Origin of the sequence: Pseudooceanicola sp., assembly GCF_029213205.1 — a bacterium.
GTDB lineage: Bacteria > Pseudomonadota > Alphaproteobacteria > Rhodobacterales > Rhodobacteraceae > Pseudooceanicola.
Genome location: NZ_JARGNH010000014.1, coordinates 1 through 56382 on the forward strand (window position 1 = coordinate 1; position 56382 = coordinate 56382).

Genomic DNA, 56382 nt, shown 5'->3' on the forward strand with positions numbered 1-56382 from the left:
CATAAAAAGCGCCAATCGGCGAGGATCAATGTGATCATCCGGGACGGAACACCTAATGGAAGCGGTGATTTCGGAAAACCAATCGCTCTACGACTCGCTCAAGCTCAAGTCGGCTTGAACCGACGCTGCGGGCTCCTGCCCCTCCGTCTCCAAGCCATGCCACCCACGGGTGGCATGGCCCCTCTTTCCTTCGAGTAGAGTATATGAGCACGAAAAAGAAATGGGCCGAAAAGCAGGCGGAGTTCACCTGGGGAATTGCTTCGCTCTCCCTGTTCGCTGGGCTGTGGGAACTGGTCTGGGCCCTGGGCTGGGCCAATCCCCTGTTGCTGCCGCCACCGCATATATTCTTGTCGGACATACCCGGCACCCTGAAGTTCTTTGACACCTCCAACCAAATCGGCGCGATCGGCGCCGGCGGTGGTGTGATCGCATTGCTGACCACGATCGCCTGGACCACCTTTCGCGTCATGGTCGGGCTATTCATCGGCTTTGTGCTCGGCGTCGCCTCCGGGGCGCTGGTTCGCTACTTCGAACCGGTGCGGAAACTGTTCATGCCGCTGGTCAGCCTGCTGGCGCCGATCTCGCCGGTCGCCTGGTTGCCGGTTTCGATCTTTCTGTTTGGCATTGGGAACGTTCCTGCGATCTTCCTGGTCTTCATCACCGTCTATTTCGCCATCCTGCTCTCGACCCAGAACCAGATCGAAACCGTGCCGGTGAACTACCTGCACCTGGCACGGATCATGGGCGCATCGCGCTGGCAGACATTCTCTCGCGTGGTGCTGCCAGCCATCCTGCCGGGGCTATTCATGACGCTGCGACTGAACCTCTTCGCCGCTTGGATGGTGGTGCTGATCGCTGAGGCGATCGGCGTCGGCAGCGGGCTGGGCCAGATCGTTTCCGTGGCCCGTTCGACCTTCAACGCCAAGCTGGTGTTCTTCACCATGGGTGTGATCGGTATCGCCGGTTTCACGTTCGATTACGCCCTACGCCAAATCCAGCACAAGGTTTTGTGGTGGGTACAGACCAACAACGGAGGGTCGTCGAAATGAACGCCAGTATCGCATGTAAAAACGTCTCGAAGACCTGGCCTGCGGATCGCGATGAGGATCAGGTCGAGGCGCTTCGCTTTGTCAATTTCGACGTCGCCCCGGGCGAGTTCATCATCCTTCTCGGCCCCTCGGGCTGCGGCAAGTCTACCCTGCTCTACATGATCGCCGGGCTCGAACACCCGACATCCGGCAGCGTCTTGGCCCACGGCACGGCAGTCGACAAGCCCGATGCTGACCGAATCCTGATCTTCCAGGAGGCATCTCTGTTTCCCTGGCTGACGGTGGCTGAAAATGTCTCTTTCGGGCTGTCCTTGCAGGGCGCCTCAAAGGACGAACGGCGGCAGAAGGCCGAGGAATTGCTGCAAGAGGTCGGCCTGGCGGCAAGCGCCGACAAGCGACCCGACCAGCTCTCGGGCGGCATGCGACAGCGGGTGGCGGTGGCGCGCGCCTTGGCGATGCGGCCCAGCATCCTGATGATGGACGAGCCATTTGCCGCGCTCGACGTTCAAACCAGGTCAAAGATGCAGGGTTTCCTGCAACAGATCTGGCGCGAAAGTGGCGCCTCGGTGGTTCTGGTGACCCATTCCATCGAAGAGGCGATCGCTTTGGCTGACCGGGTGGTCGTCTTCACCGCCCGGCCCGGAAAAGTGAAGGAAATCGTGCCGATCGACTTGCCGCGGCCACGCAATCCGCGCGATCCGGCTTTCCGCGACCTGCAGGATCATTTGGCCGATCTCCTGGCGGAAGAGGTCGATAACGCCTTCGAGCAGCAGGAGTTGTAGCGGTGACTGCGTCCAGTTTGAACGTCGCCGCACTGCACCTGCCACCGGTGCCGCTCGGTGCCGTGCCGATGCCCGAAATCGCACAGCCGTATCTTGACCAGGCGGCAGCGCGCGGGGCGCAGTTGGTGCTGTTGCCCGAAATCTTTGCCTGGCCCTTTTTCGGCGCCTGCCCGCCAGCCGATTGGCTCCATGCTGCCGAGCCGCTCGACGGGCCGACTGTCGGCTGGGCAGCGCGGCAGGCGACGCGGCTAGGCGTTTCGCTGCTGGTGCCCTTTGTTCAGGAAAGGCCGGACGGGAAACCACGCAACGCCGTTGCCTTCGTTTCGCCTGCGCGGCCGCCGGAGTTGGTGGCCCAGAAGATTCACCTGCCCCCCCGCGGCACCGCCCGCTATGGGGAAAGCGACCACTTCTCGCCCGGCCCGCCCATTGTGCGCTGTGTAGAGATTGCCGGGTTTTCGATCGCAGTCTTCATCTGTTTCGACCGTCGCTTCCCCGAGGTTTGGCGCGCCGCGCGCGCCGCTGGGGCGGACATGATTGCCTGCCCGGTCTCTGGCCCGGCAGACGAACCCGAGGATTTCTTTCTGACCGAGCTGCGGACCCATGCGCGAGAGAACGGCCTCTACGCTTTGACCGCAGGCCGGACCGGAAACGAAACGATGCCCAATGCGAACAGCTTTCACCACAACGCACCGACTGCGCTGGTCCGGCCCGACGGTTCGGTTGCCAGGGTTCTGGAAGCAGAGGCGGCACCGGGCGTCATCTACGATGTCATCGCGGCGCGCGAAATCGAACGCGCCCGCAGCCAACGACCTCATTTTGAAATGAGGCGCACCATCCGGGGCGACACTGCCCCGCAAGAAGGACGGAAAGAATGTCTGAACTGATTATCGAGGCGAAATGGATTGTCTGCGGCGTTGTCGATCGCGACAGCGTCGAAATTCTTGAGGATGCGGCGGTGCTGCAGCGTGACGGGATCATCGTTGGCTTCGGCTCGGCCGCCGCGCTCCAGGCGCAGGCACCCGAAGCCGAGGTTCGCCGCTACCCGCATCACATGGTGCTGCCTGGCTTCGTCAACAGCCACCACCATGTCGGCCTGACACCGCTCCAACTCGGCTCGCCGGATTTCCCTCTCGAAATGTGGTTCGCCAGCCGCATCCCGGCACGGTCGATCGACCTGTATCTCGACACGCTGTACTCCGCCTTTGAAATGATTTCTTCCGGTATCACCACGGTTCAGCACATCCACGGCTGGATGCGCGGTGGCTACGAGGTGATCGAGTCCGGCGCGCGCCAGGTGTGCAGCGCCTATCGCGATATCGGTATGCGGGCCTCCTACAGCTTCGCCATGCGTGAACAGAACCGGCTGGTCTACGAGGCTGACGAGGCGTTCTGTGCCCGTCTGCCAAAAGACCTGGGCGAACAGCTGGCCGTTTTCCTCAAGGCCCAGACCTTGGATCTCGAGGACAATTTCAAGCTTTTCGACCGCCTGACCGCCGACAATGCCGACGAAGGGCGTGTGGCGATCCAGCTGGCCCCGGCCAACCTTCACTGGTGTTCGGATGACAGCCTGGTGGCACTGGCGGAGAAGTCCCGCTCGGCGAATGTCCCAATGCACATGCATGTGCTCGAAACCGCCTACCAGAAAGAATATGCGCGTCGGCGCACCGGCAAGACGGCGGTGCGGCATCTTCACGACCTCGGGGTGCTGGGGCCGAACATGACCATGGGGCACAGTGTCTGGGTGACCGAAGAGGATCTCGAGATCGCCGCCCATACCGGCACCTGCGTCTGCCACAACTGCTCGTCCAATTTCCGCCTGCGTAGCGGCGTGGCGCCGCTGAACAGCTTTGCCCAAAAGGGGCTGACGGTGGCGATGGGGCTGGATGAGGCCGGAATCAACGACGACCGCGATATGCTGCAGGAGATGCGGCTGGTGCTGCGGGCCCACCGCACGCCTGGTATGGAGGACGATGTCCCGACCTGCCCGCAGGTGCTGCGCATGGCGACCGAGCACGGCGCCCTGACCACCGCTTTCGGCGCCACCATCGGCAAGCTTGAAGCCGGGCGACATTTCGATGCCGTGGTGATCGACTGGAACAAGGCGACCTATCCCTACCAGGACGACGACATCCCGCCGCTTGACGTGGTAATCCAGCGGGCCAAGACCCAGGATGTCACAGCCGTGTTCTGCGACGGCGAGGCGATCTACGAGGACGGCCGCTTTACCCGGGTCGACCGCGACGCGGTGCTGGAAGAGATTGCCGAGACGCTGGCCAAGCCGCGCACGGCAGAAGACCTGGCGCGGCGCGCGCTGGGCCATCAGGTGCTGCCGCACGTAAAGAGCTTTTACGACAATTATACCAACGAAGAGACCCGGGTGCCGTTCTACACGCCGTCCTCGCGGGTCTAATCACGCGAAACAGAATGACAGGAAAGGCGCCCCCGCTCACGCGGGGGCGACGGGATGACATGCGCCTTCTTCTACTGAACGGAAACACCACCACCGCGATGACCGATCTATGCGCCGTCACAGCCCGAAGGGTGGCGCGGACAGGCACCGAGATCGTGCCGCTGACCGCATCCGAGGGCTCCGCGGTGATCACCACCAGGACCGAGAACGCCCTCGCCGAGGGACCGCTGCTGGAACTGCTTGCCAAACATGGCGACGGCGCCGAAGGTGTCTTGGTCGCGGTGTCCTTCGATACCGCGCTTGCGCCGCTGCGCGAGGCCGCGCGGGTGCCGGTCGTCGGCATGACCGAGGCGGCGCTGCATGTCGCCGCGCTGCTGGGCGGGCCGATCGGCTTTGTCGGGCCAGGCCTGCGCGCCCGCAACATCTATCGCGACGTCATCATCCAGAGCGGATTGAGCGACCGGGTGACCGGGATCGCGACGCTCGACCTAACGCCCGAAGAATACCTCTCGCCCGAAGCCACCTGTGACCGGATCGTCGCTGCGGCGCAGACACAAATCGCAGAAGGCGCCGAGAGCATCGTCCTGGCCGGCGCGGCGATGGCAGGCATGCAGCAGGCGGTGCAGGAAGCGCTGCCGGTTCCCGTGGTCGAGGGCATCGCCGCGGCTGTCGTGCTGCTCGAAGGTCTGGTCGATCTGGCCCCGCGCAAGCCTGAGACCGGCAGCTATGCAAGGCTGCCGCCGCGTGACGTCACTCAGCGTTCACACGCACTCGCCGGGTTGTTCCGGCCCGGGCCGCGATGAGCACGTTACAGGCGCGTCATCTCGGCCCCGTCGCGCCACTTGCGAACCTCATCGCGCAGCACGGCTTCGAGATCGCTCTTCACCGGGGTCGTCGCCGTCGGCTTGAACCGTCGTTCGACCTTCAGCAGATGCGCGGCCATCGCATCAGCTGCGGCCGGCCCGTCGCGCTCTTCGATCGCATCGCAGATCCCGCGATGCTCGCTGATGCTGGTGTGGTGTTGCAGCGTGGCATCGAAATAGCTGTCCAGCATGATGGTGCGGATCAGCAATTCCTGCATCTGGCGGATGATGAAATCGTTCGCAGTCAGCTTGGCGAGTTCCAAATGGAACCCGCCGGACAGTCGATTCGAGGTCGCCAAGTCGCGCCCCAAAGCCGCATCTTCGATCTCGACATGGGCCTTGAGCCTGGCGAGATCCGTGTTGCTCGCGGTTTCGACGACCGACAGAACGATTCCGGTCTCGACGACGCGGCGGGCCTCGTAAAGCTGTCTGGTTTCGTCCAGCCCGGCATTGACGACGAAAGCCCCGCGATTGGGGATGAGGTCGATCAGCCGCTTGTGGCCAAGCTTGTGCAGAATCTTGCGAATTCGTTCCCGCGTGACGCCGAAAACCGCGACGAGTTTCAGTTCTCCCAGTTGCGTACCAGGCGCGAGCCGCGCCGACAGCAGCGTGTTGGTCAGGATCTCGTAAATCGCGTCTTCGTCAATCGTGGGGCACATATCGGAGGGTCTGCTTTGAAGCTTCGTCGGTCACGAATATGCACAATTGTTCACACAGTGAAAGCAACTAGCCACGAAACAGCAAAAACGCAGTTTCAGCTCGTTGACGGCCAAACCGACGCGGGTTGCCGGCCTCACTGCCGTGCTCGCCCGGACACGGAGCACGCATCATGACCGCCAACCAGCTGACCGTCTCGCAGGCCCTCGAACGAATGCGCCGGGGCCTTCTGTCGCCACAGGAACTGCTGACCGATTGTCTCGACCGGATCAGGCAGAAGGAAGACTCGACCCAGGCATGGCTCCATCTTGACGCCGAGGCGGCACAACGGTCTCTGGCCGCGCCGGACAAGGCGGCGGGCCAGCGCCTGCTGCCGGGCATCCCGGTGGGGATCAAGGACATCATCGACGTCCGCGGCATGCCGACCAGTTGCAATTCGCCGGCCAGTTCACACGACGCGGCGACGCGCGACGCGGCCTTCGTCGGACTTCTGCGCGCACAGGACGCGGTGATATTGGGAAAGACGGACACGGTCGAGTTTGCCTCGGGCGGGCGCCGCGCCCGGACCCGCAACCCGCATGATCCCCTGCGGACGCCAGGGGCGTCCTCGTCGGGATCGGCGGCGGCGGTTGCTGATTTCATGGTGCCGCTGGCCTTCGGCACCCAGACGGCGGGCTCGGTCATCCGCCCGGCGGTGTTCTGCGGCATCTACGGCTTCAAGCCCAGCCATGGCGCAATCAGCCTCGAAGGCGTCAAACCCGTCGCGCCCAGCGTCGACACGCTGGGCTGGTTTACGCGCTCCGCGGCTGACCTGGCGCTCGTCGCTGGTGGCCTCGGCCTCGCCCTGCCAGCCGCCACCGCCCCTTCGGTCGGGCTGAAGGGCTTGCGACTGGGGCTGTGTCGCACGCCCTATTGGCACCGCGCCGAGCTGGCCGGACGGGCTGTGCTCGACCGGGTTGCGGATCGCCTCAGCGCGGCCGGGGCGGAGCTGGTCGAGATCACCCTACCCGCGCCGTTCGACGGGCTGGCCGAGGCGCTCGACATCATCAGCCAGGCCGAGGGCGGGCGAGCGCTGCAGACAGAATACGTGACGCAGGGGACGCGTCTGGCCCCGGACTTCCGCCAGCGGGTCGAACAGGCATCTGCCCTCTCCGCCAACGAATTGCTGCCGGCGCTCGACCTCGTGGCGGCCTGCCGTCCCGCCTTTGACGCGCTGTTTCGCGATGGTCCCGACGCGCTGATCACGCTGGCTGCGCCCGGGGTTGCACCGCTGCTGGCCAAGGGGACAGGCGACCCGATCTTCTGCGGGATGTGGACCGCGCTCCATGCGCCAACCCTCGCCATTCCCGCCGGACGAGATCCGACCAGCGGGATGCCCATCGGGATACAGATCGTCGGCGCACGCCAGTCCGACGGGGCATTGCTGGCGCTTGGCGAGTGGATCGCCAAGGTGATAGATCCGGCAGCTTCGCCGGCCCGCGAGGAGAATTGAATGGATGAAACCGAACGCGAGGCCGGCCGCCAGCTGATGCGGCGGTGCGACCAGCTGGCAAGGTTCAGCGAGACGCCGGAGCACCTGACGCGGCGCTTCCTGACCGAACCTTACCGGGCCGCCCTCGACCAGGTGGCCGCCTGGATGCGTGGCGCCGGCATGGAGCCGCACAGCGACGCCGCCGGCAACCTGATCGGTCGTTACGAGGGCCAGCAGCCGGACAAGCCGGTGTTGCTGCTGGGCAGCCATATCGACACTGTTGTTGGTGCCGGGCGCTATGATGGCATGCTGGGCGTTCTGGCCGCGATCGCTTGCGTCGAGCGGATGCAGGCCACGGGCTATCGCCCACAACACCCGGTTGAGGTGATCGTCTTCGGCGACGAAGAGGGCGCCCGGTTCGGCGTCGCGATGATCGGCAGCCGGGCCTTTACCGGAACACTGCCGACAGAATGGCTGGACAAGACCGACGCCAGCGGCATGTCGCTGGCCTGCGCCCTGCGCGCCTACGGGCTCGCGCCCGACCGCCTGGGCGCGGCGCGGCGCGACCCGGCAACGCTGCTTGCCTATCTGGAATTGCATATCGAGCAGGGCACCAGGCTTGAACAGGCAGGTCTCCCGGTGGCCGCAGTCACCCGGATCAGCGCGGTAAAGCGGGCCCGGTTGCGCCTCACCGGGGCGTTGGGTCACGCGGGAACGGTCGCAATGTCCGAACGCCGCGATGCGCTGACCGGGATGGCAGAGGTCGTTCTCGCCGTCGAGGCGCTGGCGCGGCGTGGCGCTTGCATCGCCACCGTCGGCAACGTTACGGCCAAGCCCGGCGCCGCCAATGTCATCGCCGGCCATGCCGAGGCGCTCCTTGATATCCGCGCGCCCGAGAACGCGGCGCTGGAGGCCGCGTTGGCCGAGTTGACCACCACCGGCCAGGCCATTGCGACCCGCCGCGGCCTGAGCTTCACCGTCGAGACCTTCTATCATGCCCCGTCGGCCGCCTTCGCGCCCGGGTTGGTCCGGCTGGCCCAGCAGGCTCTGGGCCCTAGGGGGGCCGCCGCACCGGTGTTGATCAGCGCCGCCGGGCACGATGCCGCCATGCTGGCGCCGCTCGTTCCCTCGGTGATGCTTTTCGCCCGCTGCCGCGGCGGCATCTCGCACGCGCCAGAAGAAGAAATCACCGCCGAGGACGCGGCGGCGGCGATCACTGCCTTTTCCACGCTGGTCGATCTGGTAGATCGCGCCGGCCCTGCCGCAACCGTTTAACCACCCGAACTGGAGACACCGATGAAAAAGCTTGAAGTCACCATTGCCAACATTGCCTTCGAGGCAAGGTTTGAAGAGGCTGCCGCCCCGCAGACCGTCGCCGCCTTTCGTGCCCAATTGCCCTTCACCGGAAAAATCGTCCATGTCCGCTGGAGCGGCGAGGCTGTCTGGATCCCGCTGGGCGACAAGGATTTCGGCGTCGCCTACGAGAACCATACCAGCTATCCGGCACCCGGGCAGATCATCCTCTATCCCGGCGGAATCAGCGAGACCGAGATCCTGCTCGCCTATGGCGGGGTGCATTTCGCCAGCCGCATGGGCCAACTGGCGGGCAACCATTTCATCACCCTGACCTCCAATCTCGACAAACTGCCAGAGATCGGTCGCCGAGCTCTGTGGGACGGCGCGCAGGAGATCCGCTTCGAGGAGAAGTAACTGGCCGGCCCTACCGGGCGTGCAGGGCAGCCGGATCGAAACCGGCATAGGCTGGGAATACGCTGCCCCAGCCAGTCACCCGGTTGGGATCGAGGCCGACAAGGCGCATTGTCTGGGCTGCGGTGATCGCGATGCTGTCGATCACCGGAATGCCGACCTCGGCCTCCAGCGCCGCGGCGACCTCTGCGCCACGGAAATTTGTGCAGGTGATCGCGATGGCATCTGGCTCAGCGCGGGCGACGCGGCGCACCATGTCGGCGACCTGGTCGGGCGCGTAGCTGCCGAAAGAGAAGTTGCCACGATCCTCCAGCCGCTGATCCGCAACCACTTCGATCCCGGCCGCATTGTAATTCTCGATAATGCGGTCCTGGATCTCGGACAGGTAGGGCGTGACGAGGCCGATCCGTCGCACCTTGGAGAGACGGAAATAGTTGTCGAAGGCCAGCATCGTCGACGTTGCGGGAATGCCGGTCGCCTCGGTGATTGCCCGGCACAGGGCGCGGTCTCGGTCGAGGCCAAGCCAACTCGCCGAGGTGCCGTTCCAAGCGATGCAATGCGGGCGGGCCTCGGCCAATAGCCCGGCGGCCTCAAGGATCGGCGCAATCTCGAACTGGCTCTGCGACGCGCCTGACAGCGAGATCTCGACGACCCGGAAACGGCTGAAATGCACGCTGCCGGCCTCACCGAAAGGCGCGAACATGGCGGCGCTATAGGGTTCGAGCACCGTGTTGGAAGAGGGGGTGAGCATCCCGACGCGGCGATGATCTGTGGGTTGGTGGGTGGTCATGATGACTCCGCTGAATAACTGAGTGTCAGAGCCCCACCACAGCGAGCATCCCCCGGTTCGGCGTCGGCAGGCATAAGGCTTTTCGCAAGTATCTCCCACCCCCAACGGGAATGTAAATATCGCTCAGTCAACAACCACAGCCCTTTCAGGTCCGACCAAATTGCAACCGTCTTCTTTGAAAGCGGCCTCTGTGCCCTGTCGGGTCTCGATCTGCCCGCACCAGATCGGCAATCCTGGCTCTTGTAAGCCTCATCTGGGACACAAAACAGCATCAATGCCCAGAACGCCGCAGTCAGAAAAGATTGTGTTTCAAATGGGTGCGATGCCCCCGATGCCTCCGGCGGGAGTATTTGCAGAAAGCTGAAGACAGGGGCCTTATACAGGGGCCTTATGCGGCCTCTTCGGCCTGTTGGCGTGACCACAGCTGGGCGTAGCGGCCGTTGCGGGAAATCAGATCGGTATGGGTGCCCTCTTCGACGATCTGGCCGTTTTCCAGCACCACGATCCGGTCGGCATCGGCAATGGTGGAAAGACGGTGGGCGATCATCAGCACCGTGCGTCCCTGCCCGGCCCGGGCCAGGGCTGACTGGATGTCGCGCTCGGTCTCGGTGTCGAGCGCCGAGGTCGCCTCGTCCAGCAGCAGGATCGGCGGGTTTTTCAGCAGGGTGCGGGCGATGCCGACCCGTTGCTTTTCGCCGCCCGACAGTTTCAGCCCGCGCTCGCCGACCTTGGACTCATAACCTTCCGGCAATGTCAGGATGAAATCGTGGATCTGGGCGGCCTTGGCCGCCGCCTCGATCTCGGCCTGGGTGGCGTCGGCTCGGCCATAGGCGATGTTGTAGCGGATGGTGTCGTTGAACAGCACCGTGTCCTGCGGCACCACGCCAATCGCATCATGCAGGCTGGTCTGGGTGACATCGCGCAGATCCTGACCGTCGATCCGGAGGGCGCCGCCGGTCACATCATAGAACCGGAACAACAGCCGGCCGATGGTCGATTTCCCCGAGCCCGAGGCGCCGACAATCGCCACCTTCTGCCCGGCGCCAATGCGGATCGAGACCCCTTTCAGGATCGCCCTGGCGGATTCGTAATCGAAATAGACATCGTCCAGAACCACCTCGCCGCCGCTGACCTTGAGCGCCGGGGCCCCCGGCTTGTCGGTGACCTCAGGCGGTTGATCCAGCAGGGTGAACATCTCGGCCATATCGACCAGCGCCTGGCGGATTTCACGGTAGACCGTGCCGAGAAAGTTCAGCGGCATGGTGATCTGGATCATATAGGCGTTGACCATGACGAAATCGCCGACCGTCAGCGCCCCGGATTGCACCCCCATCGCCGCCATCACCATCACCCCGACCAGCCCGGCGGTGATCAGCACCGATTGCCCGGCGTTGAGGAAGGCCAGCGAATAGGCGGTCTTCAGCGCCGCATTTTCATACGCCGCCATCGCCACGTCATAGCGCGCCGCCTCGCGGGATTCGGCGCCAAAATATTTAACGGTTTCAAAGTTCAGCAGACTGTCGATCGCCTTTTGATTGGCGTCGGTGTCCTGGTCGTTCATCTCTTTGCGCAGTTTTACCCGCCATTCGGTGACCTTGAAGGTAAAGGCGACATAGGCGGCCACCGTCACCACCACCACCATCAGATAGCGGATGTCGAACACCAGCCAGAGGATCACCGCCACCAGCGCCAGTTCCAGGATCAACGGCCCCATCGACAGCAGCATGAAGCGCAGCAGGAAATCGACGCCCTTGACCCCGCGTTCGATGATCCGGCTGAGGCCGCCGGTGCGCCGGGTGATGTGATAGCGCATTGAAAGCCGGTGAATATGCGCGAAGGTCTCAAGCGCCAGCTTGCGCAGGGCGCGCTGCCCGACCCGGGCAAAGATCACGTCGCGCAATTGCTGAAACCCGACATTCAGCGCCCGCGCCACGCCATAGGCCACGGTCAGCCCGACGGCGCCCAGCACCAGCACCTTGTCGGCATTGTCGCCGGTACCGGCCAGCGCATCGACCGCCGCCTTGAAGAAGAACGGTGTCACCACCGCCACCAGTTTCGCCGCCAGCAGCGCCACCAGCGACCAGACCACCCGGCGTTTGACCCAAGGCTCATCCGCCGGCCAGAGATAGGGCCAGACCCGGGCAACGATGGCGCGGCCGTTATCCGGCATCTCGGTGGTGGTGATGGTGGTCCTGCCTCGGCGCATGCGCGGCCCCTCTTTCGCCCCGGACTTGCCGGATCGGGCGATCCGCGGTATCAGGGGATATTGTTCAATATTTCATGAGTAGTTAAACAATGGACCGGAGTCCAGCCCTCGCCGCCCTGTCGGCCCTGGCCCATGACACCAGGCTGGAGATCGTGCGCTTGCTGGTGCGCGGCGGTGACTGCGGCTTGGCGGCAGGCGAGATTTCCCGTGCCGTCAGCGTTTCGGCCTCTGGCCTGTCCTTTCATCTGCGCCATCTGGAACAGGCCGGTCTGGTCACTGCCCGGCCGGATGGCCGCCGGGTGATCTATAGCCTGGACCGGGCCCGGATCGGGGCGCTGATCAATTATCTGCTCAGCGATTGCTGTGCCGACGATCCCGAGGTGCGGGCCTGCTGCCTGCGCCCCTTGAACCTGCCTTAGGGCACTTTGAAGATCTGACCGGGATAGATCAGATCGGGGTCGCGGATGCGGTCGCGATTGGCCTCGTAGACCTTGAGATATTGCACCCCGTCGCCAAAGTTCTCCCGGGCAATCGCCCATAGGGTAAAGCCGGGCTGCACCGTCACCTGCATCACCCCGTTCTTCATCTGCGCCTTCAGCGCGTCACGCACGGCGGTCTCATCCTCGCGCTCGAACGGGGTTTCGGCGCGCGAGCGGACCGTGCCATCCTCGTCGATCTCATCGACCCGCAGCGCATAGACGCCCTTGTCGACATCCGGCAGATCGGTGCGCCAGCTGCCGTCCTTGCCGATGCGGCTGTCGATCACCTGGGTGTTGTTGAGATAGATGCGCACCACCCGGTCCGGGCTGCCACGTCCGCTGAGCTCGACATCGCCCTGATCGGAATAGGAGATCGTATCGAGCGAGACCTCGTCCATCACCTCGGGCGGGACATCGCCGGCTTGCAGGATGCGGGTCTTGTCCTCGCCAGCCAGAATCACCGTCGGCGGCAGTGCCGGGGCGGGTGTGCTGGGCTGATCGGCGGCCTCAACCGGCTTGGTCGGGGTCGCAGGCGCGGCGCCGTCGGGGGCCAGGCTGTCTGCGGCCGGGCTGACCGGGGCGCTGTCGGGTGCGGCGGCCACGGCGGCGGGTTCGACAGGGGCCTCGCCGGCGCCGGGGCGCGGCGCGCTGCCGGTGTCGGCGGCGGCGGTGGCATCGGCATCCGCCGGGCGGTCCGGCGCGGCGGCGACCTCGACCGGGTCGGCGCCGGGCATCGCCGGGATGTTGCCGGGTTCGGCGGGCGTGGGCAGAGCATCGACCGCAGCGGCGGCGGTTTTTGGCGGTGTCGCACTGGCCGGGGCCGTGTCCTTGGTCGCTGCGGCGGCAGCGGTTTCGACCGGGCTGCGCGGCGCCAGGATCACCCGGTCGGTCGAGGCCACCGGCCCTTCACCACCGGGACCAAACATCGCCAGGGTCAGAACCTGCGGCACATCAGCCAGCGGCAGCGACAGGAAGGTGGCGAATTTGCCATCGCCCCCGGTCATTTCGCGCGCCAGTTCGTTGCCATCCAGCTGCACCGCGATCCGCCAGCCCGGCGCCCCCTGCCCGGCAATCAGGGCCGAACCATCGGCCTCGACCCGGACCACGTCAAAGGTCGGCGGGCCGGGCAGCGACGCCGGTTCCGGCGCGGGCGCGGCATCGGGCGCGGGGCTCGGGTCTGCCGCGGCCTCGGCGACGGGGGGGGCCGGCGTCTCGGCGGGGGTCGCAACCGGATCCGGCGCGCCATCGGCATTGGCAACCGGGGGTGTTTCAGGTGTCGGACCCGGTTTGGGATCGGCAGCGGGCGCATCCGCCTCGGGCGGCGTTGCGGCCAGCAGCGGCGCGGGGTCCTCCACATTACGCCCGGTCAATTCGGGATAGGCAACAAGGACGCCAACCGCGCCCGCCACGACGACAACGGCGGCAGCCGCTACAGGCCATCCGCCAATGGCTGCCAGTTTGCTCATCTTTTATCCCCTGCCTGCGACACAATCCTCGTCCCGCGGTTGAGCCGGTATATCAACAAGGCTAACAGGGGTCAAAAGCATGTTCCATCCCCCAGCCACGGGCCAGCTCCGGCCCGTTACCGATACCAAGCCAGAGGGAAAATCCATAATGACAAAGCTCTCCATCTGCGTGTTCTGCGGGTCGCGCAGCGGCACCCGCCCCACCTATGCCCGCGCCGCCGAGGATCTGGGCGGCAGGATCGCCGAGGCTGGCTGGCGGTTGGTCTATGGTGCCGGTGATGTCGGGCTGATGGGGCTGACCGCCCGCGCCGCGCAAACCGCGGGGGGCGACACCTTTGGGGTGATCCCGGTGCATCTGCTGAGCCGGGAAGTCGGCAAGCGCGACCTGACCCGCTTTGTGATCACCGAAACCATGCATGAGCGCAAGAAGGTGATGTTCATGAATTCCGACGCGCTGGTGGTGCTGCCGGGTGGCGCCGGATCGCTGGACGAATTCTTTGAGGTGCTGACCTGGCGCCAACTCGGCCTGCATGACAAGCCGATCGTGCTGCTGAACATCGATGATTATTGGCAGCCGCTGCGCGCCCTGATCGATCATGTGATCGCCGAAGGCTTTGCTGATGCCTCGCTCAGCACGCTGGTGCAGAGCGTTGACGACGTCCCGGCCTTGATGACGCTTCTCGACGCGCAGCTGCACCAGGGCTGACCCGCCTGCCCGGCGACCCGAAATCATTTGCCGCAAGAACCGGTGGTCGTTACGTTGGCACGGCTGCGATCGGCGACGGCAAAGAGATGTGATCATCATGGATGCAATCATTGTAGGCGCCGGTCCCGCCGGGCTCGCCTCGGCGGCGATGCTGAAACGGCAGGGCTTTCATCCCATCGTTCTGGAGCGCAGCGATCAAGTCGGATCGGCCTGGCGCAGCCATTACGACCGGCTGCATCTGCACACCCATCGCACCCGCTCTGGCCTGCCCGGCCACCCGATGCCAAAGACCTATCCACGCTACCCCTCACGGGCGCAGGTGGTGAGCTATCTTGAGGATTACGCCAGAAATTTCGGCATCCGACCATTGTTTGAATCCGAAGTGACCTCGGTGCATCAGGACCAGGGCTGGAGCGTCAAGGCGGGTGGCAAGACCCATCGCGCCAAGGTCGTCGTCATCGCCTCTGGCCCGACAACCACGCCATTCAGCGCCAGTTGGCCGGGGCTGGACAGCTTTCCCGGTGAGGTCATACATTCCTCTGAGTACCGCAACCCGGCAGCGTTCATCGACAAACAGGTGCTGGTGGTCGGCTTTGGCAATTCCGGCGGCGAGATCGCGATTGATCTGGTCGACAAGGGCATCCCGACTGCGCTGTCGGTGCGCGGCCCGGTCAATGTGATCCCGCAAGAGGTGTTCGGCATTCCGACCACCTCGCTGGTCTTTCTGCAAACCCTGTTCTCGCCCGCCATCGCCGATGCGCTGACCGCGCCGGTGATCCGCGCCTTTACCGGCGATATAGAAAAACTCGGGCTGCAACAGGCCGACAAGGGGCCGGTGCGCCAGGTCCTCGAGGATGGCCGGGTGCCGTTGATCGACATCGGCACCCTGGCGCGGCTGCGCGACGGGCGGCTGGTGTTGCGGCGCGGGATCGACAAGATCGAGGAGCGCAAAGTGGTGTTCAGCGATGGCCAGAGCGACGAGTATGACGCGATCCTGATGGCCACCGGCTATCGGGTCGATCTGCGCCAGATGCTGCCTGATGCCCATGACCTGCTGTCGCCCGAGGGCGCACCGCTGAACAGCGGCGCCGCCAGCGGCCGCGATGGGTTGTTCTTTTGCAGCTTTCGCCAATCCCCGATGGGTCAGCTTTACGCCATGGGCCAGGAGGCGCAGGCGATTGCCGCGGCGGCGGTGGCCCATACAAATCGCCCCGGCGCGGCGGAGGCCGAACCGGGGCGGTCAGATGCGCTGGTCTGACCCTTTGACAGGTCAGACATGATCAGCCGTCAAAGGCGACCGGCGACGTTTTCCCAATCGACCAGCTTGTCGAGGAAGTTCGACAGATAGGCCGGACGCTTGTTGCGGAAATCGATGTAATAGGAATGCTCCCAGACATCGCAGCCGAGCAACGCGGTCTGGCCAAAGCACAACGGGTTGACGCCGTTCTCGGTCTTGGTGACCTTCAGGCTGCCGTCCTTGTCCTTGACCAGCCAGCACCAGCCCGATCCGAATTGTCCGGCACCGGCGGCGGCGAATTGGGTCTTGAATTCGGCAACCGAACCAAAGGCCTCGGTCAGCGCTTTTTCCAGATTGCCCGGCATCGTTTTGCCGCCCGGCCCCATCATTTCCCAGAACTGGGTGTGGTTCCAGTGCTGCGAGGCGTTGTTGAAGATGCCGTTCTGGGCCACCGCGCCGGACTGGTAGGTGCCCTTGACGATCTCTTCGACCGATTTGCCTTCCCATTCAGAGCCTTTGACCAGGTTGTTGCCGTTGTCGACATAGGCCTTGTGGTGCAGGTCGTGGTGGTATTCCAGAGTCTCGCGCGACATGCCAAGATCGGCAAGTGCGTCATGGGCATACGGAAGATCGGGGAGTTCGAAAGCCATCGGATTGTCCTTTCGGGATGGGTCAGAGGGTTCTGCCCCTAGATGTGACGGCAGGGCGCCCAAGGTCAAGGCCCGAACCCGAATTCACCGCAAGCAGCGCCTTGCTGGCTACGCGTAATGGCCGACCGTGCCCGCCGGATCGGCGGCGTTCGACAGGGCCGAAAACGCATACTCAGCCACCGAGCGAAAACAGATCAGCCCGAAATCACCCGCGCCCGCGCACCAGAAGGCGGCGGGCACCTGGGCCAGGCGGCTGCGTCGGAAACTGCCCGCCGGAAACGCCTTGGCCGAAAAATCGACCGGCGCCAGCTTGGCCAGCGTGTCGCGCACCGCCGCATCCGCGCCGCTGACCCGGATCATCGCCCTGGCATCGCTGACATCCAGTGCCAAATGATGCGCGCTCGCCAAATCCTTGGCGATCCGCTCCAGCGCCCGGGGCACCCGGTCGGCGGGCAGCACCAGCAGCAATTCATCCGGCGACATCCAGGCCAGCATCCCGTCACCGGCCAGTTCGACCCGACCCCGGCCCGGCATCGCGGTGCCGGTCAGCCCGGTGGTGACATTGCGCATCGTCGCGGTCGAGATATCGCCGCGCAGGGTGATCATCCCGCGCCGTGGCAGCTCGGCAACCTGCACCAGCCCGTCATAGGATTTGCCCAGCAGCGGCGTCAGGAGCTCAGACATTCTGTTTCTCCCCGTCCTTGTCAAAAAACACCGGATCGACGATCCGCGCCGACACCCGGCCGCCATCCAATTGGCCGAACTCGATCACCTCGCCTTGCCGGTCCGGCCCGTTCAGCACCAGCCCCATGGCAATCCCGCGTCCCAGCGTCGGCGAATGATAGGTCGAGGTGACCCGCCCGATGGTCACCGCCTGGCCGTTGGCATTGACCCCCGCGCCCAGCGCATAGGCGCCCTCTGGCAAGACCGAGCCGTCAAGGGTTTCCAGCCCGACCAGTTTCCACCGGTTCGGGTCCGTCATATGGCTGCGCGCCTGCGCCCGTTTGCCGAGGTAATCGGTTTTCTTCTTTGAAATCGCCCAATCCAGCCCCAGGTCCTGCGGGATAACTGTACCGTCAGTCTCGTCGCCGATCATGATAAAGCCCTTTTCGGCGCGCATCACATGCAACGCCTCGGTGCCATAGGGCATCATGCCGAGCGGTGCCCCGGCCTCCAGCAGCCGGTCCCAGAGCGCCTGCCCTTGCGAGGCCGGCACCGCGATTTCGTAAGACAGCTCGCCGGAAAAGCTGATCCGGTAGATCCGCGCCTTGATCCCGGCGACCTCGCGATCCGCCCAGGCCATGAACGGAAAGGTTTGACTTTCCATGCCCTCTGCCCCCAACGATTCGATCACTTCGCGGGCCTTCGGGCCGACCACCGCGATCTGGGCATAGTGTTCGGTGACATTGGCGGTATAGACCTGCCAGTCCCACCATTCGGTCTGCAGCCATTCCTCCATATGCGCGTGGATCCGCTCGGCGCCGCCGGTGGTGGTGTGGCAGAGGAAGGTGTCGTCATCCCAGCGCGCCACCACACCATCGTCGATGAGAAAGCCGTTTTCGCTGCACATCAGCCCATAGCGGCATTTTCCCGGTTTCAGGCTCGACATCATGTTGGTGTAGAGCATGTCGAGGAACCGCCCCGCATCCGGCCCCTTGACCACGATCTTGCCCAGCGTCGAGGCATCGAGCAGCCCGACCCCACCGCGCACCTGGGTGATCTCACGCGCCACCGCCTCGGCGTGGCTTTCGCCGTCCTGCGGATAGCAATAGGGGCGACGCCAATGGCCAACCGGCTCCCACTGCGCGCCGTTTGCCTGGTGCCAGTCGTGCATCGGGGTGCGGCGCAGCGGCTGAAACAGATCGCCGCGCGCCTCACCGGCAATCGCGCCCATGCTGATCGGGGTGTAGGGAGGGCGGAAGGTGGTGGTGCCGACCGCCGGGATCGGCGCGTTCAGACTGCCCGCCAACACCGCCAGACCGTTGATATTGCTCAGCTTACCCTGATCAGTCGCCATCCCGAGGGTGGTATAGCGCTTGGCGTGTTCGACACTTTCAAACCCCTCCTGCGCGGCCAGTTGCACGTCGGACACCTTGACGTCGTTCTGATAATCCAGAAACGCCTTGGCGCGCAGCCCGGAGCCGGCCCCCTGCGGCATCATCCAAACCGGTTCGATCGGCGCCTCAGGCAGGTCGACGATCTCGGGCAGCGGCTGCGCCCTGCCGGATCGGGCGCTGTGGCCGCAGCGTTCGGCAGCCTGCAACCCGGCCTGGTGCGCATTCGCCACCAGCGCGGCCAGGCCGAACTCGCCATCGGCGGCGCCTGCGGCGATCACAAAGGGCAGGCCATCGGCGCCGGTGGCGGCGCGATCGGCGTCGGGGCGGAACATCGCCTGCGCCTCGTCCCAGGTGAGCTTGCCGCCGCAATGCGACCACAGATGCACCACCGGTGACCAGCCACCCGACATTGCCACCGCGTCACAGGGAATGGTTTCCAGCACCGCGCCCTCGCCCGCCTGGGCGCAGATCGCCACCGCGGTGACCCGCTTGCCGCCCAGCACCCTGGCGATGCCGCGGCCGGTCTCGACCCGGATACCGGCGGCACGGGCCTGCGCCGCCAATGCGCCGCCACCACCCGGGCGGGCGTCGAGGATCGCGGGCACCGCAAGGCCCGCCGAATGCAGGGTCAGGGCGCTGCGATAGGCGTCATCATTATTGGTCACCACCAGGGTGCGATCTCCCGGTGACACCGCCCAATTGACCACGTAATCGCGAATCGCTGAGGCCAGCATCACCCCGGGCACATCATTGCCGGCAAAGCTGATCGGCCGCTCGATGGCCCCCGTCGCGGTGATGATCTGTGCCGCGCGGATCCGCCAGAGCCGGTGCCGGGGTCCCGGCGTGCCAGGCGCATGATCGCTGAGCCGCTCATAGCCCAGCACATAGCCGTGATCATAGACCCCCGCGCCCATCATCCGGTTGCGCATCCGCACATTCGGGCGCGCGGCCAGATCGGCCACCAGCGCCGCGCAATGGGCCTCTGCCTCCAGATCGCCGATCTGACCGCCATCGACCGGGGCACGACCGCCCCAATCGGCGCTTTGTTCGAGCACCAGCACCTCGGCGCCGGAGTCGGCGGCGGCCCTGGCGGCGGTCAGCCCGGCAATGCCGCCGCCGATCACCAGCACATCGGTGAAGGCGTAGAAGTGTTCATAGCGATCGGCGTCGCGCGCTGTCGGCGCCCGGCCCAGACCGGCAGATTGGCGGATGATCGGTTCGTAGAGATGTTTCCAGAAGGCGCGCGGCCATTGGAAGGTCTTGTAATAGAATCCCGCGGGAAAGAATTGCGACACCCGCGCATTGACCGCGCCGATGTCGAAATCAAGGCTCGGCCAATGGTTCTGGCTCTGGGCACTCAGACCAGAGAACAACTCCTGCGTCGTGGCGCGCTGGTTGGGTTCGAAAGACCCGCCCGCACCCAGCCCGACCAGGGCATTGGGCTCTTCGCTGCCGCTGGCGATCAGCCCGCGTGGCCGGTGATACTTGAAACTGCGCCCCAGCAGGGTCTGGTTGTTGGCCAGCAGCGCCGAGGCCAGCGTATCCCCCGCCTGACCGCTGAATTGTTTGCCGTTGAAGGTGAAGTCGAGGCGTTTTGATCGGTCGATCAGGCGCCCGCCCTTGGCAAGCCGGGTGCTCATGCTGTGGCCTCCGGCGCGGTGGCACGGCGGGGGGCTGTCTGCCCCCCGCACCCCCCGAGAATATTTCTGGCAAGATGAAGGATCATGATACGCTTTCCTGGGTCCAGCCGGGGCGTTTTTCCGCGATGCGGTCACGGAGCGCCTGTGGCGGCTCCGTGGTCTGCGCCGGGTAGGTGCCGAAGATTTCCAGGGTCTGGGTGCAGCGGGCGGCGTGGAACCACTTGCCGCAGCCGTTGACATGGCGCCAGCGCTCGAAATGCACGCCGCGCGGGTTTTGCCGCTGGAACAGATAGGTTTCGAAATCGCTGTCGGAACTGTCGGGGCCAAAACGTTTGAGATGCGCCTCGCCGCCGCAGTGGAATTCGGTTTCCTCGGCACTCACGCCACAACAGGGGCAGGTCAGGATCAGCATGGTGTCATCCTTTTCTCGGTCAGGCCCGGCTCAGCCGCGAGGGCCGCGCACATCCGTTTGACCAGGGCTTCGGAACCGGCCATCAATGCGCCACCCCCGCCGCCACGCTTTCATCGACAAAGCGGCCCTCGCGGAACCGCTCCAGCCCGAATTCGGCGGTCAGCGGCGAAGCGCCGGTCGCCATCAGCTCGGCAAAGCCCCAGCCGGAGCCGGGGATGGCCTTGAAACCACCGGTGCCCCAGCCGCAATTGATGAAACAGCCGTCGAGCGGGGTTCGTGACAAAATCGGTGAGCGGTCGCCGGTCATGTCGACGATGCCGCCCCATTGCCGCAGCATTTTCAGCCGCGAGATCATCGGGAAGGTTTCGACCAGGGCGCGCACGGTTTCCTCGATATGATGGAACGATCCGCGCTGGGTGTAATTGTTATAGCCATCGGCGCCGCCACCGATCACCATCTCGCCCTTGTCGGATTGGCTCATGTAGCCATGCACGGTGTTGGCCATCACCACCACATCCATGCAGGGCTTGATCGGTTCGGAGACCAGCGCCTGCAGCGCCACGCTTTCAATCGGCAAGCGGAAGCCAGCCATTTCGGCCAGCACCCCGGAATGACCAGCGACCACCATCCCCAGCTTGGCGCAGTCAATCGCGCCCTTGCTGGTCTCAACCCCGGTGACCTTGCCGCCCTCAGAGCGCACCCCGGTCACCTCGCATTGCTGAATGATGTCGATGCCCATCGCCGAACAGGCGCGGGCATAACCCCAGGCCACCGCATCATGGCGCGCGGTGCCGCCGCGTGGCTGCCAGAGCGCACCAAGGACCGGGTAGCGCGGGCCGTCGATATTGATGATCGGGCAAAGCTGCCTGACCCGGTCCGGCCCGACGAATTCGGTTTCGACCCCCTGCAGCGCATTGGCATGGGCGGTGCGCAGATAGCCGCGTTTTTCATGTTCGGTCTGGGCCAGCATCATCACCCCACGCGGGCTGAACATGACATTGTAGTTCAGATCCTGACTGAGGGTCTCATACAGGCTGCGCGCCTTTTCATAGATCGCGGACGAGGAATCCTGCAGGTAGTTCGAACGGATGATCGTGGTGTTGCGCCCGGTGTTGCCGCCGCCGAGCCAGCCCTTTTCCAGCACCGCGACATTGGTGATGCCGTGGTTCTTGCCAAGGTAATAGGCGGTGGCCAACCCGTGGCCCCCGGCCCCGACGATGATCACGTCATAGCGTTTTTTCGGCGCGGGTGCCGCCCAGGCGCGGTCCCAGCCGCTGTGATGGCGCAGCGCCTCGCGAGCGATGGCAAAGGCGGAATAGCGTTTCATCGGCGGCAGGCTCCGTCTGGATCGGGTGGGCCGGGTGGCTGGCCCTGTTCTGAACCCTTAGCGGATTTGTCCGCCGACCGGGAGCGTCATCTCAGATCACACTTGCGACATGGCTTGGCAAGCGCGGGCATTTGGCCTTTTTTGCCGCGGGCGCACGCGCTATGCAATGCGGGTTTAATCGGAGCGCCCATGCTTTTCTGGATCATCGCAGCCGGCCTGTCGGCCAGTGTCGCCGGGCTGATCGGCCTGACGGCGCTGCGCGCGCCATCACGGGTCGCCGGGCCCGGCGGCGCCGATATCCCGGTCTATCGCGCGCAATTGGCCGAGGTCGCGCGGGATCAGGCGCGCGGGGTGATCGGCGCGGACGAGGCCGGGCGGCTGAGCAATGAAATCGCCCGCCGGTTGCTGGCCGCCGATGCAGCGGCTCAGACCGGGGCCGAGTCAGTGACGCGGCGCCTGTCGCCTGGGCTTGTGGCGCTGCTGGCACTCTTGGTGGTCGGCGGCGCACTGGCGCTTTATACGCGGCTGGGCGCGCCGGGCTATGGCGACCTGCCGCTGGCGGACCGGCTGGCAATGGCCGCCGAGCTGCGCGACACCCGCCCCAGCCAGGCTGAGGTCGAGGCAAGCCTGCCGCCGAAGTCGCCTGTCGAGGTGGCCGAGGAATTCCAGACCCTGATGACGCGACTGCGCGATGCGGTGGCCACCAGGCCCGGCGATTTGCAAGGTCACCGGTTGTTGGCCCGCAACGAGGCGTCGCTGGGCAATTTTCGCGCTGCCTATGCCGCGCAGGAACAGGTTCTGATGATCCTGGGCACCACGGCTACGGCGCAGGATTACCTCGATTACGGCGAATACATGATCTATGCGGCGGGCGGCTATGTGTCGCCCAAAGCCGAAAGCGCCCTGCGCGCGGTGCTGAGCCGCGACGCCGAGAACGGTACGGCGCAATATTACCTCGGTGCAATGTGGCGCCAGACCGGGCGTCCGGATCTGGCATTTCGGATCTGGGACCGGCTGTTGCGGACCGGGCCAGAAAACGCCAGCTGGATCGCACCGATCCGCGCGCAGATCGACGAGGCCGCGATGCTGGCCGGGGTCACCTATGAACCGCCGCGCCCGAACGAAAGCCTGGCCGGGCCGAGTGCTGCGGATATCGATGCGGCAGGCGAGATGGATGTGACAGAGCGTCAGGATATGATCCGCGGCATGGTCACCCGGCTGGCAGAGCGACTGGCGACCCAGGGCGGGTCGGCAGCGGAATGGGCACGGCTGATCGGCGCCTACGGGGTGCTGGGAGAGACGGCGCGCGCCCGCACCATCCGCGACGAAGCGCGGCAGGTCTTTGCCGGGCGCAGTGCCGATCTGGCCACCATCGACGCCGCCGCCGCCGAGGCGGGACTGAACGAATGATCCACGACGACATCGCCGATTTCGCCGCCGCGTTGCCGCCGTTCCGGGCGCTGGCCGGGATCGATCTGGGCGACAAGACCATCGGCATAGCGGTGTCGGATGTGACACAGAGCGTCGCCACCCCGCTGAGCACCATCCGGCGCAAGAAATTCACCCCCGATGCCGAGGCGCTGATCGAGATTCTGCGGCAACGCAATATCGGCGGTCTGATCTTTGGCCTGCCGCGCAATATGGACGGCTCCGAAGGGCCGCGCTGTCAGGCGACTCGCGCCTTTGCCCGCAATTTTCAGCGGATCCACGATCTGCCCATCGGGTTCTGGGATGAACGGCTGTCCACCGTCGCCGCCGAGCGGGCGCTGATCGAGGCGGACACCTCGCGACGGCGCCGGGCCGAGGTCATCGATCATGTCGCGGCGGGTTATATCCTGCAGGGGGCGCTGGACCGGCTGCAGCATATGCGGAGTGCGGGATGAGCGACGAGATCTGGCAGCGCGCCGAAATCGCCTCGCCCTGCATCAAGATTTGCCTGATCCACCCGGATGCGGGGCTGTGCACCGGCTGCCTGCGCAGCCGCGATGAAATCACCATGTGGTCGCGCTATTCGGATCAGGAGCGCGCCGCGATCATCGCCGAATTGCCGACCCGCCAGCCGCGGCTCAGCCGCAGGCGCGGTGGTCGCAGCGGTCGGTTGCAGCGGGGCGGTGAATAGGGTCTGAAACCTAGGCCGCCTGATGCGCCGGGTACAGATCGATGTGATGCGCCCGCACCAGGCCATAACCGCCGGGCACAATCGCCACGACCTTGCCGCCCAGCGTCACCCGTGCAGTGCCGGGATTGGCCGGATCCTCGGAAATCCCGATCCGTCCGTCGCCCGTCTCTTCGCGGTTATAGGCGATCATGATCTGATCCGCTTCGGGATCAAAATCTTCGATCAGCAGCGGCGCCGCAGGGTTGGCGCGATGCGCCTTGCCAGAGGCGAAACCGGTGTCAAAATCGTCGTCTTCATCCTCGTCGCGACGGGCCAGACCGATATCGGGGGCACCACCGCGGACCATGCCGCCAATCGCATCGGCGATCTTGGCCGCAGGCTTGGCCTCAGGCGCGCCTTCGACCTCCAGCAGGTCACCGCGCGCCATCGAGCTGATGAGATCGAGATCGACATCATCCTCGAACAGTTCGTCATCCTCATCGGCGCTGTCCCAATCGCGCAGATCGCTTGCGCCATGAAACGCGCGGCGCTCGGCAATTTCGGGCGTGTCGTCCTCATCCAGATCGCCAGCACCCGCGCTGGAATAATCCGCATCCACGTCAAAACCACCGATCACCGAACGGATGGTATCACCAACCGAGGCATCGGTTGCCTCAGCCATGGTTGCGAGGTGATCGTCCATCCCGGAGATGCCATCGCCCTCTCTGTCGAAATCATCTTCGACCACTGCGGCCAGCGGCAGATCGTCGGCGGCATCCTGCAGCGCCTTCTTGCTGCGCTTCTTGTTCTTGCGAGCCAGGTCGAACCCGAGGATGCCGATCCCGGCCCCTTCGTCTTCGTCCTCCGAGGTTTCGAATTCATCCATGTCATACCGTGACGCCCCGGAATATTCCGGTTCGTTGGTGGTGGTGGTGAAATAGATGCCGATCGAGGCAAGGGCAAAAACGATGAGAAGCTCAAGCATGGCGAGAATCCTGCGGTTGGTTGCCGCATTTGTCGCCGCAGATTTAGGCCCGATCAGGGCCAGAGCAGGGCCATGTCAGGGAAACCCGGCGGCAGGATCAGCCAATAAGCGCCTTGCGCAGCATGTTCAGCGCCACCAGAAACAGGAAGGCGGCAAAGATCCGGCGCAGCGGTTTCGGGTCGGTGGCATGGGCCAGTTTCACCCCCAGCGGCGTGGTGATCAGGGTCATCGCGATGACCACGAAGAACGCCGGCAGGTTCACCGCGCCAAGGCTGTAAGGCGGAACCGTCTGGCCCACGGGGGTATAGAACAGAAAGCCGGTGACCGAGGGCACCGCGATCAGCACACCAAAGCCCGAGGCGGTGGCGACCGCACGGTGGATCGGGCGAGCGTAGAGGGTCATCAACGGCACCCCGAAACTGCCGCCGCCAATCCCCATCAGCACCGACATGAAGCCGAGCAGAGGCGACAGCAGCGCGCGTTTCACCCCGGTCGGCATCGATTCGGCCAGCCGCCATTCGGGTTTGCCAAAGGCCAGGTAAAGGCCAACGACGATGCCCAGAACCCCGAACAGGATTTGCAGCGCCAGCGAGCGCACCGAGGCGGCGACCAGCATCCCCAGCACCGCGCCGATGACGATGCCTGGCGCCCAGGTTTTTAGGATATCCCAATCGACCGCGCCCTTGCGATTGTGCGAATGCAGCGACCTGAGCGAGGTGACCACGATGGTGGCCAGCGAGGTGGCCAGACAGATCTGCATCAGGTTCGGCCCGCCATAGCCGAGGGTGGTGAAGGCGTAAAAGAATGCCGGCACCAGAACGATGCCACCGCCAACCCCGAGCAACCCGGCCAGCACCCCGGCAAAGGCGCCAATCACCAGCAGCAGGGCAAACATGGTAACCAGAAGGGTGGGATCGGGCATGATGTTTCCTTTGACGGGACTGGCAGCAGCAGAACCACCTTTTGCGCCGCATCGCAAGCTTGCGGGCGTCGCGGCCTTGGCATTCCCGGGCGTCGAACATAGCTTGCGCGGCGACTCGGCCCCCCCGCTCCCGCCCATGCCCGCGGCTTGCCGCCCCGTGCGCCCGAAAGGCTCCGACATGCTTCGCCTGGCGATAGTCCTCGGCCTGCTTGGCCTCATTGGCCCGTTTGCGGTCGATATGTATCTGCCCGCCCTGCCCCGCATCGCCCTCGATCTGGGCAGCAGCGAAGCGCAGGTGCAAATGACCCTGACCGCCTATTTCGCCACCTTCGGCCTGGGCCAGCTGTTCTATGGCCCGATGTCGGATCAGACCGGGCGCAAACCGCCGATCCTGCTGGGGCTGGCGGTGTTCCTGGCCGGGTCGCTGGGCGCGATGAGCGCCGGGGATGTGACCAGCCTGGCGCTCTGGCGGGCGCTGCAGGGGCTGGGCGGCGCGGCGCTGATGGTGGTCACGCGGGCGGTGATCCGCGACCGCTATACCGGGGCCGAGGCGACGCGGCTGATGGCGATGCTGATGCTTGTCATCTCGGTCTCGCCAATGCTGGCGCCGCTGGCCGGAGCCGGGGTGATCGCGGTGGCCGATTGGCGGGCGGTGTTCGGTGTGCTGGCCGGGCTGGCGCTGATCAGCCTGGTGCTGGCCTCGACGACGCTGCCCGAAACCCTGCCACGTGAGCGCCGGGTGCCGGTGAACCTGACCAATATGCGGCGCGGCGCCGGGGTGCTGCTGCGCGATCCGCTGTTCATGGGGCTGACCTTTATCGGCGGTTTCGGCATGGCCAGCTTCTTTGTCTTCATCGCCTCGGCCAGCTTTGTCTATTCCGGTGAATTCGGGCTGAGCCCGACCGGGTTCTCCATCGCCTTCGCAATCAATGCCATCGGCTTTTTCTCAGCCTCGCAAGTGGCGGCCCCGCTGGGCATGCGGCTCGGGGTGGCAAAGGTGATCCGCCTGGCGGTGATCGGATTCTGCCTCAGCACCGCCACCCTGGCCCTGCTGGCGTTGTCCGGTCTGGCCGGGCTCTACACGATCATCGCCGGGCTGTTCCTCGGCAATGCCTGCCTCGGCCTGGTGATCCCGACGACGATGGTTCTGGCGCTGGACGAGCATGGCGATATCGCCGGGCTGGCCTCGTCCCTGGGCGGCACCTTGCAGATGCTGGCGGGCGGGCTGATGATCCTGGTCTCGGGGCTGTTCTTTGACGGAACCGCAGTGCCGATGCTGCTGGTCATCGCCGCCTGCGCCGGGATCAGCCTGACGCTGACCCTGATCATCCTGTCGCCACGGCGGCGGATTGCCTAACAGGGTGCCGAAACAGTCGCTTATCAGGAAGGCTGTCCCCGCATCAGGGCCGTTTCGCCTGATCGCGCCGTCCTTTGGCGGCTCGACATGTGCCCCGTGGATCGTCTCTCCGCGTCATGCGGCACGCAAAACCGGGGTGGTCTGGCGAGGTGGTTGGCGGCTATTGTCAGAGTGAACCACGGCCCGCTCGTCTCGTCCGTCCCGCGCATCCTCACCCCCGTCGGCGCGGCCCAAAGGGTGAACCATGTTCTCAAAGCCCTGTCGAGGCAGGGCTCGTTCAGCAACCTTTTGGGCCACGGAGGCGACATGGACAAGATCGTGATCCTCACCGGGGCCGGCATATCGGCGGAAAGTGGGCTTGGCACCTTTCGCGGCGCCGGGGGGCTTTGGGAAAACCAGCGGATCGAGGATGTGGCGACGCCCGAGGGCTTTGCTCGCGATCCGCAGATGGTCATCGATTTCTACAACATGCGGCGCGGCAAGCACCGTGAGGTGCAGCCGAACGCGGCGCATCTGGCGCTGGCGCATCTGCAAGCCAGCTATCCAGGCGAGGTGGTGATCGTCACCCAGAATGTCGACCGGCTGCACGAACGCGGCGGCGCCAGCGCGGTGATTCATATGCATGGGGTGCTGGACGCGCTGTTGTGCAACGCCTGTGGCCACCGCTGGGGCTGGCCGTTCGAGCGCCGCCTCGACCTCGCCACCGCTTGCCCGCGCTGCGCCGATGCCCCGACCCGGCCCGATGTCGTCTGGTTCGGTGAAATGCCCTATCACATGGAGGAGATCGAGGCGCATCTGACGGGGTGCGACCTCTTCGTCGCGATTGGCACCAGTGGCCAGGTCTACCCGGCGGCCGGGTTCGTGCGCGCCGCCGATCAGGCCGGGGCCGATACGCTTGAGATCAACCTCGAAGCCTCGGCGGTGCGCAGCGATTTCGCCCGCGCGATCATCGGCCCGGCCAGCCAAACCGTCCCCGCCTGGGTCGATGCGCTGCTGAGGCACCGAGTTTGAGCCCGGCGGCGCCCCCCCCCCGCCCCGGCCAGGACTGGCGGTATCACGCTGATGTGCAGCCACGTTTCCCTTTCACGCCCGGCCCCCCCCGCCTATAACAACATCTTGTCCGCACCACCCCGAGTCGCGGGCACGTTGGGGAAACGGGCACTCAGGACAAAATTAATATGAGACTTTTCGACAAGATGCCGGGGCTGTTTGCAGCCGACATGGCAATCGACCTCGGAACCGCGAACACGCTGATTTATGTCAAAGGGCGTGGGATTATTCTGTCCGAACCTTCTGTCGTGGCCTACCACGTCAAGGACGGCGTCAAAAAGGTGCTGGCGGTCGGCGAGGATGCCAAGCTGATGCTGGGCCGCACCCCGGGCAGCATCGAGGCGATCCGCCCGATGCGCGAAGGCGTGATTGCGGATTTTGACACCGCCGAGGCGATGATCAAGCATTTCATCCGCAAGGTTCACAAACGCACCACCTTTTCCAAGCCCAAGATCATCGTCTGCGTGCCGCATGGTGCCACCCCGGTGGAAAAACGCGCGATCCGCCAGTCGGTGCTGTCTGCGGGCGCGCGCCGGGCCGGGCTGATTGCCGAACCAATTGCGGCGGCGATTGGCGCCGGCATGCCGATCACCGATCCGACCGGCAACATGGTCGTCGATATCGGCGGCGGGACCACCGAGGTGGCGGTGCTGAGCCTGGGCGATATCGTCTATGCCCGTTCGGTCCGCGTCGGCGGCGACCGGATGGACGAGGCGATCGTCAACTACCTGCGCCGTCAGCATAACCTGCTGGTCGGCGAATCCACCGCCGAGCGGATCAAGACCTCGATCGGCACCGCGCGGATGCCCGATGACGGGCGCGGTCAATCGATGTTCATTCGCGGCCGCGACCTGCTGAACGGCATCCCCAAGGAAACCGAAATCACCCAGGCCCAGGTCGCCGAGGCGTTGTCGGAACCGGTGCAGCAAATCTGTGAGGCGGTGATGATCGCGCTTGAAGCGACGCCGCCGGATCTGGCCGCCGATATCGTTGACCGCGGGGTGATGCTGACCGGCGGCGGCGCGCTGCTGGGCGATCTCGACCTGGCGCTGCGCGAACAGACCGGGCTGCCGGTCTCGATCGCTGACGAAAGTTTGAATTGCGTCGCACTGGGAACCGGCAAAGCCTTGGAATACGAAGCACAATTGCGTCACGCGATTGACTACGACAGCTAAGCCGACAAGACTCGCGCCAACGCCCTGACCCGGCGCCATGCGGCGGGAGATTTGGGCGTCAGGTGAAGGGAACCGATGGCCAGGAACCGAGGACAGGACGAGGATTATGTCGCTCCGCTCCGGCGTTTGCTGGTCGGGGTGTTGGTTCTGTGCCTGCTGTCGATCTTTCTGGTCTGGCGTATCGACAGCCCCCGGGTTGATCGGTTCCGCGCCCAGGTGGCGGATCGGCTGCTGCCCAATTTCGACTGGATGATGGCCCCGGTGACGGCAGCGGTGAACACCCTGCGCGATTTCCAATCCTATGACCGGATCCGCGACCAGAACCGCGAATTGCGGCGCGAATTGCAGCAGATGAAGGCCTGGAAGGAAGCGGCGTTGCAGCTGGAACAGGAAAACGCCCGGCTGCTCGACCTGAACAATGTGCGACTGGATCCCCGGCTGACCTATGTCACCGGTGTGGTGATGGCCGACAGCGGCTCGCCGTTTCGCCAATCGGTGATGCTGAACGTCGGCAGCCGCGATGGCATCGTCGACGGCTGGGCGGCGATGGATGGGATCGGCCTGGTCGGACGGATCTCCGGCGTGGGCGAAAGCACGGCGCGGGTGCTGCTTCTGACGGACACCTCCAGCCGGATACCGGTGACCATTCAGCCCTCGGGCCAGCGGGCGATGCTGGCGGGCGACAACACCGCCGTGCCGCCGATTGATTTTCTCGAAGACCCCGATCAGGTGCGCCCCGGCGACCGGGTGATCTCTTCCGGCGATGGCGGGGTGTTCCCCGCCGGGCTGCTGGTCGGCCAGGTGGCACAGGATTCCGGTGGCCGCCTGCGGGTGCGCCTGGCCGCCGATTACGAGCGGCTGGAATTTCTACGGGTGCTGCGCCATCTGGGCACCGAAATCGTCACCGATCCCGGCGCCATGGTGGCCCCGGCAACCCGGCCCGAGGCCCAACCGCAGAGCAATGCCGAGGCCGCAAGCGAGCCCAACAATGGCTGATCTGGTCCTCAGAACCGGGGCCGCGCGGCTCTGGCTGATGCGGCTGAGCTTTGCGCTGATCGGCCTTGCCATCATTCTGATCGACCTGATGCCGCTGGAAACCGCGCCGCGTCGCTGGGCCGGGCCGGACCTGCTGCTGGCGCTGATCTTTGCCTGGACGATCCGGCGACCCGCCTATGCGCCGTTGCTGATCGTGGCGCTGCTGATGCTGCTGTCGGATCTGATGCTGCAGCGCCCGCCCGGGCTGATGGCGGCGCTGGTGGTGCTGGGCTGCGAATGGCTGAAAGGCCGCGGGCGGGCGATGCGCGAATTGCCCTTTGCCGCCGAATGGCTGGCGGCAAGCGTGGCGATGGCCGGGGTGGTGATCGGCTATCGGGTGCTGCTGGTGGTCTTTGTCACCGACCTGCCGCCGCTGTTCCTGAACCTGATGCAATTGGTGGTCAGCGCCGCGATCTATCCGCTGGTGGTGCTGGCCTCGGTCCTGCTGTTCGGGTTGCGCAAGCAGAGCCCCGGCGAAGCCGCCGCGCTGGGAAGTCGGATATGAGACGGCCGCGCCCACAGGACCGGCTGGAAAGCAGCCGCAAGATCACCCGGCGCGGGCTGATCCTGGCGGCCGGTCAGCTGGGCGTGATGGGCGTGCTGGGCTTCAGGATGCGCTATATGCAGGTCGATCAGGCCGATGAATTTCGTCTTCTGGCCGAAGAGAACCGGGTGAACATCCGGCTGATCCCGCCTGCCCGGGGCGAGATTTTCGACCGCAACGGGCGTATTCTGGCACGCAACGAGCAGACCTATCGGATTGTCATGGTGCGCGAGGATGCCGGTGACGTCGACGCGGTCATCGCCCGGCTGTCGCGGCTGGTCGAACTCGACCCCGATGAGCTTGAAAAGGCAATGACCGAGATGAAACGCTCGGCCCCGTTCCTGCCGATCACCCTGGCGGACCGGGTCGCCTGGGAGGATATCTCGCGCGTGGCGGTCAATGCCCCGGCCCTGCCCGGCGTCACCCCCGAGGTCGGGTTCAGCCGGGTCTATCCGCTGGCGGCGGATCTGGCCCATGTGGTCGGCTATGTCGGGCCGGTCAGCGATTACGACCTGAACCGGATCGAAGACCCGGACCAACTGCTGCGGATCCCGCGTTTCCAGATCGGCAAGGTCGGGATCGAGGCCAAGATGGAATCGCAGCTGCGCGGCAAGGCCGGGGCGCGACGGCTTGAGGTCAACGCCACCGGGCGGGTGATGCGGGAATTGTCGCGGCGCGAGGGGCTTGAAGGCGCCAATCTGCAACTGACCATCGACCACCGCCTGCAAAACTATGTGCAGGCCCGGCTGGGCGAGGACAGCGCCTCGGCGGTGGTGATCGATTGCGAGACCGGTGATCTGCTGGCGCTGGCCTCATCGCCCAGCTTTGATCCCAACCTGTTTGTCAGCGGCATTTCGGTGGCCGATTACAAGGGGCTGACCGAAAACCCCTATCGCCCGCTGGCGGCCAAATCGGTGCAGGGCGCCTATCCGCCCGGATCGACCTTCAAGATGGTGACCGCACTGGCGGCGCTGGAAAGCGGCCTGATCAAGCCCGATGACACCCAGTATTGCCCCGGTTACCTTGAGGTCAGCGACCGCCGTTTTCACTGTTGGAAACGTGGCGGGCACGGCCATGTCGATCTGGAACAATCGCTGCGCGAAAGCTGTGACGTCTACTATTATGAGCTGGCGCTGGAAATCGGCATCGAACGGATTTCGGAAATGGCGCGGCGGCTGGGCATCGGCGTGCGCCATGACATTCCGCTGTCAGCAGTGGCGCAGGGGCTGGCCCCGACCAAGGCCTGGAAACAGCAGGTGCGCGGCGAGGATTGGCTGATTGGTGACAGCGTCAACTCGGCCATTGGTCAGGGGTTTGTGCTGGCCTCGCCGATGCAGCTGGCGGTGATGACGGCGCGGATCGCCACCGGGCGGGCGGTGTCGCCGCGAATCATCAAATCCATCGACGCCGTCGAACAACCCTCCGGCGCCGGGGCCAGCCTGGGACTCAACGAAAACAACCTGCGGCAGGTGCGCAAGGCGATGTTTCAGGTCTCCAACAACCGTCGTGGCACCGCCTATTCCAACCGTATTGCCGAAGACACCATGCGGATGGCGGGCAAGACCGGCACCAGCCAGGTGCGCAACATCACCGCCGCCGAACGCGCCCGCGGGGTGTCGAGCAACGACCAATTGCCCTGGGACCGGCGCGACCATGCGCTGTTTGTCGATTTCGCCCCCTATGACGCGCCCCGGATCGCGGTGGCGGTGGTGGTGGAACATGGCGGTGGTGGCTCGACCACGGCGGCGCCGATCGCCCGCGACGTCACATTGCAAGCGCTCTATGGCGACGACCCGCCGCTGTCGGCCTACCCGTCCAAGGACCGCGGCCGCATCCGCGCCCAGCAAGAGCGGCTGCGGGAACTGCGCCCGCCCGAGGACGTGAATGGAAAGAGCCGCGCATGAGCTATCTGGAATATTCGGTTCAGGCGACGCCCAGCGGCTTTCGCAAGATCCTTTACCTGAACTGGCCGCTGGCGCTGCTGCTGACCGCCGTCGCCTGTGTCGGCTTCCTGATGCTGTATTCGGTGGCGGGCGGCTCCTTCTCCCCCTGGTCCGAGGCACAGATCAAGCGTTTCCTCATCGGCTTTTCCCTGATGATCACCGTGGCGATGGTGCCGATCTGGTTCTGGCGCAATGTCTCGGGCGTCGCCTATCTCGGCGCCCTGGCAATGCTGTTGGCGGTGGAATTCTTTGGTGCCATCGGTATGGGCGCACAGCGCTGGATCGATCTGGGATTCGTGCGGCTGCAACCCTCGGAACTGATGAAGGTCACCCTGGTGATGCTGCTGGCCGCCTATTACGACTGGCTGCCACTGCGCCGGGTGTCGCATCCGCTCTGGGTGGCGGTGCCGGTGCTGATCATCCTGGCGCCAACGGCGCTGGTGCTGGGTCAACCCGACCTCGGCACCGCCATCCTGCTGATGGCCGGGGGCGGCGCGATGATGTTCTTTGCCGGGGTGCATTGGGCCTATTTCGCAGCGGTGCTGGCGGCGGCGGGCGGGCTGGTGACGGCGGTGTTCCAGTCGCGCGGCACCGATTGGCAGATGCTTCAGGATTACCAATTCCGCCGGATCGACACCTTTCTTGACCCCTCCAATGACCCGCTCGGCGCCGGCTATCACATAACCCAGTCCAAGATCGCGCTGGGATCGGGCGGCTGGACCGGGCGCGGCTTCATGCAGGGCACCCAGTCGCGGCTGAACTTCCTGCCGGAAAAGCACACCGATTTCATCTTTACCACCCTGGCCGAGGAATTCGGCTTTGTCGGCGCCGGGGCGTTGCTGGTGCTCTATGCGCTGATCATCGCCTTTTGCCTGCATTCGGCACTGACCAATGCCAGCCGCTATGGATCGCTGGTCACCCTGGGCATGGCGATGACCTTCTTTCTGTTCTTTGCGGTGAACATGTCGATGGTGATGGGGCTGGCGCCGGTGGTCGGGGTGCCGCTGCCGCTGGTGTCCTATGGCGGCTCGGCGATGGTGGTTCTGCTGATCGGCTTTGGCGTCGCGCAAAGCGCCCATGTCCACCGCCCGCGCAGCCGCCGCTGATGGTCACTGTCCTGTTCGCCGCCGCGCCCGACCTTTGGCCGCTCTATGAGGCGCCATTGCGCACCGCGCTGGCCGAGGCCGGGCTGCACGATGTAACGCTGTGTCCGAATCCGGCGCCGGATTTGACCCCGGAAGGTGTCGATTACATCGTCTATGCACCGCATGCCGGGCTGCGGGATTTCCGCCCCTTCACCCGTGCCAGGGCGGTGCTCAGCCTCTGGGCCGGGGTTGAGGGCATCGTCGACAACCCGACCCTGACCCAGCCGCTGTGTCGGATGGTCGACGGCAGCCTCAGACAGGGCATGGTGGAGTGGGTCTGTGGCCAGGTGCTGCGCCATCACCTCGGGCTTGACCGGCTGCTGGCGCAGCAAGACGGGACCTGGGCGCCACAGGTGCCACCCCTGGCCCATGCCCGGCCCATCGGCATCCTCGGACTCGGCGAGCTGGGCCAGGCCTGTGGACAGGCGCTGGCCGGGCTCGGCTTTCCTGTCACCGGCTGGAGCCGCCGGGCCCACGATGTGCCCGGCCTGACCTGTCGGCACGGCGCCGAGGGATTGGCGACAACCCTTGCCGGATCGGCGATCCTGGTGCTGCTGTTGCCGCTGACACCGGCCACCGAGGGGCTGCTGGATGCCACCGCCCTGACCCAGCTGCCCCGGGGCGCGGTGCTCCTCAACCCCGGGCGCGGCGCGCTGATCGACGATGACGCGCTGATTGCCGCGCTGGACAGCGGCCAGATCGCCCATGCGACGCTGGATGTCTTCCGCCAGGAGCCGCTGCCTCCCGCGCATCCGTTCTGGGCGCATCCGCAGGTCACCGTCAGCCCGCATGTCGCCGCGGAAACCCGCCCCGAGAGCGCGGCACGGGTGATCGCCGAAAACATCCGCCGCAGCGAGGCTGGCGAAGACCTGCTGCATCGGGTCGACCGCGCCGCCGGGTATTGAAGCGCTGCGCGCGATTGGGGCTCTGCCCCAAACCCCGGGATATTTGAGACCAGAGGAAGCAAAGGATTGTTAACCCGAATCGGGTTCGCTGGTTTGGCGGTACAGGCGGGGACGCCGATGATCGCACCAGGGGAAGGCCCCCTGCCAGACGCAGGGGGCTGGACCTCGGGCCTGCTCCACCTGCCGCTTCCTCTGGTTCCAAATATCCCCGCCGGAGGCCGCGCGGGGGCGGTCCACAGGACCGACACCGCACAAAAAGGCATGCGCCGTGCAACGGCGCACCGCTTGGACCCGCGTGCGGACCCGGGCGGATGATCTGGGTGGACTCTCCCGGCTGATCGCCATGGGACAGGCGCGCTGCGGATTCCCGGCGAGCGGGCCTTGACCTCCGCCCCAATAGCCCATAGAGAGCGCGGACAGAATTCACCGGGCGTCGCAAACGCGGCGCCGTTTCATTTGCATCAGGGCATCATCCGCCCGCGCATGTTCGAGGACTATAGCCATGTCGCGCCGCTGCGAACTGACCGGTAAAGGCCCGATGACGGGCAACAATGTCAGCCATGCCAAAAACAGAACCCGCCGCCGGTTCCTGCCGAACCTGAACGACGTCTCGCTGCGTTCGGAGGCCTTGGGCCGCACCGTCAAGCTGCGGATCTGCGCCGCCGCGCTGCGCACCGTCGATCACCGCGGTGGGCTGGACAAGTTTCTGGCCAAGGCCAAAGACACTGAACTTTCCGCCGCCGCGCTGAAAGTGAAGAAAGAGATCGCCAAGCTGCAGGCCGCACCCGCCGCCTGAGGCCGATGCCGATCCCGGACTTGAGCAGCCCCGTGCCGATCGGCCGGGGCTGTTTCCATTTGTCGCGTGACCCTGACCGGCCAAACCCGTAAAACCGGCGCATGCTTCTGCGCCCTGCCTTTGCCCTGCTGCTTGTCGCGCTCCTGACCCTGACCGGTCAGGCGGCGGCAATTGCGCGCGGCCAGCCTGGCGCCGCGGGCTGGGCCGAGCTCTGCACCGGCAGCGGCCCCGTCATGGTGGCGCTCGATTCCGCCGGGCAACCGATCGGCCCGGCGCATCTCTGCCCCGACAATGCCTTTCTGCTGCTGCAGGCGATCGCCGTGCAAGCGCCGGTCATTGTCCCGCTCGACAGCCAGCGCCGGATCTTTCTGGCACTCGACATAATCACCGCCCACACGCCAGCAGCAGAGGCGCCCAGCGCCCGGGGGCCGCCTGTCCTGTCCTGAACGACCATCGAATTCGCCTCTCAGGCACAGACAAACAGACAGACAGACAGGACTGATCACATGCCAATTCGCCATTTGAAACGCACCGCACTTGCCGTGGCGCTGGTGCTGACCCCGCTTTCCGCCCTGGCCGGGGATATCCAGGTCGAGGGCGCCTATGCCCGCGCCTCCTCAGCCATGGCCAAATCCGGCGCCGCCTTCATGACCCTTCACAATTCCGGCAGCGCCGATGATCGCCTGATCGACGCGCGCTCCGACATTGCCCAGCGGGTCGAATTGCACACCCATATCGACGCCGGCAACGGGGTGATGCAGATGCGCCAAGACGAGGATGGCTTTCCGCTGCCCGCCGGAGGCGATGCCAAGCTGGCCCGCGGCGGCGACCATGTCATGTTCATGGGGCTGAACCGGCCGATGAATCAGGGCGACATGATCACCGTCACCCTGGTGTTTGAGAAATCCGGCGAAATGACCGTCGAGATCCCCGTCGATCTGAACCGCAAGCCGGATGCCGCAATGGGCATGGGTCATGGCAAGATGGGCAACGGCAACATGCAGCACGGCAAGATGTCGGATTGAGCCGGTTGCCAGCCGCGCGCCTAGCGGGCGCGCAGGCTGGTGATCGTGGCGCTGGGTGACAGCGCCTCGGGGTCGAGGATCAGATGCAGGATCGCCGGTTTGCCACTGGCTTGCGCCTCGGCAAAGGCGGCGGCGAAATCCTCGGCCCGTTCCACCCGCTTGCCAAAGCCGCCATAGGCCTGCGCCAGGGCCGCGAAATCGGGATTGGTCAGGGAGGTGGCCTTGATGCGGGTAGGGAATTCACGCTCCTGGTGCATCCGGATGGTGCCATAGATGCCATTGTCGACCAGCACCACGATCACCGGGATGTCATGATGCATACAGGTGGCAAATTCCTGCCCGGTCATCATGAAATCGCCGTCCCCCGCCAAGCAGACCACGGTCCGCTCGGGATGGGCACGTTTCGCAGCGACAGCGGCGGGAAAGCCATAGCCCATCGAGCCGCTGGTCGGCGCCAGATGGGTGTTGAAGCGGCGGAAGCGGTAAAACCGGTTCAGCCAGATCGCGAAATTGCCAGCCCCGTTGGTCAGGATCGCGTCGTCGGGCAGCTGATCGCGCATCCAGCACAGCACCTCGCCCATTTGCAGCGCCCCGGGGTTGGGCTCGGCGGTCTCTGACCAGTCGAGATAGGCGGCGCGGGCCGCGGCCACCCATTCGCCCTGATGCGGCGCTTCGGGCGCCAGCCCGTCAAGCGACGGCGCCATGCCCCGGGGGGTGGCGTTGATGCCGAGGGCGGGCTGATAGACCCGACCGATCTCATCCGCATCGGCATGGATATGCACCAGGGTCTGGTCGCCCGAGGGGATCGGCAGCAGGCTGTAGCTCTGCGAGGAAATTTCGGACATCCGGCTGTTCATCACCAGCACCAGATCGGCCTCGGTGATCGCCTTGAGCAGCTGCGGATTGGCGCCAAGGCTGAGGTCGCCGGCGTAATTGGGATGCTGTGCCGGCAACATCCCGGCGCGGCGGAACGCGGCGGCAAAGGGGATCGCATAGCGCTCGCAGAGCCCGGTGAAACTCTCCACCGCAGCGCTGTCCCAGCGCGAACCGCCGAAAATGGCGAAGGGGCGTTTGGCCCCGGCCAGCAGATCGCCGAGCCGGGCCACATCGGCGCCGGTCGGCGCCGTCTCGACCGGGGTGACCCGCGCCGCATCGGCGACGCTGACCACATCGTCGAGCATGTCTTCGGGCAGCGCCACCACCACCGGGCCGGGACGGCCCTGCATCGCGACGCGAAAGGCGCGGGCGACCAGCTCCGGGATCCGGGCGGCATCGTCGATTTCCACCACCCATTTGGCGACGGAGCCAAAGACCGCGCTGTAATCCAGTTCCTGAAACGCCTCGCGGTGTTTCATGCCGCGCGCGACCTGGCCGACAAACAGGATCATCGGGGTCGAGTCCTGCGCCGCCACATGCACGCCAGCGGCGGCATTGGTGGCGCCGGGGCCACGGGTGACAAAGCAGATGCCGGGCCGCCCGGTCAGCTTGCCCCAGCCTTCGGCGATCATCGCAGCCCCCCCCTCCTGGCGGCAGGTGAGCAGATCGACACCGGAGTCGATCAGCGCGTCCAGCACGCTGAGATAGCTCTCGCCAGGCACGCAAGACGCATGGCTGACGCCCTGGGCGCTGAGCTGGTCGACCAGCACCCTTGCACCGGTGCGTTCGCTGAGAATTGTGGACATGTTGGGCTCCTGTGTTCGGCGGCAGTGTTGCGGATTCGGACGGCAAGGGAAAGGGGGCGCGGCCCCCTCGGCCTGCGGCCTCACCCCCGGGATATTTCGGACCAGAGGAAGCGGGGGGCGCGGATTAGCGGGCCAGGGCGGTGACGATATCCTGGGCGGTGATCTGGCCGATGATGGCACCGCCCGCCTGCACCGCCAGCGGGCCCGGCGCGGCGGCAAGGGCGGTGATGGCGTCGGTCAGCGGTGCGTCGGCGGCGATGGCGGCGGCGAGGGTGATGGCCGCCGGGGTCTTTGGCGGTGTGGCGGACATCGCATCCCGCGCGGTCAGCACCGCCAGCGGGTTCATATGGGCGACAAAATCGGCCACATGCGTGGTCGCCGGGCGGGCGATGATCTCGGCCGGGGTGCCGCATTGCACGATCCGCCCGCCATCGAGGATCGCGATCCGGTCGCCGAGCTTGAACGCCTCGTCGAGGTCATGGCTGACAAACAGGATGCTGCGCCGCAGCTGGGTTTGTACCTCAAGCAACTCGTCCTGCAAGCGGCTGCGGATCAGCGGATCGAGGGCCGAGAACGGTTCGTCCATCAACAGCACCGGCGCATCGGTGACAAAGGCCCGGGCCAGACCGACGCGCTGCTGCATACCGCCCGACAATTCCGAGATCTTGCGATCGGCCCAGTCGCCGAGCCCGACCAGGGCCAGCTTTTCCTCGGCCCGCCGGTCGCGTTCGGCCCGGTCAAGCCCGGCCAGTTCCAGCCCCAGACCGACATTGTCGCGCACATTGCGCCAGGGCAGCAGGCCGAAATGCTGAAACACCATGGCGACGCAATCGCGGCGCAGATGCAGCAGCGCCTCGGGCCCGGCATCGGGCAGTTGGCAGGACCAATCGCCATCGCGCACCGTGACCCGGCCACGGCTGATCGGGGTCAGCCCGTTCACCGCCCTGAGCAGCGTCGATTTGCCCGATCCCGACAGCCCCATCAACACCAGGATTTCGCCCCGCTTCAGGGTCAGCGAGCAATCATGCACCCCCAGCACCTGCCCGGTCTCTGCCTGCACCTCTTCCCGCGACAGACCCTGGTCGATCAGCGGCAGCGCCGCCTCGGGGCGTGGCCCGAACACCACCGAGACCTTGTCAAAGATCACCGCGCTCATTTGCGCCCCCTGCCCCGTACCCGCAGCATCCGGTCGAGCACGATGGCCACCACCACGATGACAAAGCCGCTTTCAAAGCCAAGCGCGGTGTTCACCTGGTTGAGCGCCCGCACCACCGGCACCCCGAGCCCGTCAGCCCCGACCAACGCCGCGATCACCACCATCGACAGCGACAGCATGATCGTCTGGTTCAGCCCGGCCATGATCTGGGGCAGCGCGAAGGGCAATTCGATCTTCCAGAGTGTCTGACCCGGGGTGGCGCCAAAGGCGGCGGCGGTTTCAAGCAGCGGTTTCGGGGTCGAGGACACCCCGAGATGGGTCAGCCGGATCGGCGCCGGCAGCACAAAGATCACCGTGGCAATCAGCCCGGGCACCATACCGATGCCAAAGAACACGATCGCCGGGATCAGGTAGACAAAGGTCGGCAGGGTCTGCATCAGGTCGAGCACCGGCTGCATCCAGGCATAGGCGCGCGGGCGATGCGCGGCGGCGATGCCAAGGGGCACGCCGATGCCCATGCAGACCAGGCAGGCCGACATCACCAGGGTCAGGCTCTCGGTCATTTCCTCCCAGTACCCCTGGTTGAGGATAAAGAGGAACCCGGCAGCCACCAGCAGGCAGGTCTGCCAGCGGCGTTGCAGCCCCCAGGTGAGCGCGGTGAACAGGGCGATGATGATCAGCGGATGCGGGGTTTGCAGCGCCCAGAGCAACCCGTCGATCAGCGATTCCAGCGCATCCGCCAGCGCGTCAAAGGCAAAGCCGCCCTTGTGCTCCAGCCAGTCGAACCCGGCCCCGGCCCATTTGCCGACCGGGATCTTGGTGTCGGTCAACCAGCCGAGCATGGTGCGCCAGCTGTCGGGGCAACCATTGGCCATTGCGACGCCCCTGGCCGCCGCAATGCGCACGGCGGCCAGGGGCGCGAACGGCTCCGCATCGGCATTTACTCGAAGCTGGCCGTCAGCGCCGCGACGGCGTCGCCGCCCGCCTCGGTCGTCACCCCGTCCAGCCAGACTATCCAGACCTCGGGATGCGCCTTCAGCCAGGCTTCTGCCGCCTTTTCAGGGTCGCTGCCATCGTCGAGGATGGCGCCCATGATCTCGTTCTCCATCGCCAGGGTGAAGGAAAGATTGCCGAGGAAGGCGCCGAGATTGGGGCATTCGCCCGCCAGCCCCTTGCGGGTGTTGGTGAACACTGTCGCACCGCCCAGATTGGGGCCAAAGAAATCATCACCGCCTTGCAGATAGGTCAGATCGAAATTGGCGTTCATCGGATGCGGTTCCCAGCCCAGGAACACCACCGGCTCGCCCTTTTCGGTTGCGCGTTTCACCTGCGCCAGCATCCCCTGTTCCGAGCTTTCGACCACCTCGAACCCGGTCAGGCCAAAGGCATTGCCATTGATCATGTCGAGGATCAGCCGGTTGCCGTCATTGCCCGGCTCGATGCCATAGATCTTGCCTTCAAGCGCGTCCTTGTGAGCGGCGATATCGGCGAAATTGCCGATCCCGAGGTCGGCGGCGACGCGATTGACCGCCAGGGTGTATTTCGCGCCTTCCAGATTGGCGCGCAGGGTTTCGACGCTGCCATTGTCGCGATAGGGGGCGATATCAGCTTCCATCGTCGGCATCCAATTGCCGAGAAACACGTCGATATCGCCCTGCGACATCGCGGTGTAGGTGACCGGAACCGACAGCAGCTTGGTGTCGGTTTCATAGCCCAGCGCCTTGAGCACCCGCGTCGAGGCGGCGGTGGTGGCCGTGATATCGGTCCAGCCGACATCAGAGAACACCACCTTGTCGCAATCGGCCCAGGCCGCGCCGGTGCTGATCCCAAATGCCAGCACACTCACCAAACCCTGTTTCATCATCCCATACTTCCCCTGTTCGCTGCGCCGCGCTGGCCGCGTGTCTGATTGATTGACCAGGGGGCCCGATCTTCAGGCCCCGGCTGGTCATATTCCGGTTACCCTAGAGTAAGCCGTGGATATGTCGAAGACAAACCGCTGAATCGGGCCGGATGGTCGCAGGCGCGCGCCCCTATCCAGGCGCCATCGCCGGGTCACTCTCCGCCGCCAGCGCCATGTCGAGAAAGGCACGGATCACCCGGACCTCGCGACGCTGGTCGAGATAGACCACCGCCTCCTCCATCGTCAAACCGTCCGGCGGGGTCAGCGGCAGCGCCACCAATCGCGTGTCCGAGCCGAATTCCGCCCGGCTGACAAAGCCGACACCGCCGCCCGCCGCCACGATTTCGCGCACCGCCTCGCGGCCCTCTGCCTCGATCGCCGGGCGCAGGGTCAGCCCGGCGGCGCGGGCGGCGGCGAGCAGTTTGGCGCGGGTCTTGGACCCCGCCTCGCGCAGCACCAGCGGCTGGTTCACCAGCTCGGCCAACGGCAAGTCCTGACGCCTGGCCAGCGGGGAATCGCGGCTGACAAAGGCAACAATCGGCGCCGCCGAAAGGATCGTCCCGGTCAGCCCGGCGGCATCCGGCATCGCGCCCATCACCCCGACATCGGCGGCATAGGATTTCAGCGCCGCCACCACCTGATCGGAATTGCCCGACGACAGGGTGATCCGCACCCCCGGGTAACGGGCGCGAAACGCGGCCAGGCTGCGCAGCAGGTGGTGCGGCGCGTCGGCCATGATCCGCAGATGCCCGGTTCTGAGCGACCGGTTCTGCGACAAATATTCGCCCGCCTCCTGCTCGGCCTCGAACATGCGCCGGGTGATGCGCAGCAAATCCTCACCGGCGGCGGTCACTGTCACCTGCCTGTGACCTCGATCAAAGAGAAGCAGGTCATAGGCCTGTTCCAATTGCCGGACCTGATCAGACAGCGCCGGTTGCGTCAGGTTCAACACCGCTGCGGCACGCGAGAAGCCGCCGCAGATGGCCACATGATGAAAGGCACGCAGCTGGGCGTAACGCATCGGAGATATCCATAAGTCAGACTGATGTATTTATCGTAACAAACGATTTCCCATATGGCAAAGCCTCTGCCATCCTGACTCCAGCGCCCTGTCGCGCCCGAGCGAGCTGCCATGCCCCATCCCTTGCCCCCGACCGCCAAGATGCCACCTGCACGAATCGCCGACCCTGCCAGCGGCGCGCCGTTTCTGCTGACCCCCGGGCCGCTGACCACCTCGGCCGAGGTCAAGCGCGCGATGTTGCGCGACTGGGGGTCCTGGGACGATGATTTCCGCGCGATGACCGCCGAGATGCGCCAACGGCTGCTGGCGATTGCCGGTGACCGGGGCGATTACGACTGCGTGCCGATGCAGGGCTCGGGGTCGTTCTGTGTCGAGGCGATGCTGGGCAGTTTCGTGCCGCGTGACGGCAAGGTTCTGGTGCTGGCCAATGGCGCCTACGGGCTGCGCGCGGCGCAGACGCTCGCCTATCTGGGGCGCGGCTGCAGCCTGATCGACAAGGGCGATTACCTGCCACCGCGCGGTGCCGAGGTCAGCGCCGCCTTGGCCGCCGATCCGGCGATCACCCATGTGCTGGCGATCCATTGCGAAACCTCATCAGGGATCCTGAACCCGCTGGCGGAAATCGCTGAGGTGACGGCGCAGGCGGGGCGCGAATTGCTGGTCGACAGCATGTCGGCCTTTGGCGCGCTGCCGCTGGATGTGACCGAAATCCAGGTCGAGGCGTTTGTCTCGTCCGCCAATAAATGCATCGAGGGCGTGCCCGGCTTCGGCTTTGTCATTGCCCGCAAATCCACCCTGGCGGCGGCCAAAGGCAACAGCCATTCGCTGGCGCTGGACCTCTATGCGCAATGGCAGGTGATGAACACCACCGGCCAGTGGCGCTTTACCCCGCCGACCCATGCCGTCGCCGCCTTTCTGACCGCGCTCAGGGCGCATGAGGCCGAAGGCGGGGCGTCAGCGCGACTGGCCCGCTACACCAACAACCGCGATATCGTGGTCGCCGGAATGCGCGCCATCGGCTTTGAAACCTTGCTCGACGATGCCTGGCTCAGCCCGATCATCGTCACCTTCTTTTGCCCCGCCGATCCCGCCTTTGACTTCGCGCGGTTCTACGCCGCGATGAAGGCGCGCGGGTTCATCATCTACCCTGGCAAGCTGACCGTCGCCGAAAGCTTCCGCATCGGTTGTATCGGCCAGATGGACGGGGACATCATGCTGCGCGCCGCCGCCGCCGAGGCGCTGGCCGAACTCGACGTCCGCTCGGCCGCCCCGCCCGAGGCCGCAAAGGCCGCCCGCGCCCAACTTGTCGCCTAATCTGAAAGGATTCCGATGAACGCCCCCACCCGCACCAAGGTTACCGTCAATGACCGCAGCTATCCCTGGCCGCTGCGCCCGGCCATCGCGATCTGCCTGGACGGCTGCGAACCTGCCTATCTTGAGGTGGCGATCGCCGCGGGGCAAATGCCCAACCTCGCCCGGATCCGCCAGACCGGCAGCGACCGGCTGGCGCATTCGGTGATCCCGTCCTTCACCAATCCCAACAACCTGTCGATTGCCACCGGGTGCCCGCCCGCCGTGCATGGCATCTGCGGCAATTACCTGTTCGAGCCGGAAACCGGCGAAGAGGTGATGATGAACGACGTCCGATTCCTGCGCGCGCCGACCGTCTTTGCCGCCTTCCAGCAGGCCGGGGCCAAGGTCGCCATCGTCACCGCCAAGGACAAGCTGCGGGCGCTGCTCGGCGCCGGGCTGACCCATGGCGCCGAGGGGGCGATCTGCTTCTCCTCGGAAAAATCCGATACCACCACCCTGGCCGAACATGGGGTCGACACGGCCAACCTCTGGCTGGGCCGTCCGGTGCCCGAGGTCTATTCGGCGGAACTATCGGAATTCGTGTTTGCCGCCGGGGTCAAGCTGCTGCGCGAGCAGCGACCGGACCTGATGTATCTGACCACCACCGATTATGTGCAGCACAAATTCGCCCCCGAGGATGCCGAGGCGCAGGCGTTTTACGCGATGTTCGACCGCTACCTGGGCGAGCTCGACGCGTTGGGGGCTGCCATTGTGGTGACCGCCGATCATGGGATGAAAGCCAAGCATGACGCCAGCGGCGCCCCCAATGTGATCTATGTGCAGGACCTGCTTGACGACTGGCTGGGCCAGGGTGCCGCGCGGCTGATCCTGCCGATCACCGACCCCTATGTGGTGCATCACGGCGCGCTTGGCGGCTTTGCCACCGCCTATCTGCCGGATGGCGCCGACCGCGCCGACATCATCGCCCGGCTCACCGCACGCCCCGAACTGATCGCGGTTATGAGCCGCGAAGCGGCGGTGGCACGGTTCGAACTGCCCGCCGACCGGATCGGCGATATCGTGATGATCTCCAGCGAAACCATGACCATCGGCACCTCGGCGGAGCGCCACGATCTGGCGGCGCTGAAGGAACCGCTGCGCAGCCATGGCGGGCTGACCGAACAGGTGGTGCCGTTCATCGTCAACCAGGCGCTGCCCGACCTGCCCGGCGCGCCGGAGCTGCGCAATTTCGACGCGCTCTATTTCGCCTGCATGGCGGCGGCGACATGAAGGACATCGCCCCGCCCCGCCATGAGCCGATGCGCATCGCCGGACGCAAGGTCGATGCCGAGGCGGTGATCGAGGTGCGCTACCCCTGGGATGACAGCGTGGTCGGCACCGTCCCCGCTGCCAGCGCCGCGCAGGTGCGCGCGGCCTTTGCGATTGCCGCGCGCTATCGCGCCCGGCTGACCCGGCATGAGCGTCAGGCGATCCTGATGCGCGCCGCCGACCTGCTGGCGGCGCGGCGCGAATCGCTGTCCGGGTTGATCACCCTGGAATTGGGCGTCAGCCGCGCCGATGCCCGCTATGAGGTCGGGCGGGCGGTGGATGTCTTTGCCCTGACCGCACAGATGTGCCTGCAGGACGATGGCCAGAGCTTTGCCTGCGACATCACCCCGGGCGGCAAGGCACGGCGGATCTTTACCCTGCAGGAACCGCTGCGCGCGATATCGGCGATCACCCCGTTCAATCACCCGTTGAACATGATCGCTCACAAGGTCGCCCCGGCGATCGCCACCAACAATTGCGTGGTGCTGAAGCCGACCGAACAGACCCCGATGACCGCGCTGATGCTGGCCGATATCCTCTATGAAGCCGGGTTGCCGCCGGAAATGCTGTCGGTGGTCACCGGCTGGCCCGCTGAGATCGGTGATGAAATGATCCTCAATCCGGCGGCAGAGCTGATCACCTTTACCGGTGGCGTGGCGGTGGGCAAGCTGATCGCCGCCAAAGCCGGTTACACGCGTAAGGTGCTGGAACTCGGCGGCAATGACCCGCTGATTGTGCTGAATGACCTGGATGACGACGACCTGGCGCGCGCCGCCGATCTGGCGGTCACCGGCGCGACCAAGAATTCCGGCCAGCGCTGCACCGCGGTGAAACGCATTCTGGTGCAGGACTCGGTCGCCGACCGCTTTGTGCCGCTGCTGCTGGACCGGGCCCGGGCGATCCGCTTTGGCGATCCGATGGATCCGGCGACCGAGCTGGGCTGCGTGGTTTCCGCCGAGGCGGCAGCGCTGTTCGAACGCCGGGTGCAGCAGGCCGCCGAGGGGGGCGCCGATCTGCTCTATCATCCGGGCCGTCGCGGCGCGCTGTTGCCGCCGATCGTGCTGGACCGGGTCGATCCGGCCAGCGAATTGGTGCGCGAGGAAACCTTTGGCCCGGTGATCCCGGTGATCCGGGTGCCCGATGAGGATGACGCGGTGATCGCGATTTCCAACGGCACGGCTTTCGGGCTGTCCTCGGGCGTCTGCACCCATGATTACCGCCGCATGCAGCGCTATATCCACGGGCTGAACGTCGGCACGGTGAACATTTGGGAGGTGCCCGGCTATCGCACCGAAATGTCGCCCTTTGGCGGCATCAAGGACTCCGGCAACGGCGCCAAGGAGGGCGTGGTGGAGGCGATGAAAAGCTACACCAACCTCAAGACCTTTAGCCTGCCCTGGGCGGGCTGAGCTTAGCCGGGGCCTGAGTTCGAACCGCGCGGGGGGCTGTCTGCCCCCCGACGCGCTGCGCGCGTCCCCCCCGAGGATATTTTTTACCAGAGGAAGTTGGGTGTCGGATCAGGCGCCCTGCGCCAACCCGGTCAGGCGGCGGTCACGGCGTTCCGCCATCCGGTCGAGCATCTTGCCGCGCAGCCGGGCGATCTGTGGCAGATAGGCCGGATCAGTGGCGAGGTTGCTGACCTCATCCGGGTCATTTTGCAAATCGAACAGCATCGGTGCCACCCCGCCGCCGAAATGCACATATTTCCAGCGGTCCTCGCGCAGGATCGTGGCGCCCGCCTGATATTCGCTGAGGCCGAGATGCTGCATGAACCGGGTCGGATCCTGGGGATGGCCGAAATCGGCCTCGGCCAGCAGCGCGTCACGCCAATCCGCGGGCGGGATGCCGGTGCCGAACGGCAACAGCGAACGCCCGTCCATCGCTGCCGGCACCTCCAGGCCGATCCAGTCGAGGATGGTCGGGGTGACATCGACGCTTTCGGTGAGCGCGGTGACACGGGCGCCCGCAGCGGCACCGGGGACCCGCAGGATCAGCGGCACATGGAAGGCGGCGTCAAACACGCTTTCCTTGCCGAACATCGCCTTGTCCCCCAGCATTTCGCCATGATCGGCGGTCAGCACGATCAGTGTGTCGCGGTCCTGACCCGTCGCGGCCAGCCAGTCCAGAACCCGGCCGAAATGATGGTCGACCTCGGCCACCAGCCCCAGGTAGACGGCGCGCAGATCGGCAAGCATCGCAAGCGACAGCGCCCGGTTGTCGCCGTCATGGCCATGAAACAGCGACCGGTTCGAAGGCCGCGAGAACCAGGCCTCGACAAATGGGTGATCCGGCGCCGCAAGGTTGGGCGCCGGTAAAGCGGCGGCGTCGATCAGCCGGTTCCAGGGCGCCGGGGCGACCAGCGGCGGATGCGGCCGGATATAGGCGAGATGGGCAAACCAGGGGCCGAAGTCGCGGCGATAGTCCAGCGCCTCCAGCGTCCGGGTGGTCAGGTAAGCGGTGTCGGAATCTGCGGCCGCAAAGATCGCCGGATCGCGCGGGCCACCATTGCCGGAGGGCACGTAATAGCTGGGCCAGCCGTCCTCGCGCAGGTGGATGTCATAGCCCTTGGCGCGCAAATCGGCGGGCCATGCGCGCCCCGCCTCCATCTGCATTTCCACCACCTCGCGAAAGCCCGGCGCCACCCCCTCATAGACGCTGAGGTCCGGATCCTCGGGATCGCGACCGGTCGGATCGGGGGCAATGTCGGTATAGCCGAACAGCAAAGGTTCATAACCCGCCCGGCGCGCCTCGGTGGCGATGGTGGCGTGGTGGCGGGCCAGCGGGGTGCCGTTGCGGATTGCACGGTGGTTCATCGCATAGAGCCCGGTCAGCAACGAGGCGCGGGCCGGGCCGCAAGGCAGTGTGACGGTGAAATGGTTCTCGAACAGGATACCGCTGGCAGCAAGCCGGTCGAGGTTGGGGGTCGGCACATGTGGGGCCAGCGGTCCGGTGAGGATTGAGGCCACGCATTGATCGAGCGTGACAAAGAGGACATTGCCGGGGCCGGTTGGTCGGGTCATTGCGTCGGGCCGGTGGCGTGTCGGGTGGCTGCGGCCGGACCGGGGGTTTCACACCCCCGGACCCCCGTGGAATATTTTTGGCAAGATGAAGCGGGCGGCTGGGTTGGGTTGATCATCTGGGCGACCGGGCACTGGCGGCGGGACGGGAGAAGTCGAAATCAGCGGCGAAATGGCAGGCGGCGCGATGCCCCGGCGCCACCTCGCGCAGGGCTGGAACGCTGGTCTTGCAGGCGTCCTGGGCAAAGCGGCAGCGGGTGTGGAATTTGCATCCTGCAGGCGGGTTGGCCGGCGACGGAATTTCGCCCTCAAGCTTTTCCGCGGTTTTCGGCGCGTCCGGGTCCAGCGCCGGGATCGCCGAGAACAGCGCCGAGGTATAGGGGTGGCGCGGTCGGGCAAAGAGGCTGCGGGTCGGGGCGACCTCGACGATCTGGCCGAGATACATCACCGCCACCGCGTCGCAGACATGGGCGACCACCGAGAGGTCGTGGCTGATGAACAGAAAGCCGATGCCCATATCGGCCTGGATCTGTTTCAGCAGGTTCAGCACATCGGCCTGGATCGAGACATCGAGCGCCGCGACGCTTTCATCGGCGACCACGAAGCGCGGGCCCGAGACCAGCGCCCGGGCGATCGAGATCCGCTGCCGCTGACCGCCGGAAAAGGCATGTGGGAAGCGGCGCAGATGTTCGAGGTTGAGGCGGCATTTCGCCGCAATCTCGCGCACCCGCTCATCGGTTTCAGCGCGGCTTTTCGTCAGGCTCATCACCTCGAGCGGCTCGGCGATGATGTCGCGCACTGTCATCCGCGGGCTCAGCGCGGCGTAAGGGTCCTGAAAGATCAGCTGGGCGCGCTTGCGGTAGTCTTTCAGATCCGCGCCCTTGAGGCTGGTCAGATCAAAGCTGCGCTCACCATCGCGATAGGCGATCGTGCCGGCACTGATCGGCGCCGCCTTGAGCAAGGCCCGCCCCAGCGTGGTCTTGCCCGAGCCGCTTTCGCCGACCAGGCCGAAGAACTGGCCGCGCTGGATCGAGATCGACACGCCGTCAACCGCGTTCAGCTTTGACCGACTGCCCAGCAGGCCGCGGCCCAGCGGGTAGCTGACGGTGAGGTCGCGGGCGGCGATCAGGGGATCCTGGCTCATGCGCCCGCCCCTTCGCGCCGGGTTGCAGCCGGGGCTTCGGCGTAATGGCAGGCCACCGCGTGACCCTCGCCGAAGTCGCGGCTCGGCGGCACCTCGCGGTCGCAATGACCGGCGCGGGCGATGCCGCAGCGGGTGTGAAACACGCAGCCTGACGGCCGGTTCAGCGGCGAGGGAATATCGCCCGGGATCGGCGTCAGAGCGGCGTCGAGATCGTCGAGCTTGGGCAGCGCCTCGATCAGGCCACGGGTGTAGAGATGGCGCGGATCCCGGATCACCTGGCGGACGCTGCCGGTTTCCACGATCCGGCCGAGATACATCACCGCCACCCGGTCGGCGGTCTGCGCGATCACCCCGAGGTCATGGGTGATGAACAGGATGCCCATGCCAAACTCGGCCACCAGATCCTTCATCAGGTCGATCACCTGCGCCTGGATCGTCACATCCAGCGCCGTGGTCGGTTCATCGGCAATCAGCAAATTCGGCGAGGTCGACAGCGCCATGGCGATCATCGCCCGCTGCCGCATGCCGCCGGAGAACTCAAAGGCGAACTGGTCAAAGCGCTTGTCCGGCGCCGGAATGCCGACCCGGTCCAGCATGTCGATGGCATGCGCCTTGGCCTGCGCTTTGCTCATCCGGGTGTGGATCAGCAGCTGTTCGACCATCTGTTCGCCAACCGTGATCGCCGGGGCGAAACTGGCCATCGGTTCCTGAAAGATCATCGAGACCGCGCCACCGCGCACCTGTTCCATGTCACGCTCGCGCTTCAGCGCCAGCACATCGGTCACCCCGGCCTCGGTGGTCAGCCGGATTTGGCTGGCCGGGCCATAGACGGCGTTGTCGGCGTTCAGACGCATCAGTGCCTTGGCGGTCACCGACTTGCCCGAGCCGCTTTCCCCGACCAGGCCCAAAACTTCGCCTGGGGCGATGTCAAAGGACAGGTCCTCGACGGCCGTGACCAGGCCCTCGTCGGTGCGGAAACGGATCGACAGATCCCGGACTGACATCAGGCTCATTTCTTGACCCCCGCATAAGGGTCGGCGGCGTCGCGCAACCCGTCGCCGACATAGACAAAGGCCATCACCAGGGCGATGAAGAACAGCACCGGGATGAAATACCATTGGTAGTTCAGCAGCACGTCGGCGCTGGTCGTGTTCTGCAACATCACCCCCAGCGAATTCACCGGGTCCTTCAGCCCCAGGCCGATGAACGACAGAGCCGTTTCGCTGAGCACGATATAGGGAAACGAGATCACCAGGTCGACGATGATATAGCTGGTGAAACTGGGCAGCAGATGGCGGCGGATGATATGTCCGGCGCCCGCCCCCTGCAACTGTGCTGCCAGCACATATTCCTGATTGCGCTCGACCAGCAGATGGGTGCGCACCCGCCGCGCCAGGGTCGGCCAATTGATGAATCCGATGATGATCGAGATAAAGAAGAACCGCATCTCGGAGGACCATTCCTGTGGAATGAACGCGGCAATGGCCATGAACAGCGGAATGATCGGAATGGTTCGGATCGCGTCGGTCACCATCTGGATCACCCCGTCGATCCAGCCGCCGAAATACCCGGCGATGCCACCGATCATCAGCGCCATGACAAAGGAGATCATCACCCCCAGCGCGCCAACCGCCAGCGAGGTATAGATCGCATGCAGGGTGCGCGAAAAGATGTCCTTGCCGGTGTCATCTGTGCCGAACAGATGGACAAAGCCCTTGTCGACGCCAAACAGATGCAGGTTGGATTTGACCGGCCCGATCGAATAATCCCAGTCGCGCACGAACATCTGGACATAACGCCGATCCTCGGTGTCGATGGTGGTCACCCAGCGGAAATTGGTCTTGATCGACCGCTCGCGTTTGACCCCATAGATAAACGGCCGCCAGGAACATCCGTTGTCGTCGCAAAACTTCGGCAGTTGCGGCGCACCATTGGTGTAATCCTTGTCGCGGCCCTTGATCGTGGGATCATGCGGCGACAGGAACGGCGCGAATATCCCGGTCAGGATCAGCCCGATCAGGATGATCCCGGCGATCATCGCGCTGGTGTTGCGGCGAAACCGGGCCCAGATCAGCTGATATTGCGAGGCGGTGAAATAGGCCTCGCGCGCCCGCTGGCTGGCGTCATCCTCGGCGCCCGCAAGCGGCGGTGTCTTGATCTCGGCCGGGCTCATCGGCACAGCGACGACCCGGCAGTCGCCCCCCCGCTTCCTCTGGTCGAAAATATCCTCGGGGGGAGTCGCGACAGCGTCGCGGCGGGGGGCGGACAGCCCCCCTGCCCGGTGCGAACCTGCGGCAGGTCTGACATGCTCATCTCCCCATCACCGATTTGCGCACTCTCGGATCGATCAGCGCCAACGCCAGATCGGTGAGAAAATTCAGGCTCACGATGGTCGCGGTCAGCATGAAGATGATCGCCCCCGCCAATTGCTGATCATTCGACCGCGCCAGGCTTTCCAGCAGCAGCGCACCGGCTTCGGTCAGGGTCAGGATCACCGCGACAATCGGCAATTCGTTGAAGATCCGGTTGAGGTCAAAGCCCAGCGAATTGATGATCGGCCCCAGCGCATGCCTTGCCGGATAGCGCCAGAGCAAGCGGCGGCCATAAAGCCCGCGCGCCCGTGCTGCGGTGACATAGAGCTTGCCGTTCTCATCCAGCATCAAGGCCCGCACCGTTTGCAGCGCAAAGGCAGTGGCCGACCAGCCGAGGATGAACACCGGGAGCCAGGCCCGGCTGAGGAAATCCAGGAATTTGGCCACCGACCAGGGTGCGTCGCGGTATTCGGGCGAAAACAGCCCGGTCAGGCTGTCGCCCCAGAGCACCGTTGAGACCAACATGATCATCAGCGCCAGCAGGAAATTTGGCATCGCCAGCCCCAGGTAGCTGACAAAGCGCAGCGATCCGTTCAGCAAGACGGATTTCGACGAGGCCGCTATGATCCCCACCGGGATTGCTATGAGATAGGCGAATAACAGCGCTGCGAAACAGATCGCCGCCGAAATCGCGAATTTGTCGCCCAACAGATCGTTGATGTTCAGCCGCAGGATGCAGCTGTCGCCGAAATCGCCATGCACAAAGACATTGCCGACCCAGCTGCCCCAGCGGATCAGGAACGGCCGGTCCAGGCCCAGGCGCCGTTCCTCGGCCTCGATATCAGCGATGGAAATGCCCGAACCTTGGGTGTTCTTGAAGGCGAGATAGCGTTCCGCGCAGGTGCCCGGCACCAGCTCCATCAAGGTAAAGACAATCAGCGATACCAGCAGCAGGGTGAACAGCGCCATCGCGGCGCGGATCACGGCGAATCTCGCGAAGTGCAGCATCAGTTCCCTGTCGTCCCCTTGGCCGGATCTTCGGCCTTGTTGGGAACCGGGCGATGGCTCAGCGCCGCCCGGTCCGTCGGTTCATCCGGCCCTGAGGGGCCCGGTATTGTCAGGCCCGAGGACTATTCCGACAAATACCATTGCGCCGGCATATAGGGCAGCGTGCGGTAATATTCGTAGGATTGGGTCTTGAACTCGGGGAAGTTCTTCAGCGCGTTGCGGTGATAGATCACGTTGGGCGCCTGCACGGTGCCGATGAACAGCAGGTTTTCGGCGGTGGCTTTTGCCAGACGAGCCCCCGCTGCGGCCTGTTCGGGCGATCCGGGGTTGGCCCCCTGGAACGCATCCGCATCGGCCATCATCGTTTTCACCCAAGCCGGCGGCTCGACGCCATTGGCGCCTTTGCTGTCCACCCATTCGGCCCAGAGCATCCCGGTCCGGTGAGCAAAGTAGTTCTCGAACGGTGGCACGAACAATTCCTTGTTGCCCATCACGATCGCTGTCGGCTGGCCTTTTTCCCAGGCCCCGACATCCAGCTGGTTGGAGGATTGCGCCGAGCGATATTCATCCGGCGTCACCTCTTTCACCGTCGTCTGCACGCCGACGTCGGACCAGTATTGCGCAACCAGTTCGACAACTTCGCTGCCAATGCCCTGGGTGGCGAACTGGATGTTCAGCACCATCTTGCTGCCATTGGACAATTCGCGGAAACCGTCGCCATCCTTGTCGATCATGCCGATACCATCCAGCAGCGCCTTGGCGGCGTCGGGGTCGTAAGCGGCATAGAGTTTTTCAAGCGCGGAATCGACAAAGCTCGGGGTTGGCGAGAAGGCGACGAATTGCTTTGGCACGCCCTGACCAAAGAACGAGGTTTCGTTCAGCTCGTCCCGGTTGATCGCCAGCGACATCGCTTTGCGGAAGTCGAGATTGCCGAACAGCGCGCGCTTGGCCATATCCTCGCTGGTCACGTTGAACGAAAAGGTCGGCATCGCGATGGTCGGCGCCAATTGGACGGTGAAATCGCCCTTTTCCATATTGTCGAGCAGCAGCGGTGCGGCGGCCAGGGTCAGCGACTGCGATTTGTAGTCGACCTCGGCATTCACCAGTTTCAGCAGGCGCACCTCGTTGTCATTGGCATAAAGTTCGTCCTGGCGGCTGATATAGGGCAGCTGCTGGCCAATGGTGTCGACCATGAAGAAATAGGGGTTGGCGACCAGTTTGCGGCCTTCGGTCGTTTCCTGCACATAGATGTGGGATTCAAGCGTCGGATAGGTGCCTTTGCCGAGGCAGGCGACCTTGTCGGCATTGTTCAGCATCGGCGTCGGCGTGTCGGTCCAGTCCGAATTGCCGTAATAGGCCGAAATCACCGAGAGGCCGGTGTCAAAGCCGCATTTCTGCGCCAGCGCATCGGCATCGGGGTTCAGATCCGGGTGATATTGCCCGAGGAAATGCTTGGGCTGGAACGCCTGGGCATAGATCGTGGCGAAACTGGCCAGCAGGCCGGGCTTGGGCGATGGCAGGTTAAAGACGACGGTTTCGGCGTCCGGGGTCTCAACCTCCATCCGCTTGTCGGCAACCAGCACATAGCCTTTCGGCTTTTCGATCACCTTGGAATCGAGCGCCAGGTTGTCATACCAGAACTTCACATCAGCCGAGGTGAACGGCGCGCCGTCCGACCACTTGTGGCCCTTGCGCAGCTTGAAAGTCAGCTGGGTGAAATCGTCGTTCCAGTCCCAGGATTTGGCGACCATCGGCACAATGGTTTGCAGATCGTCGGAATAGCGCACCAGATTCACATGACGCACCGACAGGAAATCCGAGGTCCCGGCTTCGGTGGCATTGGACAGCGCATGGAAGGTGCCGCCGTATTTGCCCGTCGAGTCGTAGGGCACCACCACCAGCGGCTCTGCCGGCAGGCGATCGGCCAGGGCCGGAAGCGCCGGATTGCCGAGGATCTCAGCGTTCAGCGCCGCCATCTCCGGATTGCTGGAAAACTCCATCTTGCAATTGGCGGCGGTTTCGAAATCGGCCAGATCATATTGCTGGGGATAGCTGCCTGCGGCGACCCCGGCCATATCGGCCTGGGTGACGGCCGGGCAATTCGCCCAGGCGCCACTGCCCAAAAGGCAGGTGGCGGCGGCCGAAATCAGCAGCGTTCGGGTGTGACGGGTCATGGTTCCCTCCGTTCCTGTCGTAACCTGACCGGCTCTACCCGGCCCTTGTATCGAATTTGTAACGCTTAGAGATACGAGCGCCGCATTGGGCACCGACCTCAGGGATGTTGCGCGGGGTTGTCTTGATCCGTCAAGCTTTCGCGAAAATTTCGACGCCTTTCGCCGGGTCACCTCTCAATTTCTGGGCATCCACGAAATCGGCGTCGCCCCGGGCGATCGAGCTATTGAGCCTGCCAATCCGGCACATTGGCAAAGCCTAAAACATGGTTCTGCAGCCTCGCCACAAGATATGGCTGATCCGGATTGACCCGCCTATGCTGCAAGAAACCCGAGAAAGGACCGCCATGCCTCGCCAGATCAGCCATGACTTCCGTGCCGTCAGCCGCCCCCTCCGCCTGCACAGCGGCAACGGCGCGCTTGAACAGCTGGGGCCGGAACTGGCCCGCGCCGGGATCAACCGGGCACTGCTGATTACCGGGCGGTCGCTGGCCGAGGGCACGGATCTGGTCGACCGGATGCAGGCGTCGGCAGAGGGCCGGATCGCCGCAGTCTTTGGCGCGATGCGCAAGGACACGCCACTGCCCGATGTGCAGGCGGCCACCGCGCTGGCGCGTGAGGTCGATGCCGACGGGCTGATCGCGTTGGGCGGCGGCAGTGTCATCCAGGGGGCAAGGGTCACCGCGATCCTGCTGGCCGAAACCGGCACCCCTGAGGCGCTGGCGACGCAATATCCCGATGACGGCCCGGCGATCAGCCCGCGGCTGCTGGCGCCGAAACTGCCGATCTTCAACGCGCTGACCATCGGCACCACCGCCCAGGATCGGGGCGGATCGCCGGTCAAGGCGCCGGAATTGGGCCGTCGGCTGGAATATTTCGATCCCAAGACCCGCCCCGCCGCGCTGTTCTGGGACCGCGATGCGCTGGCCACCGCGCCCGAGTCGATGCTGCGCGCCACCGTCGCGATGACCTATTGGCGCGCCCTGCTCGACATGGGCGCCAGCACCGCCAACGTGCTGGCCGATCTGAACCGCGCGCAGGTCTGGACCCTGACCAAGGGGATGCAGCGGGCGCTGGCCGCCGGTGATGACGGTGATGCACTGCGCGGCGATCTCTGCGTTGCCACCTGGCTGCAGAACCGAGCCGTCGATGACGGCGCCCGACCGGTGGAAACCTGGGTGTCGCGGCTGACCTATGCGTTTTCGGTGGCGCTGTTTCATCAGCATGGCGATCTGGCACAGGGCGCCGCAACCTCGGCACTCGCCCCGTCGATCCTGCGCGAAATGGGCGCCCGCGACCCCGCCGCGATGGCGGGCATGGCCGAAGCTCTGAGCATCGAGGGCCGCGCCGCCGCCGACCTGCCGCAGGTGATTGCCGACCGCCTCACCAGCGACCTTGCCGCCCTTGGCCATGCCACCGACCTGACCGCCCTTGGCATTTCGCCGGACGGCGTCACT

At 65.2% G+C, this 56382-nt stretch carries 52 protein-coding genes (1 of these 52 only partly in view); 30 read left to right on the forward strand and 22 right to left on the reverse strand.

The features are described from left to right. The first annotated feature begins 203 nt into the window (after positions 1–203). From P1U48_RS11560 to P1U48_RS11580, 5 genes are read left to right on the forward strand one after another with little or no spacing between them, the layout of a single operon-like run. A complete protein-coding gene (locus P1U48_RS11560) occupies positions 204–1049 on the forward strand; it encodes an ABC transporter permease (RefSeq protein ID WP_301069146.1) in 846 nt (281 codons plus the stop codon). Next, entirely contained in the window at positions 1046–1831 is a 786-nt protein-coding gene (locus P1U48_RS11565; protein ID WP_301069148.1) for an ABC transporter ATP-binding protein, read from the forward strand. The genes P1U48_RS11560 and P1U48_RS11565 overlap by 4 nt, the downstream gene beginning before the upstream one ends. Positions 1832–1833: 2 nt before the next feature. Continuing rightward, positions 1834–2715: a carbon-nitrogen hydrolase family protein gene (locus P1U48_RS11570; protein ID WP_301069150.1), complete on the forward strand. Its 882-nt coding sequence runs from the start codon at positions 1834–1836 to the stop codon at positions 2713–2715. Continuing rightward, on the forward strand, positions 2703–4241 hold the full coding sequence (locus tag P1U48_RS11575) for an amidohydrolase family protein (RefSeq protein WP_301069151.1): 1539 nt from the start codon (positions 2703–2705) through the stop codon (positions 4239–4241). The genes P1U48_RS11570 and P1U48_RS11575 overlap by 13 nt, the downstream gene beginning before the upstream one ends. 59 nt (positions 4242–4300) lie before the next feature. Continuing rightward, on the forward strand, positions 4301–5044 hold the full coding sequence (locus tag P1U48_RS11580; protein ID WP_301069152.1) for an aspartate/glutamate racemase family protein: 744 nt from the start codon (positions 4301–4303) through the stop codon (positions 5042–5044). A 5-nt stretch (positions 5045–5049) separates the two neighbouring features. On the opposite strand, the gene P1U48_RS11585 is transcribed toward P1U48_RS11580, so the two are convergent. Next, positions 5050–5763 carry a GntR family transcriptional regulator gene (locus P1U48_RS11585; protein WP_301069153.1) on the reverse strand — a complete coding sequence of 238 codons (714 nt, stop codon included), beginning with the start codon at positions 5761–5763 and terminating at the stop codon, positions 5050–5052. 170 nt (positions 5764–5933) lie between these two features. On the opposite strand from P1U48_RS11585, the gene P1U48_RS11590 reads away from it, so the two are divergent. Genes P1U48_RS11590 through P1U48_RS11600 form a run of 3 tightly spaced genes read left to right on the forward strand, consistent with a single transcriptional unit; the run spans position 5934 to position 8942 of the window. Continuing rightward, positions 5934–7253: an amidase gene (locus P1U48_RS11590; RefSeq protein WP_301069154.1), complete on the forward strand. Its 1320-nt coding sequence runs from the start codon at positions 5934–5936 to the stop codon at positions 7251–7253. Next, the gene (locus tag P1U48_RS11595) at positions 7254–8507 is read left to right on the forward strand and encodes a Zn-dependent hydrolase (protein WP_301069155.1); all 1254 of its coding nucleotides are present in this window, start codon (positions 7254–7256) and stop codon (positions 8505–8507) included. Positions 8508–8528: 21 nt separating this feature from the next. Next, positions 8529–8942, forward strand: a complete 414-nt coding sequence (locus P1U48_RS11600) for a DUF3830 family protein (protein WP_301069156.1) — start codon at positions 8529–8531, stop codon at positions 8940–8942. Between the two features lie 10 nt (positions 8943–8952). Here P1U48_RS11600 and P1U48_RS11605 read toward each other — a convergent pair whose 3' ends face one another. Both P1U48_RS11605 and P1U48_RS11610 read right to left on the reverse strand, forming a co-directional pair. Continuing rightward, a complete protein-coding gene (locus tag P1U48_RS11605; protein ID WP_301069157.1) occupies positions 8953–9729 on the reverse strand; it encodes an aspartate/glutamate racemase family protein in 777 nt (258 codons plus the stop codon). A gap of 388 nt (positions 9730–10117) precedes the next feature. Beyond that, the gene (locus tag P1U48_RS11610; protein ID WP_301069158.1) at positions 10118–11935 is read right to left on the reverse strand and encodes an ABC transporter ATP-binding protein/permease; all 1818 of its coding nucleotides are present in this window, start codon (positions 11933–11935) and stop codon (positions 10118–10120) included. A gap of 89 nt (positions 11936–12024) precedes the next feature. Between P1U48_RS11610 and P1U48_RS11615 the strand changes: the two genes are divergently transcribed. Beyond that, on the forward strand, positions 12025–12354 hold the full coding sequence (locus P1U48_RS11615; protein ID WP_301069159.1) for a metalloregulator ArsR/SmtB family transcription factor: 330 nt from the start codon (positions 12025–12027) through the stop codon (positions 12352–12354). Here the strand turns inward: P1U48_RS11615 and P1U48_RS11620 are convergent. Further along, positions 12351–13880 (reverse strand): LysM peptidoglycan-binding domain-containing protein, encoded by a 1530-nt coding sequence (locus P1U48_RS11620; protein ID WP_301069160.1) that lies wholly within the window; start codon positions 13878–13880, stop codon positions 12351–12353. The genes P1U48_RS11615 and P1U48_RS11620 overlap by 4 nt on opposite strands. A gap of 148 nt (positions 13881–14028) precedes the next feature. Here P1U48_RS11620 and P1U48_RS11625 point away from each other — a divergent pair, with 148 nt between their 5' ends. Beyond that, positions 14029–14586, forward strand: coding sequence for a TIGR00730 family Rossman fold protein (locus P1U48_RS11625; protein ID WP_301069162.1), 558 nt, complete (start codon positions 14029–14031; stop codon positions 14584–14586). Between the two features lie 97 nt (positions 14587–14683). Further along, on the forward strand, positions 14684–15844 hold the full coding sequence (locus P1U48_RS11630; RefSeq protein WP_301069163.1) for an NAD(P)/FAD-dependent oxidoreductase: 1161 nt from the start codon (positions 14684–14686) through the stop codon (positions 15842–15844). Between the two features lie 29 nt (positions 15845–15873). Here the strand turns inward: P1U48_RS11630 and P1U48_RS11635 are convergent, their stop codons facing one another. The 5 genes from P1U48_RS11635 to P1U48_RS11655 all read right to left on the reverse strand — a co-directional run bounded on the left by P1U48_RS11635 (position 15874) and on the right by P1U48_RS11655 (position 21909). Further along, positions 15874–16473 (reverse strand): superoxide dismutase, encoded by a 600-nt coding sequence (locus P1U48_RS11635; RefSeq protein WP_301069164.1) that lies wholly within the window; start codon positions 16471–16473, stop codon positions 15874–15876. A 108-nt stretch (positions 16474–16581) separates the two neighbouring features. Beyond that, positions 16582–17157: a sarcosine oxidase subunit gamma family protein gene (locus P1U48_RS11640; RefSeq protein WP_301069165.1), complete on the reverse strand. Its 576-nt coding sequence runs from the start codon at positions 17155–17157 to the stop codon at positions 16582–16584. Continuing rightward, on the reverse strand, positions 17150–20170 hold the full coding sequence (locus P1U48_RS11645; RefSeq protein ID WP_301069166.1) for a sarcosine oxidase subunit alpha family protein: 3021 nt from the start codon (positions 20168–20170) through the stop codon (positions 17150–17152). Before P1U48_RS11645 ends, P1U48_RS11640 begins: the two co-directional genes overlap by 8 nt. 82 nt (positions 20171–20252) lie before the next feature. Beyond that, a complete protein-coding gene (locus P1U48_RS11650) occupies positions 20253–20582 on the reverse strand; it encodes a sarcosine oxidase subunit delta (protein ID WP_301069167.1) in 330 nt (109 codons plus the stop codon). A gap of 82 nt (positions 20583–20664) precedes the next feature. Further along, positions 20665–21909: a sarcosine oxidase subunit beta family protein gene (locus tag P1U48_RS11655; protein ID WP_301069169.1), complete on the reverse strand. Its 1245-nt coding sequence runs from the start codon at positions 21907–21909 to the stop codon at positions 20665–20667. A gap of 189 nt (positions 21910–22098) precedes the next feature. Here P1U48_RS11655 and ccmI point away from each other — a divergent pair, with 189 nt between their 5' ends. From ccmI to P1U48_RS11670, 3 genes are read left to right on the forward strand one after another with little or no spacing between them, the layout of a single operon-like run. Then, positions 22099–23319, forward strand: a complete 1221-nt coding sequence (gene ccmI / locus P1U48_RS11660; protein ID WP_301069170.1) for a c-type cytochrome biogenesis protein CcmI — start codon at positions 22099–22101, stop codon at positions 23317–23319. Then, on the forward strand, positions 23316–23792 hold the full coding sequence (gene ruvX / locus P1U48_RS11665; protein ID WP_301069171.1) for a Holliday junction resolvase RuvX: 477 nt from the start codon (positions 23316–23318) through the stop codon (positions 23790–23792). Before ccmI ends, ruvX begins: the two co-directional genes overlap by 4 nt. Next, entirely contained in the window at positions 23789–24028 is a 240-nt protein-coding gene (locus tag P1U48_RS11670) for a DUF1289 domain-containing protein (protein ID WP_301069172.1), read from the forward strand. The genes ruvX and P1U48_RS11670 overlap by 4 nt, the downstream gene beginning before the upstream one ends. A gap of 10 nt (positions 24029–24038) precedes the next feature. On the opposite strand, the gene P1U48_RS11675 is transcribed toward P1U48_RS11670, so the two are convergent. Together P1U48_RS11675 and P1U48_RS11680 are read right to left on the reverse strand one after the other, a co-directional pair. Then, the gene (locus P1U48_RS11675; RefSeq protein ID WP_301069173.1) at positions 24039–24992 is read right to left on the reverse strand and encodes a hypothetical protein; all 954 of its coding nucleotides are present in this window, start codon (positions 24990–24992) and stop codon (positions 24039–24041) included. 97 nt (positions 24993–25089) lie between these two features. After that, a complete protein-coding gene (locus P1U48_RS11680; protein ID WP_301069174.1) occupies positions 25090–25914 on the reverse strand; it encodes a sulfite exporter TauE/SafE family protein in 825 nt (274 codons plus the stop codon). A 178-nt stretch (positions 25915–26092) separates the two neighbouring features. On the opposite strand from P1U48_RS11680, the gene P1U48_RS11685 reads away from it, so the two are divergent. From P1U48_RS11685 to P1U48_RS11735, 11 genes are all read left to right on the forward strand, one after another. Then, positions 26093–27271, forward strand: a complete 1179-nt coding sequence (locus P1U48_RS11685) for a multidrug effflux MFS transporter (RefSeq protein ID WP_301069175.1) — start codon at positions 26093–26095, stop codon at positions 27269–27271. Between the two features lie 306 nt (positions 27272–27577). Continuing rightward, positions 27578–28282: an NAD-dependent deacylase gene (locus P1U48_RS11690; protein WP_301069176.1), complete on the forward strand. Its 705-nt coding sequence runs from the start codon at positions 27578–27580 to the stop codon at positions 28280–28282. A 167-nt stretch (positions 28283–28449) separates the two neighbouring features. Next, a complete protein-coding gene (locus P1U48_RS11695; protein ID WP_301069177.1) occupies positions 28450–29496 on the forward strand; it encodes a rod shape-determining protein in 1047 nt (348 codons plus the stop codon). Between the two features lie 75 nt (positions 29497–29571). After that, the gene (gene mreC / locus P1U48_RS11700) at positions 29572–30492 is read left to right on the forward strand and encodes a rod shape-determining protein MreC (RefSeq protein WP_301069178.1); all 921 of its coding nucleotides are present in this window, start codon (positions 29572–29574) and stop codon (positions 30490–30492) included. Further along, positions 30485–31036, forward strand: coding sequence for a rod shape-determining protein MreD (locus P1U48_RS11705; protein WP_301069179.1), 552 nt, complete (start codon positions 30485–30487; stop codon positions 31034–31036). The genes mreC and P1U48_RS11705 overlap by 8 nt, the downstream gene beginning before the upstream one ends. Continuing rightward, positions 31033–32979, forward strand: coding sequence for a penicillin-binding protein 2 (mrdA, locus tag P1U48_RS11710; RefSeq protein WP_301069180.1), 1947 nt, complete (start codon positions 31033–31035; stop codon positions 32977–32979). Before P1U48_RS11705 ends, mrdA begins: the two co-directional genes overlap by 4 nt. Next, positions 32976–34124, forward strand: a complete 1149-nt coding sequence (rodA, locus tag P1U48_RS11715; protein ID WP_301069181.1) for a rod shape-determining protein RodA — start codon at positions 32976–32978, stop codon at positions 34122–34124. Before mrdA ends, rodA begins: the two co-directional genes overlap by 4 nt. After that, positions 34124–35068 (forward strand): glyoxylate/hydroxypyruvate reductase A, encoded by a 945-nt coding sequence (locus P1U48_RS11720; protein ID WP_301069182.1) that lies wholly within the window; start codon positions 34124–34126, stop codon positions 35066–35068. The genes rodA and P1U48_RS11720 overlap by 1 nt, the downstream gene beginning before the upstream one ends. Positions 35069–35570: 502 nt before the next feature. Continuing rightward, complete coding sequence (gene rpmB / locus P1U48_RS11725) at positions 35571–35864, forward strand: 50S ribosomal protein L28 (RefSeq protein WP_301069183.1); 294 nt, start codon at positions 35571–35573, stop codon at positions 35862–35864. Between the two features lie 101 nt (positions 35865–35965). Further along, positions 35966–36310 (forward strand): hypothetical protein, encoded by a 345-nt coding sequence (locus tag P1U48_RS11730; RefSeq protein ID WP_301069184.1) that lies wholly within the window; start codon positions 35966–35968, stop codon positions 36308–36310. Between the two features lie 60 nt (positions 36311–36370). Beyond that, complete coding sequence (locus P1U48_RS11735) at positions 36371–36889, forward strand: copper chaperone PCu(A)C (protein WP_301069185.1); 519 nt, start codon at positions 36371–36373, stop codon at positions 36887–36889. A 20-nt stretch (positions 36890–36909) separates the two neighbouring features. Here P1U48_RS11735 and P1U48_RS11740 read toward each other — a convergent pair whose 3' ends face one another. From P1U48_RS11740 to P1U48_RS11760, 5 genes are all read right to left on the reverse strand, one after another. Continuing rightward, positions 36910–38571 (reverse strand): thiamine pyrophosphate-binding protein, encoded by a 1662-nt coding sequence (locus P1U48_RS11740; protein WP_301069186.1) that lies wholly within the window; start codon positions 38569–38571, stop codon positions 36910–36912. Between the two features lie 124 nt (positions 38572–38695). After that, a complete protein-coding gene (locus P1U48_RS11745) occupies positions 38696–39727 on the reverse strand; it encodes an ATP-binding cassette domain-containing protein (protein ID WP_301069188.1) in 1032 nt (343 codons plus the stop codon). Further along, positions 39724–40602 carry a choline ABC transporter permease subunit gene (choW, locus tag P1U48_RS11750; protein WP_301069190.1) on the reverse strand — a complete coding sequence of 293 codons (879 nt, stop codon included), beginning with the start codon at positions 40600–40602 and terminating at the stop codon, positions 39724–39726. The genes P1U48_RS11745 and choW overlap by 4 nt, the downstream gene beginning before the upstream one ends. A 65-nt stretch (positions 40603–40667) precedes the next feature. Beyond that, positions 40668–41588 carry a choline ABC transporter substrate-binding protein gene (locus tag P1U48_RS11755; RefSeq protein WP_301069228.1) on the reverse strand — a complete coding sequence of 307 codons (921 nt, stop codon included), beginning with the start codon at positions 41586–41588 and terminating at the stop codon, positions 40668–40670. A 172-nt stretch (positions 41589–41760) separates the two neighbouring features. Next, positions 41761–42651, reverse strand: a complete 891-nt coding sequence (locus tag P1U48_RS11760; RefSeq protein WP_301069191.1) for a LysR substrate-binding domain-containing protein — start codon at positions 42649–42651, stop codon at positions 41761–41763. A gap of 141 nt (positions 42652–42792) precedes the next feature. Here P1U48_RS11760 and P1U48_RS11765 point away from each other — a divergent pair, with 141 nt between their 5' ends. Genes P1U48_RS11765 through phnY form a run of 3 tightly spaced genes read left to right on the forward strand, consistent with a single transcriptional unit; the run spans position 42793 to position 46682 of the window. Then, on the forward strand, positions 42793–43965 hold the full coding sequence (locus P1U48_RS11765; protein ID WP_301069192.1) for a 2-aminoethylphosphonate--pyruvate transaminase: 1173 nt from the start codon (positions 42793–42795) through the stop codon (positions 43963–43965). Positions 43966–43980: 15 nt separating this feature from the next. Beyond that, positions 43981–45234 (forward strand): phosphonoacetate hydrolase, encoded by a 1254-nt coding sequence (phnA, locus tag P1U48_RS11770; protein ID WP_301069193.1) that lies wholly within the window; start codon positions 43981–43983, stop codon positions 45232–45234. After that, complete coding sequence (gene phnY / locus P1U48_RS11775) at positions 45231–46682, forward strand: phosphonoacetaldehyde dehydrogenase (protein WP_301069194.1); 1452 nt, start codon at positions 45231–45233, stop codon at positions 46680–46682. The genes phnA and phnY overlap by 4 nt, the downstream gene beginning before the upstream one ends. A gap of 108 nt (positions 46683–46790) precedes the next feature. Here the strand turns inward: phnY and P1U48_RS11780 are convergent, their stop codons facing one another. From P1U48_RS11780 to P1U48_RS11805, 6 genes are all read right to left on the reverse strand, one after another. Next, positions 46791–48293: an alkaline phosphatase family protein gene (locus P1U48_RS11780; protein ID WP_301069195.1), complete on the reverse strand. Its 1503-nt coding sequence runs from the start codon at positions 48291–48293 to the stop codon at positions 46791–46793. A gap of 112 nt (positions 48294–48405) precedes the next feature. Further along, complete coding sequence (locus P1U48_RS11785; protein ID WP_301069196.1) at positions 48406–49434, reverse strand: oligopeptide/dipeptide ABC transporter ATP-binding protein; 1029 nt, start codon at positions 49432–49434, stop codon at positions 48406–48408. Further along, positions 49431–50447, reverse strand: coding sequence for an ABC transporter ATP-binding protein (locus P1U48_RS11790; RefSeq protein ID WP_301069197.1), 1017 nt, complete (start codon positions 50445–50447; stop codon positions 49431–49433). The genes P1U48_RS11785 and P1U48_RS11790 overlap by 4 nt, the downstream gene beginning before the upstream one ends. After that, positions 50444–51607 carry an ABC transporter permease gene (locus tag P1U48_RS11795; RefSeq protein ID WP_301069229.1) on the reverse strand — a complete coding sequence of 388 codons (1164 nt, stop codon included), beginning with the start codon at positions 51605–51607 and terminating at the stop codon, positions 50444–50446. The genes P1U48_RS11790 and P1U48_RS11795 overlap by 4 nt, the downstream gene beginning before the upstream one ends. Positions 51608–51743: 136 nt before the next feature. Beyond that, a complete protein-coding gene (locus P1U48_RS11800; protein ID WP_301069198.1) occupies positions 51744–52754 on the reverse strand; it encodes an ABC transporter permease in 1011 nt (336 codons plus the stop codon). A gap of 122 nt (positions 52755–52876) precedes the next feature. Beyond that, positions 52877–54928, reverse strand: a complete 2052-nt coding sequence (locus P1U48_RS11805) for an ABC transporter substrate-binding protein (protein ID WP_301069199.1) — start codon at positions 54926–54928, stop codon at positions 52877–52879. A gap of 85 nt (positions 54929–55013) precedes the next feature. Here P1U48_RS11805 and P1U48_RS11810 point away from each other — a divergent pair, with 85 nt between their 5' ends. Together P1U48_RS11810 and P1U48_RS11815 are read left to right on the forward strand one after the other, a co-directional pair. Further along, positions 55014–55235, forward strand: a complete 222-nt coding sequence (locus P1U48_RS11810) for a hypothetical protein (protein ID WP_301069200.1) — start codon at positions 55014–55016, stop codon at positions 55233–55235. Positions 55236–55272: 37 nt separating this feature from the next. Further along, positions 55273–56382: the 5' portion of an iron-containing alcohol dehydrogenase gene (locus tag P1U48_RS11815; protein ID WP_301069201.1), read on the forward strand. Its footprint extends 102 nt past the window's final position; only the first 1110 of its 1212 coding nucleotides appear in the window; its start codon is at positions 55273–55275; the stop codon falls past the right edge of the window.

Excerpts from the sequence above, each read along its gene's own strand:
- mrdA (WP_301069180.1), top strand. The coding sequence starts at position 31,033 with ATGAGACGGCCGCGCCCACAGGACCGGCTGGAAAGCAGCCGCAAGATC.
- ruvX (WP_301069171.1), top strand. The coding sequence starts at position 23,316 with ATGATCCACGACGACATCGCCGATTTCGCCGCCGCGTTGCCGCCGTTC.
- P1U48_RS11745 (WP_301069188.1), bottom strand. The coding sequence starts at position 39,727 with ATGAGCGCGGTGATCTTTGACAAGGTCTCGGTGGTGTTCGGGCCACGC.
- P1U48_RS11795 (WP_301069229.1), bottom strand. The coding sequence starts at position 51,607 with ATGAGCCCGGCCGAGATCAAGACACCGCCGCTTGCGGGCGCCGAGGAT.
- P1U48_RS11800 (WP_301069198.1), bottom strand. The coding sequence starts at position 52,754 with ATGCTGCACTTCGCGAGATTCGCCGTGATCCGCGCCGCGATGGCGCTG.
- P1U48_RS11675 (WP_301069173.1), bottom strand. The coding sequence starts at position 24,992 with ATGCTTGAGCTTCTCATCGTTTTTGCCCTTGCCTCGATCGGCATCTAT.
- P1U48_RS11605 (WP_301069157.1), bottom strand. The coding sequence starts at position 9,729 with ATGACCACCCACCAACCCACAGATCATCGCCGCGTCGGGATGCTCACC.
- P1U48_RS11690 (WP_301069176.1), top strand. The coding sequence starts at position 27,578 with ATGGACAAGATCGTGATCCTCACCGGGGCCGGCATATCGGCGGAAAGT.
- P1U48_RS11560 (WP_301069146.1), top strand. The coding sequence starts at position 204 with ATGAGCACGAAAAAGAAATGGGCCGAAAAGCAGGCGGAGTTCACCTGG.
- P1U48_RS11680 (WP_301069174.1), bottom strand. The coding sequence starts at position 25,914 with ATGCCCGATCCCACCCTTCTGGTTACCATGTTTGCCCTGCTGCTGGTG.
- P1U48_RS11655 (WP_301069169.1), bottom strand. The coding sequence starts at position 21,909 with ATGAAACGCTATTCCGCCTTTGCCATCGCTCGCGAGGCGCTGCGCCAT.
- mreC (WP_301069178.1), top strand. The coding sequence starts at position 29,572 with ATGGCCAGGAACCGAGGACAGGACGAGGATTATGTCGCTCCGCTCCGG.
- rodA (WP_301069181.1), top strand. The coding sequence starts at position 32,976 with ATGAGCTATCTGGAATATTCGGTTCAGGCGACGCCCAGCGGCTTTCGC.
- P1U48_RS11635 (WP_301069164.1), bottom strand. The coding sequence starts at position 16,473 with ATGGCTTTCGAACTCCCCGATCTTCCGTATGCCCATGACGCACTTGCC.
- P1U48_RS11650 (WP_301069167.1), bottom strand. The coding sequence starts at position 20,582 with ATGCTGATCCTGACCTGCCCCTGTTGTGGCGTGAGTGCCGAGGAAACC.
- P1U48_RS11615 (WP_301069159.1), top strand. The coding sequence starts at position 12,025 with ATGGACCGGAGTCCAGCCCTCGCCGCCCTGTCGGCCCTGGCCCATGAC.
- P1U48_RS11755 (WP_301069228.1), bottom strand. The coding sequence starts at position 41,588 with ATGAAACAGGGTTTGGTGAGTGTGCTGGCATTTGGGATCAGCACCGGC.
- phnY (WP_301069194.1), top strand. The coding sequence starts at position 45,231 with ATGAAGGACATCGCCCCGCCCCGCCATGAGCCGATGCGCATCGCCGGA.
- P1U48_RS11740 (WP_301069186.1), bottom strand. The coding sequence starts at position 38,571 with ATGTCCACAATTCTCAGCGAACGCACCGGTGCAAGGGTGCTGGTCGAC.
- P1U48_RS11785 (WP_301069196.1), bottom strand. The coding sequence starts at position 49,434 with ATGAGCCAGGATCCCCTGATCGCCGCCCGCGACCTCACCGTCAGCTAC.
- P1U48_RS11670 (WP_301069172.1), top strand. The coding sequence starts at position 23,789 with ATGAGCGACGAGATCTGGCAGCGCGCCGAAATCGCCTCGCCCTGCATC.
- P1U48_RS11580 (WP_301069152.1), top strand. The coding sequence starts at position 4,301 with ATGCGCCTTCTTCTACTGAACGGAAACACCACCACCGCGATGACCGAT.
- P1U48_RS11630 (WP_301069163.1), top strand. The coding sequence starts at position 14,684 with ATGGATGCAATCATTGTAGGCGCCGGTCCCGCCGGGCTCGCCTCGGCG.
- P1U48_RS11575 (WP_301069151.1), top strand. The coding sequence starts at position 2,703 with ATGTCTGAACTGATTATCGAGGCGAAATGGATTGTCTGCGGCGTTGTC.
- P1U48_RS11695 (WP_301069177.1), top strand. The coding sequence starts at position 28,450 with ATGAGACTTTTCGACAAGATGCCGGGGCTGTTTGCAGCCGACATGGCA.
- P1U48_RS11610 (WP_301069158.1), bottom strand. The coding sequence starts at position 11,935 with ATGCGCCGAGGCAGGACCACCATCACCACCACCGAGATGCCGGATAAC.
- P1U48_RS11765 (WP_301069192.1), top strand. The coding sequence starts at position 42,793 with ATGCCACCTGCACGAATCGCCGACCCTGCCAGCGGCGCGCCGTTTCTG.
- P1U48_RS11760 (WP_301069191.1), bottom strand. The coding sequence starts at position 42,651 with ATGCGTTACGCCCAGCTGCGTGCCTTTCATCATGTGGCCATCTGCGGC.
- P1U48_RS11705 (WP_301069179.1), top strand. The coding sequence starts at position 30,485 with ATGGCTGATCTGGTCCTCAGAACCGGGGCCGCGCGGCTCTGGCTGATG.
- P1U48_RS11720 (WP_301069182.1), top strand. The coding sequence starts at position 34,124 with ATGGTCACTGTCCTGTTCGCCGCCGCGCCCGACCTTTGGCCGCTCTAT.
- P1U48_RS11595 (WP_301069155.1), top strand. The coding sequence starts at position 7,254 with ATGGATGAAACCGAACGCGAGGCCGGCCGCCAGCTGATGCGGCGGTGC.
- P1U48_RS11730 (WP_301069184.1), top strand. The coding sequence starts at position 35,966 with ATGCTTCTGCGCCCTGCCTTTGCCCTGCTGCTTGTCGCGCTCCTGACC.
- P1U48_RS11600 (WP_301069156.1), top strand. The coding sequence starts at position 8,529 with ATGAAAAAGCTTGAAGTCACCATTGCCAACATTGCCTTCGAGGCAAGG.
- choW (WP_301069190.1), bottom strand. The coding sequence starts at position 40,602 with ATGGCCAATGGTTGCCCCGACAGCTGGCGCACCATGCTCGGCTGGTTG.
- P1U48_RS11735 (WP_301069185.1), top strand. The coding sequence starts at position 36,371 with ATGCCAATTCGCCATTTGAAACGCACCGCACTTGCCGTGGCGCTGGTG.
- ccmI (WP_301069170.1), top strand. The coding sequence starts at position 22,099 with ATGCTTTTCTGGATCATCGCAGCCGGCCTGTCGGCCAGTGTCGCCGGG.
- P1U48_RS11645 (WP_301069166.1), bottom strand. The coding sequence starts at position 20,170 with ATGAGCACCCGGCTTGCCAAGGGCGGGCGCCTGATCGACCGATCAAAA.
- P1U48_RS11685 (WP_301069175.1), top strand. The coding sequence starts at position 26,093 with ATGCTTCGCCTGGCGATAGTCCTCGGCCTGCTTGGCCTCATTGGCCCG.
- P1U48_RS11625 (WP_301069162.1), top strand. The coding sequence starts at position 14,029 with ATGACAAAGCTCTCCATCTGCGTGTTCTGCGGGTCGCGCAGCGGCACC.
- rpmB (WP_301069183.1), top strand. The coding sequence starts at position 35,571 with ATGTCGCGCCGCTGCGAACTGACCGGTAAAGGCCCGATGACGGGCAAC.
- P1U48_RS11790 (WP_301069197.1), bottom strand. The coding sequence starts at position 50,447 with ATGAGCCTGATGTCAGTCCGGGATCTGTCGATCCGTTTCCGCACCGAC.
- P1U48_RS11620 (WP_301069160.1), bottom strand. The coding sequence starts at position 13,880 with ATGAGCAAACTGGCAGCCATTGGCGGATGGCCTGTAGCGGCTGCCGCC.
- P1U48_RS11565 (WP_301069148.1), top strand. The coding sequence starts at position 1,046 with ATGAACGCCAGTATCGCATGTAAAAACGTCTCGAAGACCTGGCCTGCG.
- phnA (WP_301069193.1), top strand. The coding sequence starts at position 43,981 with ATGAACGCCCCCACCCGCACCAAGGTTACCGTCAATGACCGCAGCTAT.
- P1U48_RS11585 (WP_301069153.1), bottom strand. The coding sequence starts at position 5,763 with ATGTGCCCCACGATTGACGAAGACGCGATTTACGAGATCCTGACCAAC.
- P1U48_RS11780 (WP_301069195.1), bottom strand. The coding sequence starts at position 48,293 with ATGACCCGACCAACCGGCCCCGGCAATGTCCTCTTTGTCACGCTCGAT.
- P1U48_RS11640 (WP_301069165.1), bottom strand. The coding sequence starts at position 17,157 with ATGTCTGAGCTCCTGACGCCGCTGCTGGGCAAATCCTATGACGGGCTG.
- P1U48_RS11590 (WP_301069154.1), top strand. The coding sequence starts at position 5,934 with ATGACCGCCAACCAGCTGACCGTCTCGCAGGCCCTCGAACGAATGCGC.
- P1U48_RS11805 (WP_301069199.1), bottom strand. The coding sequence starts at position 54,928 with ATGACCCGTCACACCCGAACGCTGCTGATTTCGGCCGCCGCCACCTGC.